The 40,430-nt window shown below is 53.4% G+C and carries 25 protein-coding genes and 1 tRNA gene; 17 read left to right on the forward strand and 9 right to left on the reverse strand.

The annotated features are described in order from the left end of the window. Positions 1 to 244 precede the first annotated feature (244 nt). Positions 245 to 1,216, forward strand: a complete 972-nt coding sequence (locus tag A6X21_RS11940) for a cyanophycinase (protein ID WP_068848161.1) — start codon at positions 245 to 247, stop codon at positions 1,214 to 1,216. A 194-nt stretch (positions 1,217 to 1,410) separates the two neighbouring features. Here the strand turns inward: A6X21_RS11940 and A6X21_RS11945 are convergent, their stop codons facing one another. After that, the gene (locus A6X21_RS11945; RefSeq protein ID WP_068848209.1) at positions 1,411 to 2,178 is read right to left on the reverse strand and encodes an AraC family transcriptional regulator; all 768 of its coding nucleotides are present in this window, start codon (positions 2,176 to 2,178) and stop codon (positions 1,411 to 1,413) included. 111 nt (positions 2,179 to 2,289) lie between these two features. Here A6X21_RS11945 and A6X21_RS11950 point away from each other — a divergent pair, with 111 nt between their 5' ends. Then, complete coding sequence (locus tag A6X21_RS11950; protein ID WP_083233571.1) at positions 2,290 to 5,469, forward strand: DUF1553 domain-containing protein; 3,180 nt, start codon at positions 2,290 to 2,292, stop codon at positions 5,467 to 5,469. A gap of 6 nt (positions 5,470 to 5,475) precedes the next feature. Next, positions 5,476 to 6,933 (forward strand): DUF1501 domain-containing protein, encoded by a 1,458-nt coding sequence (locus A6X21_RS11955; protein ID WP_068848163.1) that lies wholly within the window; start codon positions 5,476 to 5,478, stop codon positions 6,931 to 6,933. Positions 6,934 to 7,164: 231 nt separating this feature from the next. On the opposite strand, the gene A6X21_RS11960 is transcribed toward A6X21_RS11955, so the two are convergent. Continuing rightward, positions 7,165 to 9,216: a carboxy terminal-processing peptidase gene (locus A6X21_RS11960; RefSeq protein WP_068848165.1), complete on the reverse strand. Its 2,052-nt coding sequence runs from the start codon at positions 9,214 to 9,216 to the stop codon at positions 7,165 to 7,167. A gap of 984 nt (positions 9,217 to 10,200) precedes the next feature. On the opposite strand from A6X21_RS11960, the gene A6X21_RS11970 reads away from it, so the two are divergent. The 9 genes from A6X21_RS11970 to A6X21_RS12020 all read left to right on the forward strand — a co-directional run bounded on the left by A6X21_RS11970 (position 10,201) and on the right by A6X21_RS12020 (position 25,234). Next, positions 10,201 to 15,324 (forward strand): DUF1549 domain-containing protein, encoded by a 5,124-nt coding sequence (locus tag A6X21_RS11970; protein WP_240490247.1) that lies wholly within the window; start codon positions 10,201 to 10,203, stop codon positions 15,322 to 15,324. A gap of 152 nt (positions 15,325 to 15,476) precedes the next feature. Then, positions 15,477 to 16,949 (forward strand): DUF1501 domain-containing protein, encoded by a 1,473-nt coding sequence (locus tag A6X21_RS11975; RefSeq protein WP_068848169.1) that lies wholly within the window; start codon positions 15,477 to 15,479, stop codon positions 16,947 to 16,949. A gap of 839 nt (positions 16,950 to 17,788) precedes the next feature. Next, a complete protein-coding gene (locus A6X21_RS11985; protein ID WP_068848173.1) occupies positions 17,789 to 18,586 on the forward strand; it encodes an alpha/beta fold hydrolase in 798 nt (265 codons plus the stop codon). A 65-nt stretch (positions 18,587 to 18,651) separates the two neighbouring features. After that, positions 18,652 to 20,037 carry an alkaline phosphatase family protein gene (locus A6X21_RS11990; protein ID WP_068848175.1) on the forward strand — a complete coding sequence of 462 codons (1,386 nt, stop codon included), beginning with the start codon at positions 18,652 to 18,654 and terminating at the stop codon, positions 20,035 to 20,037. A gap of 68 nt (positions 20,038 to 20,105) precedes the next feature. Further along, positions 20,106 to 21,191: a methyltransferase gene (locus tag A6X21_RS11995; protein WP_205847459.1), complete on the forward strand. Its 1,086-nt coding sequence runs from the start codon at positions 20,106 to 20,108 to the stop codon at positions 21,189 to 21,191. Positions 21,192 to 21,404: 213 nt separating this feature from the next. Further along, positions 21,405 to 22,904 (forward strand): prenyltransferase/squalene oxidase repeat-containing protein, encoded by a 1,500-nt coding sequence (locus tag A6X21_RS12000; protein ID WP_068848177.1) that lies wholly within the window; start codon positions 21,405 to 21,407, stop codon positions 22,902 to 22,904. 185 nt (positions 22,905 to 23,089) lie between these two features. After that, the gene (locus A6X21_RS12005; protein ID WP_068848179.1) at positions 23,090 to 23,413 is read left to right on the forward strand and encodes a DUF6793 family protein; all 324 of its coding nucleotides are present in this window, start codon (positions 23,090 to 23,092) and stop codon (positions 23,411 to 23,413) included. 75 nt (positions 23,414 to 23,488) lie between these two features. Further along, complete coding sequence (locus A6X21_RS12010; RefSeq protein ID WP_068848181.1) at positions 23,489 to 24,298, forward strand: SDR family NAD(P)-dependent oxidoreductase; 810 nt, start codon at positions 23,489 to 23,491, stop codon at positions 24,296 to 24,298. A gap of 863 nt (positions 24,299 to 25,161) precedes the next feature. Further along, a tRNA-Lys gene (locus tag A6X21_RS12020) sits at positions 25,162 to 25,234 on the forward strand. Here A6X21_RS12020 and bioA read toward each other — a convergent pair. From bioA to flhA, 6 genes are all read right to left on the reverse strand, one after another. Continuing rightward, complete coding sequence (gene bioA / locus A6X21_RS12025; protein ID WP_240490248.1) at positions 25,232 to 26,755, reverse strand: adenosylmethionine--8-amino-7-oxononanoate transaminase; 1,524 nt, start codon at positions 26,753 to 26,755, stop codon at positions 25,232 to 25,234. The genes A6X21_RS12020 and bioA overlap by 3 nt on opposite strands. Positions 26,756 to 26,899: 144 nt before the next feature. Beyond that, a complete protein-coding gene (locus tag A6X21_RS12030) occupies positions 26,900 to 27,679 on the reverse strand; it encodes a FliA/WhiG family RNA polymerase sigma factor (RefSeq protein ID WP_013109408.1) in 780 nt (259 codons plus the stop codon). A gap of 109 nt (positions 27,680 to 27,788) precedes the next feature. Beyond that, positions 27,789 to 28,094, reverse strand: coding sequence for a hypothetical protein (locus A6X21_RS12035; protein ID WP_131818310.1), 306 nt, complete (start codon positions 28,092 to 28,094; stop codon positions 27,789 to 27,791). 384 nt (positions 28,095 to 28,478) lie between these two features. Further along, complete coding sequence (locus A6X21_RS12040; RefSeq protein WP_068848188.1) at positions 28,479 to 29,438, reverse strand: P-loop NTPase; 960 nt, start codon at positions 29,436 to 29,438, stop codon at positions 28,479 to 28,481. Between the two features lie 76 nt (positions 29,439 to 29,514). Continuing rightward, entirely contained in the window at positions 29,515 to 31,395 is a 1,881-nt protein-coding gene (locus A6X21_RS12045; protein ID WP_068848190.1) for a hypothetical protein, read from the reverse strand. 94 nt (positions 31,396 to 31,489) lie between these two features. After that, positions 31,490 to 33,643 carry a flagellar biosynthesis protein FlhA gene (gene flhA, locus A6X21_RS12050; RefSeq protein WP_068848192.1) on the reverse strand — a complete coding sequence of 718 codons (2,154 nt, stop codon included), beginning with the start codon at positions 33,641 to 33,643 and terminating at the stop codon, positions 31,490 to 31,492. A gap of 379 nt (positions 33,644 to 34,022) precedes the next feature. Here flhA and A6X21_RS12055 point away from each other — a divergent pair, with 379 nt between their 5' ends. The 4 genes from A6X21_RS12055 (at position 34,023) to glgA (ending at position 37,853) form a co-directional block, all read left to right on the forward strand. After that, positions 34,023 to 34,487: a DUF2752 domain-containing protein gene (locus A6X21_RS12055; RefSeq protein ID WP_110766460.1), complete on the forward strand. Its 465-nt coding sequence runs from the start codon at positions 34,023 to 34,025 to the stop codon at positions 34,485 to 34,487. Positions 34,488 to 34,653: 166 nt separating this feature from the next. Continuing rightward, on the forward strand, positions 34,654 to 35,355 hold the full coding sequence (locus tag A6X21_RS12060; RefSeq protein ID WP_131818311.1) for a hypothetical protein: 702 nt from the start codon (positions 34,654 to 34,656) through the stop codon (positions 35,353 to 35,355). 66 nt (positions 35,356 to 35,421) lie between these two features. Then, positions 35,422 to 36,138, forward strand: coding sequence for a hypothetical protein (locus A6X21_RS12065; protein ID WP_240490249.1), 717 nt, complete (start codon positions 35,422 to 35,424; stop codon positions 36,136 to 36,138). A 230-nt stretch (positions 36,139 to 36,368) separates the two neighbouring features. Continuing rightward, positions 36,369 to 37,853: a glycogen synthase GlgA gene (gene glgA, locus A6X21_RS12075; protein WP_068848203.1), complete on the forward strand. Its 1,485-nt coding sequence runs from the start codon at positions 36,369 to 36,371 to the stop codon at positions 37,851 to 37,853. 110 nt (positions 37,854 to 37,963) lie between these two features. On the opposite strand, the gene A6X21_RS12080 is transcribed toward glgA, so the two are convergent. Then, positions 37,964 to 38,953 (reverse strand): malate dehydrogenase, encoded by a 990-nt coding sequence (locus A6X21_RS12080; protein ID WP_068848205.1) that lies wholly within the window; start codon positions 38,951 to 38,953, stop codon positions 37,964 to 37,966. A gap of 381 nt (positions 38,954 to 39,334) precedes the next feature. On the opposite strand from A6X21_RS12080, the gene metG reads away from it, so the two are divergent. After that, the coding region (metG, locus tag A6X21_RS12085) for a methionine--tRNA ligase (RefSeq protein ID WP_068848207.1) at positions 39,335 to 40,430 on the forward strand (1,096 nt) is incomplete at its 3' end.

Consider the following 40,430-nt stretch of genomic DNA (forward strand, 5'->3'; position numbering starts at 1 on the left):
ACTGTCTCGCAAAGCTGATCTCTCCTCTTCCCCTCCTGTTGATAACGAAGGCCCTGCCTCGCTCACGCGAAGCAGGGCCTTTTCGTTTTTTGTTAGGCGGAATGTGGTGTTCGGTGTTCGGTATTCGAATGAAGATGGATGCCGCGATGCCCTTTGAGATTCCTGTTGAGGAATGGGCAGGGTTTCGACATGCTAGTCGTCTAATGTGTGCTTCGACTGCAGGCGTGAGGTGGAGTGGCAGCTTATGAGATTCCGGGCTTTGATTCTGACCATTCTGTTATTGTTGTCTGATTCATGGCTCGCAGCCGATGATGCCTTGCTTGGATTTCCGAAGCCCAACGACGACGCCAAACCAGGAGCGATCGTGTTGCATGGTGGTGGGCGAGTGACAGACGAGACCTTCGAGAGGTTTATCGAGCTGGCAGGTGGCCAGGAAGCTCGAATTGTCTTTGTGCCGAGTGCTGGATTTCGCCTGGCCGATTATCGTGGGAAGCAGGAGTTTCTGAATGCAGTGAATTTGCGTTATGGAAGCTGGGCGAAGCTTGCGCGTGAGGGGAAAGTCGCTTCGTTTCAGTTCCTCGCCACGGACAATCCCGCTGATGCCGACTCGGATCTTTTTATCAAGCCACTTCTTAACGCGACTGGGGTCTGGTTCTCCGGGGGATCGCAGCTTCGACTCAACTATCGCTTCGTCGGTGAGTTTCCACAGACCACCAAGTTCCAAGATGCATTAATGGAAGTCGTCAAGCGTGGTGGTGTGGTTGGAGGAACATCGGCTGGGACGGCGGCGATCCCTGAGATCATGACGCTCTGGTCCGAGAGGGAAAATCCCGATTCTCCAGAGACTGCCGTGGCTGCTCACGGTTTTGGCCTGCTTCGCAATGCGATTGTCGAGCAGCACTTTCAAGCTCGGGGTGGCCGGCTGGAGAGGTTCTGCAAACTGCTGCGAGATTCCCCCCGCCTTGATGAATTGACAGGTCGCCCGGGCTCCGGGCGATTAATGGTCGGTCTGGCAATTGAGGAGTCGGCGGCACTGGTCATTCGTCGCAATCATCTGGAAGTGATTGGGGATGCCCGGGCTCATATCTTCTTAAAGTCGTCGGGAAGCAAATCGCTGACGTGGCATGAACTCGATCCACGAGAAACCGTTCAATTGCGAAAGCTGCCTGGTGCTCCCACCGCCTTGCTGCGAGAAGAAACAGCTCTTGTTCGTTAAGCTCCGCTTATTCAGAGTCGCCGCTATTCCTGCATACTGGTGAGGGTTCGCAGCAGTACCCAGAGATTGACAGGTCTTGTGGCGTGTCGAGCATCAAGCTCACCTGCGGACTTGGCGTACGCTGCGATTTACCAGTCTTTAAGTTTATTTGATCTCGAAGGCGTCGCCCTCTTCCCATCACCTTTGCTGCTTGATTATCGACCTGTCCCCTGTCGGCTGAGAAATTTCTTGCGATAGGCCTCTGGAGTCAGCCCCGTTGATTCGCGGAAGCGCTTTGTAAAGTGGCTTTGGTCGGTAAAGCCTGTGTCAGCAGCGATATCCGCTAATGACCGAGAGGTGAAGGTCAGGAGTTGGCGTGCGGTCTGTATCCGCACCTGTCGCAGATACTGTGTTGGAGTCATTCGCAACAGCTCTTGAAAACGTCGATTGAAATGCGTGCTCGACAAGCCTGCGAGCTTTGCCATCTCTGCCATCACGATGGTCTCTGCATAATGCTCTTCGACATAGTTAATCACCGGAAGCAGCTCTTGAAAATGATGCGTCATCTGCTCGGGTTCTGCGACCTCGTACATGGCTCCCGCCAGCCCGATCACTTCTCCTGACAAATCGAACAATGGGGTTTTCGTGGAAACGTACCAGCGAATCGAAACTCGCCTGTGAATGACTTGCCAGAGCTGGCCACCTAACGGTCTACGACTCTCCATGACGCGCTGGTCTTCAGCAATGTAGGCTTCAGCCATGACCGGTGGATGAAAGTCGAAGTCGGATCGGCCAATCGCTTCCGACTCGTGAGAGAGTCCATGTTTCTCAACGAAGAGATGATTGACTTTGACAAACCGACTATTTCGATCTTTGGCGTAAAAGTAGGTTTGCGGCATCGAGTCGAACAGGCTCATGAGCGACTCGGCCAAAGGCTGGCAACTGAAAAATGCTTTCTGGAATTGGCCGGCATCGTGGTCCATGGTCAAAACGTACCACGGCCAGAAGCGGAAATACAAGACTTTCCATGGCTGGGTGCTAGGCTGTCAGATGCTTGAAAGTTGATTCTGCATGATTTACCCGGTGAGTGTCCCATGAAAACCATCTCTGCCTGGCTCGTGGTTGTGGCGATGAGTCCGAGTCTTTTGGCTGAGGAACTTTCGTTCAATCGTGATATTCGCCCGATCCTTTCCGAGAATTGCTTCCAGTGTCATGGGCAGGATCCGCAGCATCGAGAAGCTGATTTGCGTCTGGATGTGCGTGAAGAGGCCGTTAAAGACCTGGGGGGTTATCGGGCGATTGTGCCGGGAAAGCCTGATGCCAGTGAACTGTTGGCTCGGCTGGTCGCGCACGATCCTGACAAGAAAATGCCCCCACCAACTTCGAATCGACTGGTGACTGAAGAGCAGGTTCAAACCATCCGACGCTGGATTGAAGAGGGGGCCAGTTACCAGATCCACTGGGCTTACCTGCCACCGCAGAAAGCGAAGCTGCCTGAGGTGCAAAATCCATCCTGGCCTCGACAGCCGTTTGATCGATTGATTTTGTCGGGTCTGGAAAAACAGGGGGGCGTTCCGTCTGCCGAATCGTCACCCGAAGTTTGGCTGAGGCGGGTGAGTTTCGACTTGATTGGTTTGCCCCCAACTCCTGAGGAGATCCGCGTCTTTATCAGTGATGTGGCTCAGCGACAGGAAGCGGCGTACGAGCATGCCGTTGATCGTCTGCTGCAATCGCCTCATTACGGGGAACGCATGGCCATGGAGTGGATGGATATCGCACGATACGCCGACTCCCACGGTTTCAATAACGATGGCCGGCGGAGTATGTGGCGATGGCGTGACTGGGTTATCGACGCCTTCAATGACAATATGTCCTATGACCGGTTTGTGCTGGAGCAGTTGGCCGGCGATCTGCTCCCTTCGCCCACGCTTGAGCAGCAGATTGCCACGGGTTTTTCAAGAAACCACGTAATCAACAGTGAAGGGGGGATCATCGACGAAGAGTATCGGGTGGAATATGTCGCTGATCGAGTGCGTACTATGAGTACTGCCTGGTTGGGGTTAACTACCGAGTGTGCCCGTTGCCATGATCATAAGTTCGATCCGATCACTCAACGAGATTACTATCGTTTGTTCGCCTTCTTTAATAATGTTGCAGAGCATGGCGAGGACGGGCGAACCGCTAATGCTGTGCCGATGATTCCGGCTCCCACACGCGAGCAGCAAAGAGTGCTGGCAGATCAGAGAGATCGATTGCGATTGCTGGATGCTGAGATTGCCGATTTGCAGAAGTCGCCGGAACTCTTGATGGACTCAAGTGGTCTCGTCGAGTCCAGCGTGACCACTCAAGAAACCAATCATCATTGGCAATGGTTACTGGAAGCTGACGAGGCGCGAGATCGCCAGGTGGGAAATGGAGTTTCTTTCAACAGCAGCCAGCCGCTGATTCAAGTTGCGGCGAAGAATCTCCCTTTCAGCAAACATCAGCAGACGATTCTCTCGCTGTGGATTCAACCAAATTCAGAGAATTCTGATGACGTTGCCATCCTTTCTTCGATCGACTACGGCGGGTCGCCAGCCGATGCTCAATATGGAAAAGGGCGTGAACTTCGATTGGTTCATGGAGAGCTGGAATGGCGTGAGAGCAGTCGCCTGCCAGTCTATTCGCGAGTTGTTGTTACAGAAGGGGCCTCAGTCAGCCCGGAGCAGTGGAGCCAGATTGTTGTCATCGTTGGGGGAGACAACAACGCTGCTGCGGTTCGGTTTTTTGTCAATGGGCAGGAAGTTGCTACGCACAGTTTATATGACGGCCTTATCAATGAAGCTCCTGATAAAAATGTATTGATTGGTAGAGACAATGCCAAAGGCAGCCCTCGATTTCTAGGTCAGATCGATGAGTTGCGCTGGAGTCAGCGATTACCGACGAGCGAAGAGATTCGCGACGAGTTCCTCAAAGAAGCGATCCTCTATGCACGATCTCATCCGAAGTGCGAAACCTCTCAATCGTGGTTAATGACGGAAAGATCATTACGTCACGCGAAGTTAAGAACGCTGATCGATCAGCGGGGCAGGCTATGGGAGGAACATCTCGCATTACGCCGGGAGTTGCCAACAACGATGGTGATGAAAGAACTCGGCGAAGCCCAGGATATGAATGCTTCTCTTGATCGATATAGTATTCGATACAGCAGAAAGTATCTGTCTCAGACACCGCGCAAGACCTATGTACTCACTCGGGGGAATTATGATGCCCCTGCGGAAGAAGTGACCCCGGGAGCATTGGAGACTTTGCTGGCTCCGTGGCCAGTCGATGCTCCGCGAAATCGTCTTGGTCTGGCACGCTGGTTGACCCAGCCACAACATCCTTTAACTTCACGAGTCGTTGTGAATCGATTTTGGGCCCAACTGTTTGGAGTTGGCCTTGTGAAGACGGTCGAAGATTTCGGGTCACAGAGTGAGTGGCCCAGTCATCCTGAACTTCTGGATTGGTTAGCCCGTGATTTTGTCGATTCCGGATGGAACGTGAAAGCGCTTATGAAATCGCTGGTGCTTTCAGCCGCCTATCGGCAGAGCAGTGAAACCACGCCGACAGCGGTGGCGAGGGATCCTGAGAATCGCCGAATCGGACGCGGGCCACGTGTTCGATTACCTGCTGAGTTAATCCGAGATCAGGCATTAGTCATATCCGGGTTACTCAAACCTCAGATCGGCGGCCCCAGTGTGTATCCTTATCAGCCAGATAAACTCTATGACGGCATCGTGGTTGGTACGGAGTATCCGGGCTCCAGGTGGCAATTGAGTCAAGGAGACAATCTCTATCGGCGAAGCTTATATACATTCTGGAAACGGACCGTCACCCATCCCGCCATGCTGACGTTTGATGCACCCGATCGTGAAGTCTGTACGGCGCGTCGTTCCCGAACAAATACTCCCCTGCAGGCGCTCCTGTTATGGAATGAAACTGGTTATCTGGAGGCTTCCCGGCAACTTGGTGCCCGCATGATCAAAGAAGGTGGTAACGAAGATTCCTCTCGAATCTCCTTCGCGTTTCAACTGGCCACAGGTCGATTGCCCGTCGCGGCTGAGTCAGAGATTCTGGTTAAGACGCTGAAGCGGTTACGTAATGATTTTGAAAGTCGTCCGGCAGATGCCGCAGCGTTTATTCAAATGGGTGCCTCGACGATCGATGAATCGATTGCACCGACGGATTTAGCGGCGGCAATGGCTGTTGCCAATATGATCTTAAGTCTCGATGAAACCATTACCAAGAATTGAGTGACCATGCACAGAATACCTGGCTGTGAGCATATTTCGCGTGGTGATTTTCTATCGAAGCTGGGCCTTGGGATTGGTGCTGCGGGGCTGATGCACCTGTTGGGCGAGCCCGAGGTGCAAGGTTCACAAGCCGATCAATCCACGAAGCGTGGGCTGCCCGGTTTACCTCATTTTGCACCGACAGCAAAACGAGTGATCTGTTTGTTTCAATCGGGTGGGCCGTCTCATCTGGATCTCTTTGATGATAAGCCAGTGCTGCGAGAGCGATTTAACGAAGATCTGCCAGATTCGATTCGGAAGGGGCAACGCATTACGGGGATGGTGGCCTCGCAAGCCAGACTGGCATGTCAGCCCAGCAAGTGGAACTTTTCTCCCTGTGGCCAGAGTGGCACAAAGCTGAGCGAATTGCTGACTCATACCGGGACAATCGCAGATGACATCTGTCTGATTCGATCAGTCTACACCGAAGCCATTAACCACGACCCGGCGATTACTTTCTTTCAGACGGGGAGCCAGTTGCCGGGGCGTCCGAGTATGGGAGCCTGGACGGACTATGGTTTAGGTTGTGCCAACGACAATCTACCATCCTTCGTGGTGCTGATCTCTATGAACAAAGAGAGGCCCGGGCAAGGGTTGCTGGCCAGATTGTGGGGCAGCGGATTTTTGCCAAGCGAACATCAGGGAGTTCAGTTTCGCGGCTCAGGAGATCCTGTCCTGTATCTCAGCGATCCCAGGGGATTGACTCGAGAAAACCGACGCTGGATGCTCGATGGAATTCAGGAACTGAATCAGCAAGGTTTCGCCAGAATCGGTGATCCCGAGATTGAAACTCGTATCGCTCAGGCCGAACTGGCCTACCGCATGCAAAGTAGTGTCCCTGACTTGATGGATCTTGGTCACGAACCCGAGCATGTGCTGAACAGTTACGGCGAGGATGTTCACGTTCCTGGCAGCTTTGCCCGTAACTGTCTCATCGCTCGACGTCTGGCTGAGCGAGGTGTGCGATTCATTCAACTTTACCACCGGGACTGGGATCACCATGGTGGTATTCATGAGCGATTGCCGCCCATGGTCAAAGATACTGATCAGGCGAGTGCGGCCCTCGTGAAGGATCTCAAGCAGACGGGATTGCTGGATGAGACTCTGGTCATCTGGGGTGGTGAGTTCGGGCGTACTCCTTATGCTCAAGGAAGTGCCAGGCTGGATGCGTATGGCCGGGATCATCACGGCAAAGCGTTTTCGATCTGGATGGCGGGTGGGGGGATCAAACCGGGAATGTGCTACGGAGAGACCGATGATTTTGGATTCAATGTGGTTAATCAACCCGTGCATATCCATGATTTACAGGCGACGATCCTGCATTGCCTGGGGATTGATCACACGCGTCTGACCTACCGATTTCAGGGTCGGCAATTTCGTTTGACTGACGTTCATGGTCAGGTGGTGAAGGCGATCCTGAAATAAACCGGTGAATGATCGTAAATTTTCAACTCGCTCCCCAGCAAGGTCTTCTTTCAATGTCACCTTGTTTTTAGGTTCATGATCCGGTGGTTCACAGGTAGGAAATCGAAGTGCAATGAGCGCCAAGCCCCAAAATGCCCGAGGGGCGACACACTATAAAAGTGGGCCGCCCCTCGGATGTCGACATTTGACGAACTGCAAAATTTTCTGCAGCCCGGCTTTATAAAGCTCGAATTATCGCTTGGCTGTCTTCGCCTGACGCAGCAATGTCACATACTCGCTGGCGATCTTGAGCACTTCATCGTTATAGGGTGTCTTCTTGAAGATCGGCCCATTGGTTCCCTTGGTTTCGTGCTCTTCCTCTTCCTTGCGGATCTCTTCCACAGCTTTCTCTTCATCTCGCTCTTTCTTGAGCGTTTCCTGATTCAGAGAGATTGTCTTGCGGTTCTTGCGAGCATCGAAGCGTGCAACATCGTTACGAATCTTGTCAAAGTCAGCTTCAGCAGCTACACGGCGCGCACTTTGTTCTTTGAGAGCAGCCAGGACATTGGCAGGTGTCATGTCGTAAATCGGATGAGCTGCCTTGGGAACCTGATCGAAAGCCAGTGCGTTCTCCAGGAACGATTCTCCCAGATCCATGTGATCGACAAGTGACGGGAGCACCACATCCGAAGGAACTCCCCGGTTCTGTGTACTGTCGCCATTGACCCGGTAGAACTGATTAATGGTCAGCTTGACCGAACCCAGATCCTGGTTGTTGAGTACCGAGAACATCCGGTTACTGATCGGCATCACATGCTGCACAGTTCCTTTACCGTGCGTAGTGGTATCACCCACCACAATCCCACGTCCATAATCCTTGATCGCTGCGGCAAAGATCTCGGAGGCGGAAGCACTCAGTCGATTGCACAGCACCACCAGCGGGCCCTTGTACATCACTCCGGGGTCTTCATCGTCGTAAGACTTGATTTTACCGTTGGGTTCCTTGATTTGAACGACTGGCCCCTGATCGATAAACAGGCCTGAGACTTCAATCGCTTCGGTCAAGGCACCGCCGCCATTCATTCGCAGATCAATCACGACGGCATCGACGCCGCCCTGCTTGTCGAACTCCTGCAAGGCTTTGGCGACATCGCGGGATGTGCTTTTGAAATTGTCCTGGCCAGCCTGTGCTCCACCAAAATCGCGGTAGAACGAAGGAATATTGATCACACCAATCCGGCCCTTTGCACCAGGAATGCGGGTTTCGAGCGGGATGATCTCCCCTTTGACTTCCTGAGCCTTCAGTTCAATTTTCTGGCGGGTCAGGACGACTTCGCTGGTTTCACCGGCAGCATTGACAACCTTCAGCTTCACTTTGGTGCCGCCCATACCACGAATCAGGCGGACGACGCGATTAAGCTTCATCTCGACCACATCGACGTAATCTTCCCCATCCTGGGCAACAGCGACAATCTTGTCATTGGCTTTGAGACGGCCATCCTTCTCAGCGGCACCACCAGGCACCACTTCAGAAACCGTGACGTAACCGTCGATGGAACGCAGTGCTGCCCCAATCCCTTCGAGACTTAATCGCATCGAGATCTGGAAGTCTTCCACCGTCTGAGGCGACATATAGCTCGAATGGGGATCAAACGAGTGAGCCACTGCCGAGAGATAAATCTCGAGAATTTCGGAAGGCTCGGTTCCCTTGGCAGCTTTCAGCAGCGTGTCATAACGCTTATGCACCTGCTTTCTGGCCTCTTCGATCGTCTTATCATCTAACAAGAGCGAGACGAGCTCAAACTTGATGCGTTTTCTCCAACGTTCGTTGAGCTCTTCCGGAGTGGCGGCATAAGCCAGCAGATCGCCATCCGTCACCATCGATTCATCAACGGTGAAATCGTGGGGCAGATCAATCAGTTGGTGAGCAATCGCCACCCGTTCGGTGAGTCGTTGCAGATAACGCTGGAACACCAGATGGGCAAACTCCACATTCCCCGCTTTCAGCAGGTCATCCAGCTTGTCCTTATAAGGGCTGAATTCGTCGATATCGGCCTTTGTGAAGTAGAGCTTCGCGGGATCGAGATCCTTCAAGTATCGGGTGAAGGTCAGTTGGGAAATTCGGTCATCCACTGCCTTTTGCCCAATGTGATACTTACTGATCATATCCGCAGCCAGTCGAGCAGTTGTTTGCTCACTGGTGGAAGTCTTCCCCAGGTTCTGGGCAAAAATCGTGGAGGCAGCCATGAAGCACAAACATGCGACAAGACCTGCCACCGCTCGAGACGGCAATCGCTGAATCATTCCAACATCCCTGAATTCAATGGGAACAAACCTGCCACAATCACACCGGCTTTACCGATCGTATCGAAGTTTCTCAAAGATAGGCAATACGCCTCTTGGCAGAACCCTCACAATCTTTCTAATCCCCCTCACAATCTTTCGGATAACGCAGTGAAGCTGAAATCTGGTGCTGAACACCAGCTCACAGTCGATTGGACAAAATCTGGGGCTCGTCAGCCTTGAGGCCAGTCGGGTATGTCTTTGTTGCATTTCTCTGATGTTTCGCCTGATCAAGATCCGGGATTGAAGGCGAGATCTGGTCGACGATATGAAGAAATACGCGAGTTCGCTTTGTTTTGTGAGAACAATCCGTGGTGAGCTTTTCACAAAATCGCATTGGATTTCTGCGGCGAGCAAGTCCAGAACACGGTTCAGATGGACATTCTTGTGCGGAATTCCTGTTCCGGGAAAAACAATCTGAAACCCTCAGAGCACAAAGACAAATAAAAGTTGGCTTGAATTTTGTCGGAAGTCCGATAGCCTAAAGTGTGTTGATAGCCTGCTCGATGATTCGAGCTACCCTTTGCCAGGGTTTTTAATTTCTGTTGTGAAGCAAAATTCACCACAGAAAATTCTTTGGCAAAGTGGACTGGCGCCGGGTGTTCCCATGAGTTTCATGGCTCCGGCGCTGTGTGCGACATGCGATGATTCGTCATGTTTTCACACGGAGCTGGGCTGGCAAGTCGGGTTTTGCCATATTGAGTGAGCTGATTGAGTCTGCATCAACTTGTGCTGACGGCTGGAGCTTACGAGAGCAAACCGCACGACGAGCATCATGAGGCTCAAGGGAACGGTTTCTGGTTGCAGTCTGCACTGCAACAATTGTTGACCGCTCCTTTCGGTTCCGGATGTGCTATGCCTCAACCCGCCTGCCTTTTTGGACAATCGTTCCCATCCCTTGTGGATCAGTTGTCTTCTGTTCGCAATTTCCTCTGCAGCGCCACGATGGCCGTTCTGATCGCTGCCAGCAGCATCGGAATCAACTCCTCCTGGGCCGAAGATCAGCCCAAAGAGGGTGCCGAGACCAAGCCCGTCAGCTTTCATTCTCAGATTAAGCCATTGCTGCAATCTCGCTGCTCGGGTTGCCATCAGGCGGCTAAGTCGCAGGGTGAATACATTCTCACTGATTTTGCCAGCCTGATGAAGCCGGGCGAAACCGGCACACCCTCGATCGTTCCCGGAAAGCCCGAAGCGAGCTACCTCATTTCGCAAATCCAGCGGAATGACAAAGGGCAGGCCGAAATGCCCAAAGGGCTCCCCGCGTTGTCACAGGTTGAAATTGATCTGATTTCTCGCTGGATTCGCGAGGGTGCCAAAGATGATTCACCACCGGCAGAACTCCGAATCTTCGATCAGGAGCATCCCCCCGTTTACAGTCGGCTCCCATTGATTACATCGCTCGACTATTCCAAGGATGGCAAGCTCCTTGCTGTGGCAGGCTTCCATGAAGCGTTGATTCTCGATAGCACGTCAGGGGCTGTTGTCGCTCGCTTGATTGGACAATCGGAACGCATTGAGACTGTCCGGTTTTCCCCGGACGGATCCCGTGTTCTCATCGTCGGTGGAAATCCTGGTCGCACAGGCGAATTCCAGATCTGGAAAACTGCGGACTGGTCGCTCGAAACTTCGGCCACAGTCACGTTCGACACTCTCTATGGAGGAAGCTGGTCACCCGATGGAAAGCTCGTCGCGCTGGGCGGGGCTGATAACTCGGTTCGAGCCTTCAATGCCGCCACGGGTGAGCAGGTTCTGTTTCAAGGGGCTCACAGTGATTGGGTGCGCGATACCGTCTTCAGCAAGGATGGCTCGCACCTGATTTCTGTCGGTCGCGATATGACGACCAAACTGACCGAAGTCGCCACTCAACGATTCGTCGATAACGTCACTTCGATCACTCCCGGAGCGCTCAAGGGTGGTATCCAGGCCATTGCCCGGCATCCCGAGCGAGATGAGATCATCGTCGGTGGATCCGACGGGATTGCCCGTGTGTACCGTGTCTTCCGCGTGACGAATCGCGTGATTGGTGATGATGCCAACCTCATCCGGCACATGCCCGCTCTGCCGGGAAGAATCTTCTCGGTGGCCGTCAGCCCCGATGGTCAGCGTTTTGCCGCTGCCTCTTCACTCGATGGCCAGGGCCATTGGGCAATATATGACTACACGTTTGATACGTCTCTGCCGGATGACATTAAAGCGATTAATCAGAAAGTGGTCACAGCCCGTTCAGCGGAAGAAAAAGAGAAGCTCGAAAAGTACCTCACGTTGAACACAAAAGTTCTGGCTCAGGGAAGTATGCCGGAAAGTTCGCTCTACTCACTCGCGTTTTCGCCGGACGGGCAGACTTTGGCAATTGGCGGAGCCGATGGTCTGCTCCGGCAGATAAACGTGACCACAGGCGAACAGACGAAATCGTTCCCGGTAGTCAATCTCGCGCAGAACGACCAGACTGTCTCCACAGGAGCCTCCTCAAAAAAGGTGGCACCAGCCGCGACATCGAGTCAGGAAGGGCCTTCCAGTCAGGAATCTTTGCCTTCTGGTCGCACGATTGTCTCATTGTCGATGGCTCCGGAAAATCTGGAGTTCACCAGCCGTTTTTCATCCGTGCAACTGCTTGTGTTTGCCAAACTGGATAATGGCGATGTGATCGATGGCACACGCCTGGTCAAGTATTCGACAAACCAGGCACCCTTCGTTGTCGTCTCTCCCACAGGGCTGGTCGAACCTCGCGAGACCGGTGCCGGTGAGCTCGTGATTCAGTGGGGCGAACTCTCTGTCAAAACTTCGGTCAAAGCCGATTGGCCAGCGCATGAGAACCCAGTCGACTTTGTGCGAGATGTGAATCCCGTGTTGTCAAAGCTGGGTTGCAATCAGGGAACCTGCCACGGAGCGGCCCAGGGGAAGAATGGCTTTAAACTTTCATTGCGAGGCTACGATCCGCTCTTTGATCTCCGGGGGTTCACCGACGATCTCGCTGGCCGCCGCATCAATCTGGCCTCACCTCAAGACAGCCTCATGCTCTTAAAGCCCACGATGGTGACACCTCACGTCGGCGGACATCTGCTCAATCGCGACGAGATCTATTACTCAATTATCGAAAGCTGGATCGCTCAGGGTGCCAAACTCAATCTCTCGACACCGCGAGTGACCTCCATCAGCCTGGAGCCCGAGAATCCAATTATTCAGAAAGTGGGTGGGCAGCAGCAGTTCCGTGTTATGGCCACCTATGCGGATGGAGCACGGCGGGATGTGACTCGCGAGTCATTTATTGAGACAGGCAATATGGAAGTGGCGACTGCCAGCCGCTCGGGCCTCTTGACATCTCTGCGCCGCGGTGAAGCTCCCATTCTCGCCCGCTTTGAAGGGGCTTATGCCGCGACGACGCTCACAGTGATGGGCGATCGCACCGGATTTGCCTGGCAAACCCCGGAAAGTTGGGGTCGCATTGATGAACTCGTGGCCAACAAGTGGGAGCGAATGAAGATTCAGCCCAGTGGGCTCTGCTCCGATACTGAATTCCTCCGCCGGGTCTATCTCGACCTGACGGGTCTGCCACCATCGGCAGACAAGGTCAGGTCTTTCCTGGCAGATCCAAGGCCTACGCGTGTCAAGCGCGACGAAGTGGTCGATCAACTTGTCGGGAGCCCGGATTATGTGGAATTCTGGACCAACAAATGGGCCGACTTGCTGCAGGTCAATCGCAAGTTCCTTGGAGCTGAAGGTGCGGCTGCGTATCGGCAATGGATTCGCGAGCAGGTGGCTGGCAATCTCCCTTATGACGAGTTCGCCCGCAGAGTTTTGACGGCCCAAGGCTCGAACAAAGATCAGCCCGCAGCCTCATACTTCAAGATCTTGCGGACTCCCGAAGATGCCATGGAAAATACGACGCATTTGTTCCTGGCCATTCGCTTCAACTGCAACAAATGCCACGACCATCCCTTCGAAAAATGGACTCAGGATCAGTACTACGAAACTGCTGCCTATTTCGCCCAGATTGACCGCGAAAGAGATCCAGCCTCGGGTGATCGTCGCATTGGTGGAACAGCCGTTGAAGGGGCCACACCTCTTTATGAAATCATCAAGGATAAATCCTCAGGCGATGTGATTCATGATCGAACGAAAGCGGTGGCGACACCTCGTTTCCCGTTTGAAGCACACGCCACCCTGCCCGAGCAGGCATCGCGTCGCGAGCAGTTGGCCGGCTGGATGACTTCAACAGACAACCGCTACTTCGCAAAGAGCTATGTGAACCGCTTGTGGGGTTACATGCTGGGAGTGGGGATCATTGAACCAATCGATGATATTCGCGCCGGGAACCCGCCAAGTAATCCCGAACTGCTCGATGAACTCACTCGCGAATTCCTCACGCATGGTTTCGACACTCAGCACATGATGCGGTTGATCTGCAAATCGCGCACGTATCAGCTTTCTGTCGATGCCAACAAATGGAACGAAGATGACAAAATCAACTACTCGCACGCCATGGCTCGCCGTCTTCCTGCAGAAGTTCTCTATGATTCGATCTTCCGTGGGACAGGGGCTGTATCGAAGTTCCCTGGTGTGCCGGCAGGAGCGAGAGCTGCGTCTCTTCCCGATTCAGGAGTCGAACTGCCCAGTGGGTTCCTCAATACCTTTGGTCGCCCCACTCGTGAAAGTGCCTGTGAATGCGAGCGCAGCAGCGGGTTGCAACTGGGCCCTGTGATGGCCCTCATCAGTGGCCCCACAGTGGCCGAAGCGGTGGAAGACCCTGCCAACGAACTGGCCAAGCTGACTCAGCAGATCACCGACGACAAGCAACTGATCAATGAAGTCTTCCTCAGAATGGTTGGACGCCCTGCCACAGATGCCGAAGTCAATGCCGCTGTCGAGAGCATGAATCAGATTGCCGCGGATCATCGCAAGGTGGAAACGCTTTATCAGCAGCGCGAAGCCCAGTGGAAAGAAATCTTCGCCCGTCTGGAAGCTCAGCGTCTTGAACGCCTGGCACTGGCCGAAAAGGAGTTGCAAAGCTTTGAAGCAGAGTTTCTCCCGAAGCGTATGCAGGCGGAACAGCAGAGGCAGCAATCTTTGGCTCAACAACAGGAGGCCAGTCAGAAGCGCCGTGAAGAACTTAAAGAAACACTCGTGAAAGAATGGAAATCGCCAGTTCCCACGGAACAGCTATCGCCGGCATGGCAAACGGTTGTCCCTAAAGAGGCCAAGTCGAGCCTGAATGCGACGCTGACAATACAGCCCGATCAATCGATTCTGGCAGAATCAAAGCCGGGCAATAATCACCTCTACACGATTGTTGCCGACACCCAGGTGCGCGGAATTACCGGCTTCCGCCTCGAAGCGTTGACGGACGTTCGGCTTCCTTCGCGTGGCCCGGGTCTGGCGCCTGGCGGAAACTTCGTCCTGACCGAAATCGAAGTCGAAGCCGCACCGCTCGATAAACCCAAACAAAAGAAAAAACTTAAACTCAAGCGGGCCATCGCCGATTTCTCACAGGAGAACTACGCGGTAGAAACCGCCCTGGATGGCAAACGGAACCCGAACAACAATGGATGGGCCATTCATCCTCAAGTCGGCAAAACTCACTGGGCCACCTTCGAGTTCGATCAGCCCATTGACTTCGAAGCCGGAACTCAACTGACTTTCCTGCTCGATCAGCGTTACACCGATGGTTTGCACGCCTTAGGCCGATTCCGGATCTCGCTCACGACCGCCTCCGTTCCGCTTCAGGTGGGCTTGCCGCCTCTGGTCGAAATGGCCGTTTTGAATCCAGAAGCTCGTACACCAGAAATGCAGGCTGCCCTCGAAGAATTCATCATCGCTCAGGATGAAGGTCTTCGTAAAATTGAAGTCGAGATTGCCAGGCTGAGTGCTCCATTACCACCTGATCCCAAGCATGTCGCACTTCAGGAGGCCGTCGCGACAGCGAAACAGCCGATTCCGGAAGATCGTCTGCTCGTCTCACGCCGCACCGATAAGGACATGAGTACAAAGCAACTGGAGAATCTCCGTTTGACGATGGTGCAGGATGTCGCCTGGGCCCTCATCAACAGTCCCGAGTTCCTGTTCAACCACTAGACCGAAATCAGGTTTTCGACTCTTCATCAAGGTATTGAGATTCACGAACTGTGAACGACCACACTGGGTTGATCATCCAAAACTGGGTCGATCATCCAAAGAACCAATCCGAATCAATTTTTGAACCTGTTACTTTTTAGGGGCACCTCGCCATGTTAGTTATCCCCGGTCAACCTGGAAAAGATATGTGCGATCCCCATCTCGGCGTATCGCGACGAGCTCTGCTGCGTGTGGGCGGAACTGGACTCTTTGGCCTGTCACTTGGTCAGATGCTGGGCCTCAAGGCACAGGCGAATGATTCGGCTCTCGCCACCGGTGGTCCGGGCTGGAACAAAGCGAAGAGCATTATCCTGGTCTATCTTCAAGGGGGCCCGAGTCATCTCGACCTGTGGGATCCCAAGGAGAATGTTCCCGACAATGTCCGCAGTGCGTTTGCTCCCATTTCCACCAAACTGCCGGGCGTCAAATTCACCGAGATTCTGCCCAAACTGGCCCAGGTGAATGACAAGTTCACATTGATCCGGTCGATGAGCTATACCCCCAATGGCCTCTTCAACCATACGGCCGCCATTTATCAGATGATGACTGGCTACACGACAGATAAAGTCAGTCCCTCAGGCCAGTTGGAACCTCCATCTCCCAAGGATTTTCCTAACTTTGGCTCGAACATCATCCGCCTGAAACCACCCAAGGAGCAGATGCTTCCCTTCGTGATGCTCCCCAGACCACTTCAGGAAAGTAACGTCGTCGGCAAAGGAGGAACGGCTGGCTTTTTGGGCAAAGCCTACGATCCTTACACGCTCTATCCCGATGGTGACGACATGGACATGGCCAAGATGGAGCGCATTCGAATTGACGACCTCCAATTGCGGCCCGAAGTTTATGCGACGCGTCTCGAACGGCGGGCACGCCTCCGTGAGCAGATCAATTCACTCATGCCCCGTATGGATGAAGCCGTTGCCGACTACAAGCTGGGTGAATACTACGATCAGGCTCTCGGTCTGATTATTTCCGGCCGGGCCCGGGAAGCATTTGCTATTTCCACCGAAGACGATGCCACCCGCGATCTGTATGGCCGCAACACTTTTGGTCAAAGCCTCCTGCTGGCGCGCCGCCTGGTGGAAGCCGGGACCCGTGTAGTCGAAGTGGTCTGGCCGAAAGTGGCGAACAGCGATAATCATTCGTGGGATCATCACGTGGGTTTGACGGACCGCATGAAAAAGCAGTCTGGTCCGATGTTCGATGCCGGTCTGTCAGGTCTCATTACCGATCTCGATCAGCGGGGACTGCTCAACGAAACTCTCGTGGTCGCTGTCGGTGAGTTCGGACGCAGCCCGCAAAAGGGCGTCAGCACGTCCGGTAACGGTAACAGTGCTGATGGTCGCGATCACTGGCCTTATTGCTATACCGCCATGGTGGCCGGTGCGGGCATTACGCCAGGAGCCGTTTATGGCGAAAGTGATAAAACGGCATCAGCCCCCAGCAAATCGCCAGTTCATCCGGCTGAACTTCTGGCCACGATCTACCACTCGTTCGGCATCCATCCCGAAACGATCGTCTACAATCATCTGAACCAGCCACGCGAGTTGGTCAAGGCCCAGGCCATTACGTCACTTTTCGTGTAGTATCTGATTCATGTAACGACAAGCGACAACCTTCACGCGAATGCACCCACATTGGCGCGAAAATTCGGATTCAGGGCGGCTCACTCCATCGAGAATGAGCCGCCTTTTCTCATTTCTACAGGTTGTTCTCTTCTCGCAGGATCACTCGATTTTCATGAAATCAGTGCGCCCTGTGTGCCATGCTCATGCCTCTGGAACCCTCGCCCGCGTCTGCGTGGGAGAGGGCAGGGTGAGGGTTTTTGCTGATGGATGTGTAACAGTCACCGAGGCATCCGCAGGAACGCCAATTGTCATCCATCGGCCAGAGATGAAGAGCGTCCTGCGATGAAGCCGATTGTTGATCGAACGCCAACAAAGTTCGAGCTCGCCCTCATCACAACCTTTTCCCGTCAGAACGGGAGAAGGAGCAAAAAACTGCGTCTGTGTGGGAGAACTCAAATGCACCTCAAAACATGCTTCACGATAGTTGAGAAAGTTTGCCAGGGACGAACAAAGTCTATAGACCTGGGGGCAAACGAGGACGTTTGACCCCAGCCACGCGGTCTCGATGCACATCGCAGAATAAAATCCACGAGAAGTTGTGTGAAAAAGACAGCGGCTCGGTGCAAGCATGCTGGATTGTCTCGCGACGAGCGTTTGAATTCTGTGGTTCGGTGTAAAAGGTTCCTCAACGCCTAGAAGTTACAGTTTACGCCGCAGGCGCAGGTTGGCACGCTGTGACCATTTTCTCACGTTCCCGCACGATCCATTCGGCCGGACACTTTGCCGGGGTTCCCTTGGAGCATAGACTGTAATGACTCATTGAAAGCCTGCACTCAGGGAACAGGGATTGCGCCAACATGCCCTATTTTGAAACAACTGCCGGTCGAGTCTTTGCTGTCGTTCAAGGTGAAGGCCCACCCGTTGTTCTGCTGCACGGCTTCCCTTTGACTCATCGCATGTGGCGCGAGCAGATGGTGCCGCTTTCGGCGAATCATCAGTTGATCGTCCCCGATTTTCCCGGCTTCGGGCAGACACCGCTGGTCAAAGACAGTCTGTCGATCGATGACTATGCGATCGTCACCTCTGCCCTGCTGGATGTCATTGCCCCACAGCAACCTGTTCATGTGGTGGGGCTCTCGATGGGAGGGTACATCGCCATGGGGATGTTGCGCCAGGCGGCTGATCGAATCCGTTCCCTGGCACTGCTCAATACGAAACGGGAAGCCGATACTCCCGAAGCTGCCCAGAAGCGGTTGGCCATGGTTGATAAACTGCTGGTCGAAGGCAGCCGGGTGGCTGCTGAAGCCATGATGCCCATGGTGATGGCACCAGATGTCAACGAAGACCGGCCCGCTCTTTTCGACTTTGTGCGTGATCTGATGATTTCTCAGGCAGCCCGTGGCCTGGCAGTTGCCCAGCGGGCCATGGCCAGCCGGCCAGACTCGACAGATCTACTGGCCAGGTGCTCCGTTCCTGTGCTCGTCGTGGCAGGTTCTGAAGACAAAATCACACCACCACAAGGGATGGCCGAGATGGCTCGTGATATTCCCGGCTCGCACTTCGTCACAATTGCCGATTCCGGGCATCTCTCTCCACTGGAAAAACCCGTGGCCGTGAATGAAGCGCTGATCAGCCACTTTCAGAGAAATCCGTAAACAGGATCTGAACCCGTCTATTGACAGAATCCACCAGTCTCTCCGCCAGGACAAAGTCATCTCCTATGCCTCAGCCGCTGGTGATCATCAATGTGGTGGGTCTGACATACGAACATCTGGGGCAGCACACGCCCCATCTCACGGCACTTGCCAAAGCGGGTACAGCAGCACCCGCCGGCGGAGTCTTTCCGGCAGTGACCTGCACGGCACAGGCCTCGATGCTCACAGGGAGCACTGCGACTCAGCATGGCATTGTTGGCAATGGCTGGTACTTTCGCGATACCAGTGAAGTGCGCCTCTGGCTGCAATCCAATCGATTGGTTCAAGGGACAAAACTTTACGAGCAGTTGACATCGATTGATCCGGGCCTGACCACCGCCAAGATGTTCTGGTGGTACAACATGTATGCACCTGTCGCCTTCTCGATGACTCCCAGGCCCAGCTACCCGGCCGATGGTCGTAAAATTTTCGATTCCTATTCACATCCCACGGAACTGCGCGATGATCTCCAGAGTAAACTGGGGGTCTTCCCTTTGCAGTCCTTCTGGGGGCCGATGGCGGGGATCGAAAGTTCCCGCTGGATTGCCACAGCCTCCATTGAAGTGATGAAACGTTATCGACCGTCACTGACGCTCGTCTATCTGCCCCATCTGGATTACGACCTGCAGCGGTACGGGCCGCATGATCCTCGCATTCAAATTGCTCTACGAGAGGTCGATCTCGAAGCGGGACGTGTCATCGAGGCCGCCCGGGAATCTGGTGCCGAAATTCTGGTTGTCTCGGAATACGGCATTACGGAAGTTTCGAAACCTGTGCACATCAATCGTGTGCTCCGAGAGGCTGGCTGGCTGGTCGCTCGCCGCGAGCCATTAGGTTACGAAACACTCGATTGTGGAGCTTCAAAAGCATTTGCCGTCAGCGATCATCAGGTGGCTCATGTCTACGTTCGAGACGCGTCGGATATCCCGAGAGTCAAGAAACTTCTGGAGCAGACTGACGGCATTGAACGCGTGTTAGACGAAGCGGGCAAAGTCGAGTTGGGAATTGCTCACGAACGAGCCGGCGAACTGGTGGCCATTGCCGCACCACAGGCGTGGTTCACGTACTATTTCTGGCTCGATGATCATCTGGCACCGGATTACGCCCGTACGATCGACATCCATCGTAAACCTGGCTACGACCCCACTGAACTGCTGCTCGATCCGCAACTCAAGTTCCCGAAGCTGCGCATCGTCCGGCGTCTGCTCCAGAAGAAACTTGGCTTTCGTTACTACATGGATGTGATCGGACTGGATGCCTCCATCGTTAAGGGTTCGCATGGAAGACTTGCGACGAAAGGCCTCGAACCTGCGGAAGGGCCGGTCATGATTGCTTCCCGACCAGACATTTATTCTGAGAACTGGAGTCTGCTCGATGTCCCTCGAATTGCCAGGTCTTTGATGGGCCTCTAGTGCGAAGAAACTCGTTGGTAATCGATACAATCTCAACCTGAGTTGATCACGGAATTCTGGAGTTCGGCATGGCAATGAAAGATGCACTACGGTTTCCACCGACAGATGTCACGCCGATCTTTGATCTCTTTCGAGGCAACTTCGCGACAGAACTTCTGGCAGCTTCGGTCGCCCACTTGCATGTCTTTGACGTTTTGAACGAGAGTCCTTTGTCGTTGGACGAATTGCAGAGTCGCCTGGCTTTGTCCGAGCGAGCCACTCAGGTGCTTGTCACCGGGCTTTGTGCGATGCAACTGCTCACCAGAGGGCTCGATGGCGATATCGACTTGACACCGCTGGCAAGAAATCATCTGGTCTCCTCCAGCCCCTTCAGTGTGGGTGGATACATTTCGCTGGCTGCACAATCAGCAGGCACACTGGCATTGGTCGAGCGATTGAAGTCCGACCGGCCTGAAGGAGCGGAGAGCGAGCAGGGGGCTGCTTTCATCTTTCGTGAGGGTTCTGAATCGGCCATGGATCGCGAGGACTCTGCCCGGTTTTTGACGTTGTCTCTGGCTGGCCGGGCGTGGAATGTTGCTCCCCGGTTTGCTGATGTGCTTCCAGCGGGCCAACCTGGAAGAGTTCTCAATAGCCATTCTGGCAATGGTGGTCGAGTTCTGCTGGATGTTGCTGGCGGCAGTGGGATTTACACCATGGCAGTTCTGCAGAAATACCCCACCTGGAAAGGCATTATTTTTGATCGCCCGGAAGTGCTGAGAATAGCCGCTGAGTTGGCGGAAGAAACAGGGGTTCGCGATCGTTTGGAGTTGCATGCCGGGGATATGTGGTCTGATCCCTTCCCACCGGCTGACGACATTTTGCTCTCGAATGTGCTGCATGATTGGGATCGCCCCCAGTGTGCTCGTCTGGTGGCGAAGGCGACTTCCGGCTTGCCGGAAGGTGGCCGCCTGCTGATTCATGATGTGCTGTTAAACAGCGATTTGACGGGCCCGCTGGAAATTGCCCTCTATTCGCTGGCACTTTTTTCACTGACGGAAGGCCGGGCGTACAGTCTGGAAGAGTATCGCGGCTGGATCGCAGGGGCCGACCTGAAATACGTGGAATGTATTCCGACAGCAGCACATGGCCACTTGATTCTGTCGGAGAAGGCTTGATCTACAAAAAAGCTGACCATTGATCATCAATTTGACGAACAATCGACGTATCTTCAGGGTAAGAGGCTAGGGATGGGTGCTTGACCCCTCACCTGAAGGTTCGTAGCATCAATAAACATCAGTAATCTTTGATCGATTCCCTATCTGTCGGCGATTCGCCATCTTGTGGAACACCTCATCGCTGGGGCTTTCACAGAACAGGAATACTTTTGCATGGCAACAACGATCCAGAATTCTGGTGCAGTTCGGACGCCCGAACGCCCTTCCGTAACGGCTCGCCTCGATGGTGCACAAACCAAAGGTGCCAAGTGGTCTGAAATTGCCGTGACAGTCGGCGTGAGCACTTTCCTTCATGCCATTGTTCTGTTTTTGTGCGCAATGATTGTTTTTGACAATCGTCAACTGGAAGAAATCTTCACCACGATTGCTTCGATCAATGAAGTTGAGCCCGAGCCGATTACCGAAACGTCGTTGATTCAGCCCGAAGAAATCATTCAGACGAATGTCGATCCGAATCAGTCGGAGTCGAATGCTCTGGATGTGGCGGATGTTCCGGTCGATATGCCGAATATCAACGATCTGGATCCCTCGATGGTGCTCGACTCGGTCGAGGCCGACAGTGGCTTGAACATCAAAATTGGCGATGCGATGGCTGGCCGTTCCGCCGCCGCCAAGTCTCAACTGCTGAAGGAGCAGGGTGGGAATGATGCCAGTGAGGCGGCAGTGCTCACGGGACTCAAGTGGCTGGCCAATCATCAGGCCGATGATGGGAGCTGGAACTTCAATCATGTCGGGACCAAGGGGTGTGATTGCAGTCAGCCAGGAACCTTGAAAGCCTGTAAAACCGGTGCGACAGCCATGGCCATGCTCGCTTACATGGGTGGCGGGCATACCCACAAGAAGGGCGACTACCAGAAGGAGATGAAGGGAGCCGTCGACTTCATGATCAAAAGTCAGAAGGTGACTCCCGAAGGTGGCGATTTCCGGGGAATTGTCTCGAGTAACGAAGGCTTTTACACGCAGGGGCTGGTGACCATCGCCTTGTGTGAAGCTCTCGCTCTTACCAAGGATGAACGCTTACGTACACCCGCTTTCAATGCGGTCAAATTCATTGTCAACGCGCAGAATCCCAAAGATGGCGGATGGCGCTATCAGCCGCGACAGGCCGGTGATACATCGGTTGTTGGCTGGCAGATTATGGCACTCAAAAGTGCCCAGATGAGCAAGATCAAAGTGCCTCCGCAAACCTTCCGTGGTGCCGAGAAATTCCTCGATGCCTGTGCTAAGAATGGTGGCTCTCAGTACACCTATGTCCCCGGGAGTGGCGATGCCAAAAATTCGATGACGGCCGCTGCACTCCTCTGCCGCATCTACATGGGTTGGGAACCCAATAAGCCCGCTCTCAAGGAAGGCGTGGCTCATCTGGATAAAGCCAAACCGGCCAAAGGAGACATGTACTACAACTATTACGCCACTCAGGTCATGCACCATTGGGGTGGGCCGGAATGGCAGCGATGGAACGCAGTCATGCGTGACCAGCTTGTCAAAACCCAGTTAAAACAAGGACATGCCACCGGCAGTTGGAACGTCGCTGATCCTCACGGTGGTTCGGGTGGTCGGCTCTACATGACCTGCCTCGCTGTCATGACACTCGAAGTCTACTACCGCCATTTGCCCATCTACCAGCGGGAAAATGTGAAAGTCGATTTCTGATTCCTTCAACCTCAATTTGAGTATTCAGAGCCTCGAGTTTTGAAGAGTGTCGATTTCGCCCGGAAAGTCAGATTCGAACCGCCGCTTAGACTTCTATTTGCGCAGAGTGCGGCGATCAGTGGAGCAAAGACGACTGGTGCCTTATACTCCTTGCCAGAGATACCGGGACGTAAAGAGGCCGAAAGATGCCACTGTTTGAAATTGAGACGTCGGCACACATCATGGTCGCTTGGACAGAATCCCGTGAGGCGGCCGAGGCATTGACGCAAGAGACATTTCCCGACGAGGAAATTCTCCGAATCGGTCGGCGTCCGCGGGATGCGTGGGTGATTTCCAAAAGACTGCTGGGATTAACTGGCCCTGCCTCCCCCAGTGAAATGGCGCGCGATTGCCTCGCTAAATCTCACGGCAACAAAATCGAAGCCATCCATTTATATATGGTCGGGATGGGAGTTTCAGAAGATGAAGCTCAACGAGCCATTGAGACCAATATGTCACTGGGCTGGTGAGGCTCCTCCGGGAGTTTCTGGTTGAATCCGTTTCCCCGCATTTCATGATCTGCACCAGGTTGGAGTTATTCGTCCATGAGTCGGTTGCTTGAAGGCAAAGTCGCGCTGGTCACTGGTGCAGGACGAGGCTTGGGCCGCGCGTTTGCCGAGCATCTGGCGAAACTCGGCTGCCATGTTGGAGTCCACGGCCTGCGGGAGAATGGCCCCTCCGAATACGGCGAAGGGACAACACTGACACATACGGCCGCTGAGATTGCAACGGCATACAGCACAAAAACTTACCGCGTTCTGGGCGACCTCACCGTCGAGGCCGATGCCGCTCGCGTCGTTCAGGAAGTGACTTCTGAATTGGGACCGATTGATATTCTGGTGCACTCGGCTGGTGGAGATATTGCCGCCGCCGGTGGAAAGCCCAATCCCAACGACGCGGTCATGATCAAAGCCATCGATGTCCGTTCGGTGCTGGATCGCAACCTGATGAGCACCATCCACATCTGCCAGCAGGTAGCTCGTGGGATGATGGAGCGACGACAGGGCCGCATCATTACCATCAGCTCGATCGCTGCATTCCGGGGAAATGCCAACAGCGCCATTTATTCAACTGCCAAGGCGGCTGTGGTCGAGTATACGCGTTGCCTTGCCGAACAACTCAGGCCATACGAAGTGACCTGCAATTCTCTGGCCCCCGGCGATACGCGAACTGGTCGATACCTGGGAACACGAACGGTCGATCAGAGTCGTCTGGTCGAAGCCGGTACGCTCGATCGAATTGGCCTGGTTGAGGAAGTGGCTCAGGTGGTGGAGTTCTTTGCCGGCCCATTAGGTCAATTTGTGACGGGGCAGGCTTTGCGTGTTGATGGTGGCAGCCAGATCTGGCCCGCCTGATTCCTTGTACGGATTCCATGATGTCACTCATTTCGTGTGCCATGCTTGCGACTCGGATCTGTCAATAACGCACATCTTGGGTCATTGCCGACCCCGACAAAAATGATGTCGGGTGGCCCGGCCAACTTGTGGCCGGGTCGTTGTGTTCGACACAACGACAAGAAGCCGCGCCATGCGCGTCCTTTTGCCAGGCAAGGCCATTGGCAGGTTGGGGTTGGTCGACGTCATCCACCCCCAGATCGAGAGCGTTGCCAGTACAAATTCATATGAGACGTCCCTTTATGGCATTTGATCAGATTCGCCATAAACATTGAGAGTCCAATGACCTGGGGGCAAACGAGGACGTTTGACCGCAGCCACCCAGTCTAAGACCACACCTCAAATCTGAACTCATGCAAAGTTGTGTGTAAGAGACAGCGGCTCGGAGCAAGCATGCGAGATCGACAGATCAGGCGTTTCGATTTCTGGGATCGGCATGATGTTTGTGCATCAGGTGAGCTGATAACTCGGTCACTGGGTGATCTGCGATCTCGTCGGAAAGCTTTCTCACTCAACGGGAATTTCAGCAGCCTGCCAATCCGGCCTGGTGATTTTCATCGAATCGTTTTGAAAAACGCTTCGGATGTCACGCCAATTCCTCAGGCAAAATCGGTTCAAAATGGTCTTATGGTGCGATGATCCGCACATTTTTTATGATTTGTGGCTGGTTGGTTTTACTCTGTGAGATCAGCGGCTACACTCGTGATCTTGGCTATTAATGGCCATGCCGTGATTTCATCGCCAGCAGGTTGGAATTTATCAGAAGTGATGAATCCGCACTGATTTGTCGAATTGTCATCTGCGGCCTAACATTCAGTTGATATGAGAGCGTAGCTCAGTCGGTAGAGCAACGGACTTTTAATCCGTAGGTCGAGGGTTCGAGTCCCTCCGCTCTCACTCCATATTTTTCACTGAATGTTCGGAAGATTGAGTTCTTCCCGCGCTCTTGAGTGTTTGAAGTCTGGATGTGACTTCCGCAAGACTTTCTTCAAGACCGTCGAGTAGCTCTTCAACCAGATCGACTGGCATCGCGGGTGCCGGGTAGAGGATGACTGAATCTCCGATATTTCTCTGGATGATCCCTCTCTTCCGACAGGCCAGAGTGACTTGGTGACCAGCACGTAGTTCGGCAGGATAGGGCGTCACAGGCTCACTGCGATGCACCAGGTCGATGGCCATCATAGTCCCCAGATGTCGAATCTGATGAACATGCTGCAACCACGCAGGTTTCGATGATTGCCACCTTTGAATCCGCTGTCTCAGGCAGCTTTCAATTTCACAGGCGTTTGAAAGCACATTCTTCGTTCGCATACGCCGGATCGATGCCAAGGCCACAGCACACGCCAGCGGATTCCCGGTGTAAGTATGGCCGTGGTAGAACGTGCGGCCCTGCCAAGGTTCGCCAGAAAAACATTGGAAGATTTCCTCGGTGGCTAATGTCGCTGCCAGCGGCAGGTAACCTCCTGTTAACCCTTTGGATAAGACCAGCAGATCTGGTGCGACCTTTTCGTGCTCACAGGCTAGCATCTTGCCGGTACGGCCAAAACCGACAGCAATTTCATCGGCAATCAACAGAATGCCACGTTCCGCCGTCATCGTTCGAAGCGCCTGCAGGTAGCCTGGAGGATGAACCAGAACTCCCGCGGCGGCCTGGACGAGTGGTTCGACAATCACTGCCGCCAGTTGATCCCGTTGCTGATCCAGCAATTGTTCGGTTTTTGCCAGAATGGTTTCCAGGGGCAGAAACTCACGGCCTCTGGTCGATGCCCGCGCTGGCGTGGGAAGTTTCAGGGCTGGAAATGTCATTCCGCCAAACAGGCTGTGAAAGACATCAATTCCGCCCACGCTCACGGCCCCTACCGTGTCTCCGTGATAGCTTTGTTCCAGACACGCAAACAACCGGCGATCTTCCGAGTGAGCTTTCTGGCGATGATATTGCCAGGCAATCTTGAGAGCAGCTTCCACGCCAGCGGCACCGCAATCTGTGTAGAACACTCTGGTGAGACCCGGCGGTGACAATGCGACAAGTTCTTCGGCGAGCTCTATCGAACTGGAATTCGCAATCCCCAGCAAAGTGGAATGCGCCACACGCTCGATCTGGCTGGTTAAGGCGGCATCCAACTCAGGGACACGATGCCCGTGAATATTGCACCAGAGCGAAGAATGCCCATCGAGATACTTCTTTCCCTGGCTGTCAAACAGAGAAAAGCCCTCAGCGTGGGTGATGATGGGGGCTTCTTCAGAAGTGTAGGCAGACATCGCGGTGAACGGATGCCACACGTGGGCATTGTCCGCAGCTCGAAGCTGTGAGTGGTGATCAGAATCCATCAGACCATTCGATGTTTGTGGTGCTACCCAGAACTTCCAGCGCCTGTTTTCAAAGTCGCTGGAAGAACTGCCGTGAGGATGTTTTGACATTACTCAGGTTATCGCAACCGCTTCGTGACAGATACCAACCGCCGGATTTTTGGGGCCCGTAAAACGATCAGGTGCAGTGAGCGGTTCTTTTTTCGAGAACCACTCACTGCACCTGATCAAAGCCATTGAATTGGTGGCGAAAACTTACTGAGCAAATTCCGGTCTGCGGCGGCCAAGCTGTTCTTTGAGTCGGTTGACGATACTCGAATGCATCTGGCTCACGCGGGATTCTGACAGCCCTAAAGTGCTGCCAATTTCCTTCATTGTCAACTCTTCGTAGTAGTAGAGAATGATAATCAGGCGTTCATTGCGGTTGAGACCTTTGGTGACCAGTTTCATCAGGTCACGCTTCTGGATGCTGAGAGTCGGGTCTTCGCCTTTGGTATCTTCAATGATGTCGATTTCACGAACATCTTTATAGCTATCGGTCTCGTACCATTTCTTGTTCAGGCTCACGAGATTAACAGCACTGGCTTCGCTCTTGAGTTTTTCGTACTCATCCAGAGGAACGCCCATCTTGGCGGCAACTTCATTATCAGCGGGAGGTCTGCCGAGTTCAGCTTCGGCCTGCTTACGGGCGGATTCCAGCTTGCTGGCTTTGCTGCGCACAAGTCGCGGAACCCAGTCCATGGTCCGGAGTTCGTCGAGCATGGCTCCACGAATTCGCGGGACACAGTAGGTTTCAAACTTAACTCCGCGCTCCATATCGAATGCTTCAATAGCATCCATGAGCCCGAAGACTCCAGCGGAAATCAGGTCGTTGATATCCACGCCATCCGGAAGCTTGGACCACACTCGCTCTGCGTTATATCGCACCAGCGGGAGATAGTTCTCCATGAGGCGATTACGCAGTGCTTTGCTCGACTGGTCCTGCTTATAGGCATTCCAGACGGCCTGAATGTCTTCGATAACCCTGGTCACCATCCAACCCTCCGTGAACATCCGTGATAGCTAATGAGGGTTAGCTATCGTGCTTGCATCGTTTCGAATGCGGTTCTGAACAATATGAATAGATCCGCAGAAAAATCATTAACTATCGGGCAGTGACACTGTCAGTCGGGAGTCCAGGCGATGAATCAGCCAGATCGTTCTGTGTTAGATCTTTTTGGGCCATATCTTCCGCTGTCTGGCGACCAAGTTCTCCCAGGAACCAGCCCAGCGGAAAGAAGATCATCATCGCTATCAGACCTTTTCTGACAGTCTCTATAAATCCACTTCCTTCCATAGCTCCTGCAGCACAGGCAGCCATTAAAGAAAGCAGGCTTAAATACGCTGCATACTGCCTTACCATGACGGCCCTGTTGTGGTTCAGGGTGGCGAACTGATGAAGTGGCGACATCGCTTCGTTCTTCAGTATCGACATACTTCAGCATGCAAATTCAGTGAATCTGTTGAAATCAACGCAGAGTCCGCAGACGGAATTTCTCCGACTGCATTCTCAAAAAAGTGATACGCAGGTAGGAAATCAGCTCAAGAAAATGACAGGTAACGAACAGGTTTCGTTATGTAGGAAGGGATTCAGAAGTCGAGGCGGGAAACGAATGAAATGTTGGCAGGTATTGACGGCGCGAAGCGCAATCCGAGTGGGCTATATTGTCAAGGGAATCATGAGGAGAGGCAGGAATTTGAAGTGAGGCGGCTACAGGAAGAGATGCGGAGAGGAAAACAGGCGGGAAAGGCATTCAGGCAAAATTCAAGATCGAAACTCGTTGGCGAAGAGCAGTCAGGTGATTGCCGTCGCGTGGATGCAATTCATCGCTTTTTCTTCCGTTTCCGACAAGACCAACCTGAAGAAAGATTTTCGAGGTGCGAAAGATCTGGTGGCCCATTTCCCTGCAAATCGGCGAATTTGTGCACTCACCGGGCAACTCGTCTTCAGGACAAACGGAGTTCTTGAGCCGATCGACGTTATGACGTCTTCGTGGTATCCCAGTTTACCCAGTTTTTCGATGCCGTATTGCAGAAATGTTCGACTGGTGCGAGCTAATCGTTCAAAGATGGCTTCGGCGTGCTGATCCTCATGGCAACTGGTGATCAGGATGCCAGCGGAATTCTGACAGCGAACTGACAGATGCTTGAGGACCGCATAGGTGTTTGCGATGGATGTCGGTTCGGGAGTTGTGATCAGATCGATACGATCAGCAGCTTTCACGAAGGGATAAACGACAGGAAAACTGGCGGTCCCAGCATCGACAATCAAGGTGTCGCAGCTCTTTTCGAGCTGAGCCAGTTGTTCGATGAAGAATGTCCTGAGCGGGGCAGGGATGAGTTCGGGTTGAAGTAATAAGCGACATCCGGTGAGCAGTTTGACGTTGCCTGGACAGTTGAGAATCACTTCTGCTAACTGCCGGGCACCACTGCCGACATGCTCCAGATTCCAGTAACTGTGTAACCCGCACATCAGATCGAGATGAGAAACACCTTCGGCAGCATCGAGCAGCAGGACACGCTGGCCCATTTCTCCCAGTGCGACAGCCAGGTTCAGTGCGTACGTCGATTTGCCGACGCCCCCTTTTCCAGAGGTCACTACGATCACCCGGCATCTCGATTCGCTCAAGGCGACATCTTGCTGACCCTTGAACCATGCGATTCCGGATTGAGCTTTGAGCGAACGCAGACCTGTGGCCTGATCGCATGGGATCGCCAAGGTTTCTGACTCAGTGATGGTCAATGGTAAGGTCATGGGCTATCGAATCATGAGGAAACGGGGCGGGATTGTGCTCACTGTAAATGGATGATTCGCTGGTCGCAGATCTCGGTCAGACGGGCGAGGCAAAGGCATTGGTTGTCGTAATCGAACTTGTCGCCAGAATGGATGGGCGCAGTGGTTCAGCAGAGAGAATCAGTCGGGCAAGACGCGAAGCGGCAGCTCGCTCCAGGTGATCGGGAACTTCCTGGCCTGTTGTCAGATAAGAGAGTGGCAAAGTGGAGTTAATGTTAGTGGCCAGGACGGCACCGTATTCCTGAATCTCATCGAGTTTTGTCAGGATGAGCTGATTGGCACCGATCGTGATGAACTTCGAAGCAATCATCGTGATCGAACGTGGATCGCTTGCCATACTGATGCACAAGTGAATTTCGTGTGCGTGGGCTTCTGCCAGAATCGCCTTAAGTTCCTGATTTTTCAGTTCATCGTAAGGACTTCTGCCAGACGTATCGATGAGGACCAGATCCATCGTCGCGTAGTCATCCATCGCACTTCGCATTTCTGCCGGCGATGAAACCACACGCATGGGGAGTTCCATAATCTCCGCATAGGTCTTGAGTTGTTCAACGGCGGCAATTCGAAATGTATCCACAGTAATGAGGCCGACTTTTCGATGCTCACGCAGCCGTGCCTGGGCTGCCAGCTTTGCCAGGGTGGTTGTTTTCCCAACACCTGTCGGGCCCACCAAGGCGACAATTTGAGGAGTACCCGGTGCAATTTGCACAGGTCTGGAAAGATTCAATTCCTGCTCAATCAGGCTCAATAACAACAGCCGGGAGGCCTGTGGATCTGTCAATTCTTTCGGAGTGGCCAGGCAGGCGAGCTTTTTTAGCAGCTTCCGGGCGATATTTTCTGGCAGGCCCGTCTGATTCACCATTTCCTGCCAACTGGTCGATTCAACTTCCCGCGTTTCATGAAAACGATTCATCGAACTTGTTTTGAACTGTTCGAGACTCTGTTGATTTTCATGGAGCCGCTGATCGATCTGCCACCATTGGGAGTCATGGACAGCATCTGCCGTGGTCAACACGGCAGGTTTTTCAATGCGCGCACCCGGCAGAGTTAATCCCGAAGGTTCGTAGGCTGGCAAGAGCGAGACTGGCTTAGCCGGTAAATCCACACCGGACGCCAGAGAGGATGGTGTTGTCGAAACTGTCGATTCGGGTGCTGATCGCCTGACATCCTTCGCTGGAGACGACTGGTCCTGCTGCTGATCGCGTGCGGCTGGATTCGTTTCACCGGGATTGGGATCAACGCCGGATTGTTCAAAACTCTGCCTTGGTTGCCAGCGACCCAGCCCTCTGGGCGCAGGCGTGAGAGCGGGTGAATTCGAAGGAGGTGTCACTCGTGTTGGCAACGGATTCCGACGTGGCGTCGTCGCAGAATCCAGTTGAGAAGATGGATTTTGAACCGAACCTGTCGTCGCAGGCGGCTGGTGATTCGCCTGAGGCTGAGGTGTGACCTTGGTGTTTGGCTTTTCTGGTTGATGACCCATCCCCCGGCCATTTCCCGTTGAACGGACATCAGGAGTCGATGTGCCAGGCCGAGGACTGCCAACTGCCGGTGAAGAAGGATGGCTCAGTGGACCGCTGGTACGTTTTTTGAGTTCAGCTTCTAAGGATCGAGCCGCTGATGGCCCGACACCCAGAAGTGGCGGCGGGCTAGCTAATGTTTCATCCAAGGGTCGTGGAGTGGCTCGCGTGGCGGAAGATCGAGGTTTTGGAGGATTAATGCGAGGTTTTGTCGCGACCTGCTGAGGTTGGCTGGTGGCGGTGATTTCCACTTCGCTACTGGTACGTCCAAAGGGAAGCCACGAGCGATGTTCGATCTGCCGTGTATGCAGAATCGTCGCCTCAGTCCCCAGTTCCCGATAGGCCTGCTCGAGAGCATCGTCGAGCGTCGCGGCACGATAGACGCGAATATCCCGATTCATATAAGCCCTCCGGCAACACCACAACTGGTTAAAGAAGTTTGCACTTTCAAATTCATTTGATCAGTCATAACGGCTGAAAAACCTGTGGTCGTGCTCATCGCCTGGCTCCTGTCAAGTCGGCCTGTGGAGCAGGCATCATGTTGGGCCTGGCTGGTCTGATAGCAGCGATACCAATCACACCGTGAGGTTCGACAGCCGTATCCCGCGTAATTTCGTTCAGACTGATCACAGCCAGTCGTGGTAAGGTGCTGGATGTCATCTGTCGTACGCCGGCACGCAATTGCGGGCCGCACAACAGCACGGGTGGCCGGCCAAATTGCACCAGTTTTTCCAGTTGCTTTGCCAGTTCCTGAGTAAACGACTCCACGATCTGAGGCGATAGTTTGACCAGCATGCCGCGCTCGGTGAATTCAATCCCGGCCGACAACGTATCTTCGACGGCAGGTTCTAATGTCACAACATGCAACGTACGCTGTGAATCGCGATATTGCTGACAGATGGTGCGGCTCAAAGAATGACGCACGTATTCCGTCAAAATGGCAATATCCTTCGTGCGATCGATGTAATCTCCTAACGTTTCCAGAATGGTTTCCAGATCCTTGATCGGGATTCTTTCCCGGAGCAGATTTGCCAGAACCTGATGAATCACACCAATTTTGAGGACATCAGGCACGAGATCTTCGAGCAGTTTAGGAGCTTTGGCTTTGAGTGTGTCGATCAGTTGATGAACCTGCTGGCGGGAAAGTAACTCGTCCGCGTATGAGCGAACAATTTCCGTCAGATGTGTGACGATCACAGCAGCCGGTTCCACAACGCTATAACCCAGCAGTTGGGCGCGTTCATTCTGTGAAGGTTCAATCCAGACGGCAGGTCGGTCAAACGCCGGGTCGCGGGCATCCATCCCTGGAATGCGGCCAGTCGTTAAGCCGGTATCGATGGCCATTAACCCGGTGGGATAAACGGCACCCCAGGCAATGGGCGTGTCTTTCAATTTGATCTGATATTCGTTCTGTTCCAGGCGAACGTTATCGCGAATACGAATTTTGGGAAGAACAAGCCCCAGTTCCTGAGCGATCTTATTGCGGACTCGCGTCACTCGATCGAGGAGATCTCCGTTCGAAGCCGGGTCGGCAAGGCGGATCAGGCCAAAGCCCAGTTCGACTTCAAGTGGTTCCACACCCAGATGATCTTCCGGACGAGGCTGCGGTTTCGCTGCGGCTGCTTCCTGAGTTTCTGCCTGTGCTTTTTGGAGCTTCCCTTTCTCCTGGGAGGCACGCAGAAAGTAGCCCGCGACGGCCAGTGCCATACTTAATGAAAGCAATGGCATCATCGGCAGACCCGTAAAGGCCATGGCGCCAACAAAAGCACTCGACACAAAAAGTGTCTCGCTGTGCCGAAAAAGCTGGCCGAGAGTTTCTTTGGAAAGATTTGATTCGCTGCTGGAGCGAGTCACCAGCAGGCCAGAAGCCAGCGAGATGAGAAACGCCGGGACCTGGGAAACCAGTCCATCACCAATGGTCAATGTTGTATAGACCTTGATGGCTTCTTCAAACGGCATGCCGTGCATGAACATGCCAATGATGATTCCACCCAGAACGTTAATCAGCGTGATGATAATGCCAGCAATGGCGTCGCCGCGGACAAACTTGCCCGCACCGTCCATAGCGCCATAAAAGTCGGCTTGCTGTGTGATTTCCAGACGCCGCGCTTTGGCCACCTCTTGTGTGATGGCACCGGCATTGAGATCAGCATCAATCGCCATCTGCTTGCCAGGCATGCCATCCAAAGCAAAGCGAGCCGCCACTTCGCTGATGCGGCTGGAGCCTTTCGTGATGACAACAAACTGAATCACCACCAGAATCACGAAGAGAATGATGCCAACAACCAGTTGTCCGCCAGCGACAAACTCGCCAAAGGCTTCAATCACCTCACCAGCCGCACTGGTTCCATCGATGTTAGCCCGAGTCAGAATCAAGCGCGTCGAGGCCACGTTCAGCACGAGCCGCGCCAGTGTTGTTCCCAGTAAGAGCGATGGAAAAACACTGAAATCGAGCGGCTTGGAGACGTAAATGGTCGTTAGCAGAATCACCACTGCCAGAGTGATGTTTCCCGCCAGCAGGACGTCGAGCACGACGGGTGGTAAGGGAGCAATGATCACCAGAATCGACATGACGAACAGGCCTGGCATGAGCAGACTCTGCGCGAAATTCCCGGCGTCGCGCAGATTCTGAGCGCGAGGAGCGGGCATGTGATTCTCCAGGAGTGATTAGGGGCTGACAAGCACTGAAAATGAAGGGAGTCCGGCAAGCCGGGACAGACCAGGTGACGAGTTCTCTCTCAATGGATGGAAGAACTTTGAGAAATCCGTGGCGTTGTTATGAAAAAGGCTGAAGTCTGTCCAGTCGGGTTTCGCTGCAAAACCTCTCCAGATAGCGAGTTTCCGTTGCCTGGAATTGACGCAAAGTCTTGAACTGAAATGGAAAATGGCGAAATCCCGAGGTGTTTTGCCAAGCTCAGACAAGCTATAACTGACAGTGCTGAAGACCGATGATGCCCTGAGATGCAATTTCCGCCGATAAACCACGCCTTGCAGCAGTTGTCATAAAAAACTACATAGCCACTCAAACGTGTACAGATTCATTTCCCGTCTTTCTCCGCCTCACCGCCTTTCGAACACTCATCGAGTGCTGCTGCTGTTCGCTGCAGTTCTGCTGATCAGTGGTTTTCTACTTGCCGCCTTTTTGAAGCCTCACCCTTCCGGTGTGGGGACTCATCAACAACTTGGTTTACCCCCCTGTTACTTTCTCGCCTTGTCTGGTCTTCCTTGTCCTGCCTGTGGCATGACGACCTGTTTTTCCCATTTTGTCAGATTGGAATGGATTGATGCCGCCCGATGTCATCCGGGTGGTCTCTGTCTCGCATTTTTTGCCTCGATAACGACGGTCTGGATTCTGGTCAGTGTGATTCGAGGAGTTTCATGTTTGACCAGTGATTATCTCGAAGTGTTTGCTGTGCTCTCGTGTGTGGTACTGGGAATCATTCTCTTAAACTGGGTAGGCCGAATTGCCTGGATCTATTGGAGTGGTTTCTAAGTCCCATCGTTGGTTTCCTGCCTTTTGCCCCGCCGCATTTCCTTTCTGAATTCACCTCGCCTTTCTTTTCTGAATCAAAAATCCCGAATTCTTGGTGACGTCTTGTGGTCAGTCATGGCCGGAACATTGTTACCTCATGGAATTCCATAATGTGGAGGTCCCCTTGATGGACAACACAGCACGAACATGTGCGGCTGGTTCTTCGCGTCGCGAATGGATGCGAACTGCACTGGGATTCAGCGTTCTGGCCGCAATTGGTTCAGCTCCGGGTTGTTCACTCTTTGTGATGGCCGGAAAAATGGTGCAGGGAGACCCTAAGCATACGTGCCGTTTCAAGGCGATGACGGGGATCGATCTCACCAAAGGTAAGCATAAAATCATGGTGGTCTGCTCAACACCGGCAGACCTCAAGCAGGAAAATTCGTCCCTCGAGTATGACCTGATTGACGGGATTACCCGCCGCATGAAGCGTCGCAAGGTCGATGCCGTCGATCCCAAAAAGATCACGAAATGGCTGGATGATCACGGGGGAATCGATGGTGATCTGACAGATATCAGTCAGGACATTGAAACCAACTATATTGCCTGGGTGAACGTCCATCGGTTCCAGACCACGGAAGATAATGCCCCGCGTCTGCATCGGGGAAGAATGCTCGCCGAGGTCAGTGCTTTTGAAGTGCAGGATCTGGGGGGGAGAAAGTTTCCCAGTCAGATTTTCACGACTGAATTCAATTCGACCTATCCTGAGCACCAGCCTATCTCTGAAAACGGACGATCTGCGCTGGTTTTTCAGAAAGAGTACCTGGACCGCGTCAGCGAGATGCTGGGCGAAATTTTCTTTGATAAGTCTTTGAACGACACACTTTGATCGATGCGTGATGGTGCAGAAATTTTCTGTCGTCTTGCTCTCGATTCCATATTGCCGGGGTCTGCCATGAAAGCCTGGATGAAAAATCAGTCCGATGCCCATACCACGATTGCCAGGCGTTCCTCAAGAATGCGGCTGACAGCCATGGTCTGCGCACTCACAGCATGTCTGCTGTTTCATGGTTGCAATTACGTGGTCATGATTGGCTACCTGATTGGTGGGCCACCCTCCATCGAACCTGAGTTCGATGCCATGACCAAAGAGTCGATGACTGATAAAGACGTGAAGGTTGCTGTCGTTTGTTATGCCCCCAAGGAAGTACGCTTCAGTTTTGAAGACATTCACTTTGAAGTCAGCAAGTTCGTGACCTTCCGGCTCGACTCCCATAAGATCAAGACTGTTCCTCCCGATTACGTCAAAGCCTGGCTCGATCAGAATCCCGATTGGGATCGTGCTGAAGAAATCGGTGCCGCTTTCAAGGCAAAGTACGTCGTTTACATCGATCTCAAGGCCTTCTCGCTGTACGAAGAAGGAAGTGCCTCGCTTTACCGCGGACGTTCCGAAGCGATCGTCAGTGTCTGGAAGATGGATGAGTCGTTTGAAGCAGGTGAAAAGATCTTCAGCAAAGAAATCATTTCCAAGTACCCGCTTTATCAGCCAAAAAGTGCTGCCGACGAAACACTTTCCAACTTCAAAGCACTGTATATGACCCGTCTGAGTGAAGAAATCGGCCGACTCTTCTACGAGCATTACACGGGCGATGATATGGGTGATGCGACTTAGGTCAATCTTCCGCGATAGGTTCGAGCCAATCACAACCTGAGGTTGTCAATCTGGTATAAGACGAAAAGATGTCTGTTGAATACTGGGCTGATTGATCAGGATCGGGTTGCAGTTGCTCGAACCTCGACGTACTGTTTCGATGATTTCCTGTATGGACTGGCCTGATTGCCGCGATTTCACAGGCAGACGGACCAGACAACTTCAGATGCGTCACCGACGGATGTTTTCTCATGCGGATTGTTTTGACCAGTTCTGAAGCCGTACCTTTCTCAAAAACCGGGGGACTGGCTGATGTTTCATCCGCTCTCCCGAAAGCACTGGCTGCTCTCGGGCACGAACTCTGGCTCATTACCCCTTATTATCCGCAGCAGGCTGAACTGAACGGCCTGGCCAAGCAGATTCAATCCACAGAGCAGTCGATTACCATTACCATCGGTCATAACGATGTGACTGCCCGAATCCTCGAATCCCGCATTCCCGGAACATCCGTTCGAGTTTTTCTCGTCGATCAACCGGAATACTTCGATCGCCCCGGCCTTTATGGAGATGCCCAGGGTGATTATCGGGACAGTTGCGAGCGATTTGTGTTTCTCAGTCGCGCAGTTCTCGAAATCTGCCGTAAGTTTGACATTCGTCCGGATGTGATCCATGCCAACGACTGGCAAACGGGGCTGGTTCCTGCCTTGTTGAAAATCGAAGGGCATAGCTACGGCCTCGAACGCACCGCCAGCATTTACACCATCCATAATATGGCTTTTCAAGGCCAGTTCTGGCATTGGGATATGGTGCTCACAGGTCTCGACTGGAAGTACTTCAACTGGCGGCAGATGGAGTTCCACGGACAGCTCAACCTGCTGAAAACCGGGATCACTTTCGCTGACATGCTGACGACTGTCAGCCCGACATACGCCCGGGAAATTCAGACGGCTGAATTTGGCAACGGCCTCAACGGCGTGCTGACATCTCGCCGGGAAGATCTGGTGGGCATTCTGAATGGCATTGATGAAGAAGTCTGGAACCCGGCCAGCGATCCTTACATTGCAGAAAACTACGACCACACGACAGTTTCCATCGGCAAACCCGTCTGTAAAGTGGCTTTGCAAAAAGCGATGGGGCTCCCCGTCCACATGAACGTTCCGCTCTTCGGAATGATCAGCAGGATTACCTCGCAAAAAGGTCTCGACCTGATACTTGGATGTTCCCGCGATCTGGCCGATTTGAATGTGCAATGTGTTTTCCTGGGAACGGGCGATCCTGTCCTCGAAAAAGGATTGATGGCACTCGCGAAAGAGCATCCTCAAAAATTCGCCGTCAAGATTGGCTATGACGAGGCGCTCTCGCACCAGATTGAAGCAGGGAGTGACATTTTTCTGATGCCCAGCCAGTTCGAGCCCTGCGGCCTCAATCAGATGTACAGCCTGGCCTATGGAACTGTTCCCATCGTGAGAGCCGTGGGTGGCCTGGCCGATTCGGTCATTGATGTCACCGAAGCAAATCTTGGCAAAGGGACAGCCAATGGCTTCAGCTTCTATGAATACAAAAGCGAAGTTCTCTTCCGGCAGATCTGCCGAACTCTGGGTTACTTCCTCGACAAAACCACCTGGCTCAAACTGCAGAAGACCGGCATGACACGTGACTGGTCATGGAAGCGGAGTGCTCAAGAGTATCTCAATGCCTACCAGCAGGCTTGCCTCAAACGATCTCATGGTCATTGATTCGACCACCGACATTGTTGAACCATCAAAAAACCGGTCGATTGCCTCGCAGCAATCGACCGGTTTTTATGTTGAAATCTTCTGTTGATCGAAAAGAACACAGAAGTCGGTTACGGGAGCAGATCTTTCACTGTGTCCCGCTCGGCCTTCAGTTCGTTGATCGTCGCATCAATTTTCGAGCGGCTGAATTCGTCCACCTGGAAGCCCTGAATGATCTTCCAGTTTTTTCCGTCGCTGGAGAGTGGGAAGCCGCTGATGATTCCTTCTTCGACACCGTAGCTGCCATCGCTCAAGACGGCGGCTGAAATACAGGTGCCAGCCGGTGTGGGGTTCACCAGACTCTTGACGGTATCAAGAGCTGCATTCGCTGCCGAGGCTGCGCTGGAAGCGCCACGGGCAGCAATCACAGCAGCACCGCGTTGCTGGACAGTCGAGATAAAGGTCGATTTCAGCCATTCATGATCCGTAATGACCTGAGAAGCTGGCTGGCCATCGATCTTGGCGTTCATGAAATCCGGGTACTGGGTCGCCGAGTGATTGCCCCAGATCGCCACGTTCTGAACGGCTGCCACAGGACGCTGGGCCTTAATCGCCAGTTGGGAGGCTGCCCGGTTCTGATCCAAACGGGTCATGGCGAACCAATTCGCACGGGGAATGTCTGGAGCATGGGACATGGCAATGAGGCAGTTGGTATTGCAGGGGTTCCCCACAACCAGCACCTTCACATCGCGAGAGGCTGCGGCATTAATGGCCTTGCCAGTATTGGTGAAGATCGGGCCGTTAATGCGAATCAGATCGCTGCGTTCCATCCCCTTTCCACGAGGAATTGAACCAATGCACAGCACCCAGTCGACATCCTTGAAAGCCAGTTCGAGATTGTCACTCGAAAACTTTTCGACGCCCGCCAGAGTGGGGAAGGCACAGTCATCCAGTTCCATGTGAATGCCATCCAAAGCTCCTTGAGCCTGCGGCAGTTCAATGAGGTGCAGAATGACCGGTTGCTGGGGACCGAAAATCTCGCCCGATGCCAGGCGGAAAAGTGTGGCGTATCCAATCTGACCAGCGGCACCAGTCACTGCCACGCGGAGAGGCTTCGTCATGTTCGTTAACTCCTTTGTGCAGGCCAATTTCGGCTGCGAAATATCTCAAGGGTGGGAAAATCAAAGTCCCGGTACCAAGACCATCGTTCGACGAGTTTCAAACCTCAATGCAGGTTAGCCTGACCACTCGTGAACAGCAATTGAGCGATCGGTCCGCGTCAACCGAGAATTTTTGAAATCAGCGGAAAAACCTGACCGTTTCCGTCAAAACCTGATACCGAGGCCATTCGCTGGATCGGCTCTGGTATCGTCAACGTAGACACCATGGCAGACAGGTTCTACGCTATCGTGCTCTGTGAGCGCTTGATCCCTGCTGATCAACAGAACCAATCGCCAGAGCGTTTGAACTCGAAAAATTGAATCGCTGAGAAATCGAGATCCATGACACGCCAGATTCTTGTGACTTCTGCTCTCCCTTACGCCAATGGCCATATTCATATTGGCCATCTGGTCGAATATCTTCAGACTGACATTTGGGTCCGATTCCAGAAACTGGCTGGGAACCGGTGTGTTTATGTCTGTGCTGACGACACGCACGGCACGGCCATTATGATCCGCGCCCGCCAGGAAGGCCGATCAGAACTCGAAGTCATTGCCGAAATGCGAGAATCGCATCTTAAGGACTTCACCGGCTTCGGGATTGAGTTCGACAACTACGGCAGCACCCATTCCGATGAGAACCGGGCTCTGTGCGCGGAGATCTGGCAATCGCTTCGTCAGGCCGATCTGATCGTCGAACGGAACGTCGAACGCTTTTACGATCCCGTAGAGGAAACGTTCCTGGCAGATCGATTCGTCAAAGGAACCTGCCCCAAATGTGGGGCCGAGGATCAGTATGGCGACAATTGTGAGAAGTGCGGCTCCACCTACGATGCGACCGAGGTCATCAATCCCATCAGCACACTGTCGGGTGCCACACCTGTTCGCCGGGAGTCGTTGCAGCTCTTTGTCGAGTTGGAGAAGCTGCACGGCTGGCTCAACGAGTGGACGCAAACAGGCGGCCATCTTCAGGAGGAGATTGCCAATTACCTGCAAGGCCACTTCCTGAACGATCCTTTACGCGATTGGGATGTCTCCCGGCCCGCTCGTTACTTTGGGTTCGAGATTCCCGACTCGCCCGGCAACTACTGGTATGTCTGGTTCGATGCGCCGATTGGTTACATCGCCTCGACACATCAGTGGTGCAAGGCAAATGGTGAAAAACTGGAAGACTGGTGGAAAAGCGACCAGACGGAAGTCCATCACTTCATTGGGAAAGACATTACCTATTTCCACACCCTCTTCTGGCCGGCGATGCTCAAAACGGCGGGGTTCAACCTGCCAAAGAAGGTTCACATCCACGGGTTCCTGCGGGTGAACGGTGAGAAAATGTCCAAGTCGAAGGGGACCTTCGTCATGGCATCAACTTATCTGAAGCATCTGGATCCAGCGTACCTGCGTTACTATTACGCCTCCAAGCTCAGCAGCCGAGTGGTAT

The sequence above is a fragment of the Planctopirus hydrillae genome, from assembly GCF_001707835.1.
GTDB classification, from domain to species: Bacteria; Planctomycetota; Planctomycetia; order Planctomycetales; family Planctomycetaceae; genus Planctopirus; species Planctopirus hydrillae.

Coding starts and splice junctions, on each gene's coding strand:
- A6X21_RS11940 (WP_068848161.1), top strand. CDS start 245: ATGAGATTCCGGGCTTTGATTCTGACCATTCTGTTATTGTTGTCTGAT.
- A6X21_RS11945 (WP_068848209.1), bottom strand. CDS start 2,178: ATGGACCACGATGCCGGCCAATTCCAGAAAGCATTTTTCAGTTGCCAG.
- A6X21_RS11950 (WP_083233571.1), top strand. CDS start 2,290: ATGAAAACCATCTCTGCCTGGCTCGTGGTTGTGGCGATGAGTCCGAGT.
- A6X21_RS11955 (WP_068848163.1), top strand. CDS start 5,476: ATGCACAGAATACCTGGCTGTGAGCATATTTCGCGTGGTGATTTTCTA.
- A6X21_RS11960 (WP_068848165.1), bottom strand. CDS start 9,216: ATGATTCAGCGATTGCCGTCTCGAGCGGTGGCAGGTCTTGTCGCATGT.
- A6X21_RS11970 (WP_240490247.1), top strand. CDS start 10,201: ATGGCCGTTCTGATCGCTGCCAGCAGCATCGGAATCAACTCCTCCTGG.
- A6X21_RS11975 (WP_068848169.1), top strand. CDS start 15,477: ATGTTAGTTATCCCCGGTCAACCTGGAAAAGATATGTGCGATCCCCAT.
- A6X21_RS11985 (WP_068848173.1), top strand. CDS start 17,789: ATGCCCTATTTTGAAACAACTGCCGGTCGAGTCTTTGCTGTCGTTCAA.
- A6X21_RS11990 (WP_068848175.1), top strand. CDS start 18,652: ATGCCTCAGCCGCTGGTGATCATCAATGTGGTGGGTCTGACATACGAA.
- A6X21_RS11995 (WP_205847459.1), top strand. CDS start 20,106: ATGGCAATGAAAGATGCACTACGGTTTCCACCGACAGATGTCACGCCG.
- A6X21_RS12000 (WP_068848177.1), top strand. CDS start 21,405: ATGGCAACAACGATCCAGAATTCTGGTGCAGTTCGGACGCCCGAACGC.
- A6X21_RS12005 (WP_068848179.1), top strand. CDS start 23,090: ATGCCACTGTTTGAAATTGAGACGTCGGCACACATCATGGTCGCTTGG.
- A6X21_RS12010 (WP_068848181.1), top strand. CDS start 23,489: ATGAGTCGGTTGCTTGAAGGCAAAGTCGCGCTGGTCACTGGTGCAGGA.
- bioA (WP_240490248.1), bottom strand. CDS start 26,755: ATGTCAAAACATCCTCACGGCAGTTCTTCCAGCGACTTTGAAAACAGG.
- A6X21_RS12030 (WP_013109408.1), bottom strand. CDS start 27,679: ATGGTGACCAGGGTTATCGAAGACATTCAGGCCGTCTGGAATGCCTAT.
- A6X21_RS12035 (WP_131818310.1), bottom strand. CDS start 28,094: ATGTCGCCACTTCATCAGTTCGCCACCCTGAACCACAACAGGGCCGTC.
- A6X21_RS12040 (WP_068848188.1), bottom strand. CDS start 29,438: ATGACCTTACCATTGACCATCACTGAGTCAGAAACCTTGGCGATCCCA.
- A6X21_RS12045 (WP_068848190.1), bottom strand. CDS start 31,395: ATGAATCGGGATATTCGCGTCTATCGTGCCGCGACGCTCGACGATGCT.
- flhA (WP_068848192.1), bottom strand. CDS start 33,643: ATGCCCGCTCCTCGCGCTCAGAATCTGCGCGACGCCGGGAATTTCGCG.
- A6X21_RS12060 (WP_131818311.1), top strand. CDS start 34,654: ATGGACAACACAGCACGAACATGTGCGGCTGGTTCTTCGCGTCGCGAA.
- A6X21_RS12065 (WP_240490249.1), top strand. CDS start 35,422: ATGAAAGCCTGGATGAAAAATCAGTCCGATGCCCATACCACGATTGCC.
- glgA (WP_068848203.1), top strand. CDS start 36,369: ATGCGGATTGTTTTGACCAGTTCTGAAGCCGTACCTTTCTCAAAAACC.
- A6X21_RS12080 (WP_068848205.1), bottom strand. CDS start 38,953: ATGACGAAGCCTCTCCGCGTGGCAGTGACTGGTGCCGCTGGTCAGATT.